The following is a 48,898-nucleotide window of genomic DNA, read 5'->3' on the forward strand; positions in this document are numbered from 1 at the left end:
ATGTAGATATGCCTGAAGCTTTGGTGAATTTTGAAACGAGCTCGCATCCTTTAGCCAACAAGTTTAGAACGCTTTTAGAGTTAATTGCAGATCGTAATTTATCTTTAGATGTGAATATGGCTGGTAAATTTAAAGGAGTTGGGGTTTATCCTGTTCAAAGTATATTAAGAAGAGCCAACGAACTTCAAATTCCTGTTTGTGTTGGTACCGATACGCATCATGTTCATTATTACGGTTTGAATTTCAAAGAAAGTTTAGAATATATACATGAGGCTGGATATGAAAGTTATGTAAGCTATTCAAAATTAATTCCAGAAAATCGCACCATTTTTGACGACCACGAATTAAAGGTTAAGTACACGGTTTTAAATAAGGGTATAGAATTGTTGAACCAAAGATTAGATGACGCGCATAGAAGAATTATCCCTGATTTTTCTTTTGGAGGTTCATTTTTAGAATTTGTAGACATTTACAGAAATGCCACTGGAATGGGAGACTACAATGCCATTAGAATTCGAAAATGGGGAAAATCAATCACTGTTACTAATGAAATTCCTAAATTATCAAATGATAAAGTAAATGGGTTGTTTTCAGAACATTTGGACAAACCTGGTGTTATTTCTTCACTTTTTAACACATTAGCTTCTGAAGGAATAAATGTTGAAACAGCACGATTAAAGTCTAATAATGATGGTACTGCTAGAGCATTTTTGTCTATTGAAGGTAATAATGGAAACGTTAAAAGCGCCATTGACTTTATTCACGGTACAGATGCTGGTCTTTTTACTAATTTGACTTATAAAGAAAACGCTGAGTTGCCAAATTACAATCGAGAAGGTGTTTATTTATTGGAAATGGATGGCGTTAGTTTGAATTTAGCCTTGAGTGAAAAAGTAATTCTTACCAAACATCATAATGCTCCCGGAGTTCTGTTGATATTATTGTCTGCTCTAGCTTCAAAGCATATTAATATCATCGACTTAAGATTAGGAAAACTAAATAATGTTGGGTATTCTGCTATTGCTATTGATGGAGATAGTAATGTGATTAAAAATTTACTAACTAAATTAGGAGACCAATATTACGAAGCCAATTTAATCGAGTTTCATAGTATGTAGTCTTAAATAATTAAGAATTTAAATATATTAGGCTTAAAATTGCTTCTTTTAACAGTAATTTTAAGCTTTTTTTTGCTGCTTCATTTTATGTAAGTTTCGCATTTTGATTAAAAGTTTGTTATATTCACATATGAAATTCTTACAAGTTATTTTCTTTTTATCCATTGTCACATTTGGGTTTTCCCAACAAACAAACTATGTTGATTTTAAAACAGCTAAAGCAAACATTAGCTTTGGAGATTTAGATAAAAAGGAAGTTTTTGGAACAATTTCTTATGGATTTGAGATTTTAAAAAACACCGATTCTATTTTTATCGATGCCAATGGTTTTCAAACAATCCAGTATGTTTTAGATGGTATTTATTCGGACAGCTTATATAATGGAAAACAATTAATTATAAAACACCCATTTAAGGCCAATACTTCACATAGCATAGATATTGAATGGAAAACTATTCCCAAAAAAACCATGTATTTTATTGATTGGGAAAACGATAATAAAGTCACTTCGAGTGATTCGTTGCAAACGAATAGTATCGAGAAGAAGCAAATATGGACACAAGGCCAAGGTAAATATACCAGTAATTGGTTGCCTTGTTTTGATGACATGAACGAAAAAGTAGAATTTGATTTAAATATATCTTTTGATGAAAATTATGAAGTAATTGCTAATGGAAAACTTGCAAATAAACAAATAAACGATTCAATAACAACTTGGCATTACGATATGCAAGAGCCCATGTCAAGTTATTTATTAGCTCTTGCTATTGGAAAATATAACAAGATAACAGAGACATCAAATTCAGGCATTCCTTTAGTAATGTACTATTATACTCAAGATTCCAATAAAGTTGAACCAACATATCGTTTTACCAAACAAATATTTGATTTTTTAGAATCAGAAATAGGTGTTCCGTACCCATGGCAAAATTATAAGCAAGTACCTGTAAAAGACTTTCTGTATGCTGGTATGGAAAACACAAGCACTACCATTTTTTCTGACGCTTTTGTAGTTGATTCTATTGGCTACAATGATAAAAACTATGTGAATGTGAATGCGCATGAATTGGCTCATCAATGGTTTGGTGATTTGGTAACCGAAACATCAGGAACACACCATTGGTTACAAGAAGGTTTTGCAACATACTATGCTTTGTTGGCAGAAAAGAACATTTTTGGTGAGGATTATTACTATTGGAGATTGTATGAGTATGCTCAAGAATTGTTAGAACAAGATAAAGCAGAGCAAAGTACTTCTTTATTGGATTCTAAAGCAAGTAGCACAACCTTTTATAAACGAGGTGCTTGGGTTTTACATGCTTTAAAAGAAAAAGTTGGTGATTCGGTATTTAAAAAAGCAGTAATAAATTATTTAGAAAAATATCAGTTTAAAAATGTTGAAACAAACGATTTTATAGCTGAAGTTGAAAAAGTTAGCAAACTAAATTTAAAGCCTTTTGTTGAAAAATGGCTTGAAAATAAAGTCTTTCCGTTTGAAGATGCCTTAAATAGCTTAAAAAAATCTAATTTTATTCAAGAGTATGTATCGGTAAATTGTGGAGATAATTCATCAAAATGTGAAGCCTATTTAACATCTGGAATTTCAGATGAAGCCAAAATTAAAATCATTGAACAAAACCCTAGTAAAGTAACAGTAAAGGTTTTTAATAATAGTCTTAAAGTTCGTCAAGCTATTGCAAAATTTGTTGTCAATATTCCATTAGAGATTAAAGAGCTATATGAGTCTCTTTTAAATGATAAGTCGTATATTACTATTGAAATGGCTTTGTTGAATTTATGGAGAAATTTTCCAGATAGCAGATTCAATTATTTAGATAAAACAAAAGGAATTATAGGGTTTAATGATAGAAATGTAAGAATGATTTGGTTGGCATTAGCCTTAAATACTCCTGAATATGAACAGGAAAACAAGTTGTCATATTTTGAAGAATTACGTAATTATACGAGCCCAAAATATGATTTTGAAACCCGCCAAAATGCTTTTCAGTATTTAGATTTAATGAAGGCTTGTGATTCGGTTTGTAAAGATAATTTAACGCAAGCCACCAAACACCATAACTGGCGATTTTCAAAATTTTCAAAGGACATGCTTAAAGGCTTGAATTAAATTTAAAAGAAAATGAAAGCATTAGTAATTTCTGGTGGTGGTAGTAAAGGCGCTTTTGCAGGCGGGGTTGCTCAATATTTAATTCAGGAGCTAAAACGTGATTACGAATTGTATTTAGGCACTTCAACTGGTAGTTTATTGGTGTCTCATCTTGCTTTAAATGAAATAGAAAAAATCAAAACGGTTTACACTAATGTTAATAATGAAAGTATTTTTAATGTTTGCCCTTTTATTATAAAAGAAAAACATGGTACGCAAAATATAGCAATCAATCACTTTAATGTAGTTTTAAATTTTTTTAAAGGCAGTAAGACTTTTGGTGAAAGTTATAATTTAAAAAAGCTCATTAAGAACACGTTAACCAAAGAGGAGTTTTTAGATTTAAAAAGATCACAAAAAGATATTGTTGTAACGGTTTCAAATCTTTCGTTAAATCAGATAGAATATAAATGTTTAAAAGATTTTGATTATGAAGAATTTGTAGATTGGATATGGATTTCCTGCAATTACACGCCTTTTATGACCTTAGTTAAAAAAAATGGTTGTGAATATGCTGATGGAGGTTTAGGCAGTATGGTGCCAATTGAAGAGGCTATAAGTAGAGGTGCCACTGAAGTTGACGCTATTATTTTGCAAACCGAAGTTACTCAGTTTAACAGAATGCCTTCAAAAAATGCTTTCTCACTATTAACAAACATGTTTGCTTTTATGTTAGATAGAATAGAATCTCAAAACATTAAAATAGGAAAGTATGTTGCTTCGCATAATGGAGCTATCATCAATTTTTATTATGCTCCAACAGTTTTAACAACCAATTCCTTGATTTTTAATAAACAAAAAATGACGAAATGGTGGCAAAGTGGGTATAATTTCGCAAAATCAAAAAATCAAGAAATAAGCACCCTTGAAAATTAATTAACAAATGTCTATGAACAAAATTTTCAAACCAATTAAAATATCGAAGACGAGTATTCTTTCTTCAAATTTAGAAAAAGACATATATATCAGATGAAAGCATTAGTCGTATCTGGTGGAGGAAGCAAAGGTGCATTTGCAGGCGGTGTAGCACAATATTTAATGGAACAAAAAGGGAAAACTTACGATATGTTTTTAGGAACATCAACTGGCAGTTTGTTAATTCCGCATTTGGCCGTAAATGATATTCCTAAAGTGTATGATATTTTTACTAATGTTAATCAAAACACAATCTTTAGTGTCAATCCATTTATTCAAAGAAAGAAAGACAACAGAGAGTATGTCACAATAAATTACTTTAACTCGATGCTTCAATTTATAAAAAGAAAGAGGACTTTTGGAGAAAGTAAAGCATTGCGTAGAAATATTCTAAAAAACTTCACTAGGGAAGAATATAATAAAATAAGAGCAACGAAAGATGATGTTGTTGTAACAGTTTCAAATTTGTCAAAAAACAGAGTAGAGTATAAGTCTATTAAGGATTTTGGTTATGAAGAATTTTGCGACTGGATTTGGATTTCCTGTAATTATATACCTTTTATGTCTTTGGTAACTCGAAATGGTTTTGAATATGCCGATGGTGGTTTAGGATGCGTTATTCCAATTAGGGAAGCCATACAAAGAGGAGCGACAGAAGTTGATGCAATAGTTTTGGAAAGTGAAAATTTAGAATACAATAAGGTTTTAGGTAAAAATCCTTTTTCATTATTGATAAACTTATTCAGTCATTTGTTAGACCAAGTTGAAAAAAGTGATATTGCACTGGGGAAATTAGCGGCAAAGAATAAAAATGTCAAGCTAAATCTTTACTATACGCCAACCAAACTAACAGAAAATTCTTTGATTTTCAGTAAGAGATTGATGGTTGACTGGTGGCAACAAGGGTTTGATTATGCAAAAGACAAAAACGAAAATGGTTTTGCAATGAACGATTTAAAAACAGGCAGTTAGATTACCATATGGCGCTTACTTCATCTTTTATAAAAGCCAAAGCAACATCACTAGGAGCCCTTCTTTCCATCATTTCTGTCAAAATAACTTCACGTAATTTGTCTGCTGAATTTGTTTTTTCAAGTAAGCTGGCTTTTCTAATTAACTGAATTGTGGCATTTTTTGCAGTAGCAATAATGCTCCAGCACTTGTCAGACACATAGATTTGCTGTGATAAATTATGCTCAAATTCTTGTTCAATAGTCTGTATAAGTAATAACTCATAAGATTCTTTATTAGAAGACTTTGGACTTATCCTTAAAAGAATTTTTGAAGGAGAAATACGTTCCAGAAAAATAGTCATTCGTTCATAGGCCTGAAGGCGTAATGGTAATGCTTTAACCTGCATATCTTTTTTCAAAAGAAAACGTCTTCTTCCGTCTTCATTTTTAGTATGCTCTCTAAAAAAGTAATAAGCAATTAAGCCAGTAATTAATGATGGGATTGTATAAGAAAAAAGGTCAATGATGCGTTCAATTTCCATGACAGAATGGTTTAATATTTTATTGTAGTTACTACCCAAATATACACAATCTTTTAAATGACACATGAAATAAAACCTGTTTTAGTCTCATTTCTCTTTGCTTATTATTATTGATTATAAATTTTAAATAAATATTTTAATTGTTTATAATTATTAATAAATCTGCTTAATTAAAAGCATAACAATGGTTATTTTCACATCGAAAATAAATTGTAGTTTGGAAAAGTATTTAAGTCAATTAAATGAAGCACAGTTAGAGCCCACTATTCAAAAAGATGGGCCAATGATTATCATAGCTGGAGCAGGTTCTGGAAAGACTCGTGTTTTAACTTATCGGATTGCTTATTTAATGAGTCAAGGTATAGATCCCTTCAATATTTTAGCTTTAACCTTTACCAATAAAGCAGCACGAGAAATGAAAGATCGCATTGCGACTATTGTTGGTGCTAGTGAAGCAAAAAATTTGTGGATGGGAACATTTCACTCAGTTTTTGCAAAAATTTTGCGTAGTGAAGCTGATAAATTAGGGTATCCAAGTAATTTTACTATTTATGATACACAGGATTCAGACAGGTTGATTGCATCTATAATCAAAGAAATGGGTCTTGACAAGGATATCTATAAATACAAACAGGTTCGATCAAGAATTTCATCATATAAGAATAGTTTAATAACTGTTAGGGCTTACTTTAAAAACCCAGAACTTATAGAAGCAGATACCATGGCCAGAAGGCCAAAATTGGGTGATATTTACAATGAATATGTAGAGCGTTGTTTTAAAGCAAGCGCTATGGATTTTGATGATTTATTGTTGAAAACCAATGAATTGTTAACGCGGTTTCCAGAAGTTTTGATGAAATACCAAAATCGATTTAAATACATTTTGGTTGATGAGTATCAGGATACAAACCATTCGCAATATTTGATAGTTAGAGCCTTGTCTGATAAGTTTCAAAATATTTGTGTAGTTGGTGATGACGCACAAAGTATTTATGCCTTTCGAGGTGCTAACATTAATAATATTTTAAATTTCCAAAAGGATTATGATGATGTAAAGGTGTTTCGTTTAGAACAAAATTATCGTTCTACTAAAAACATTGTGAATGCAGCTAATTCAATTATTGATAAAAATCAAACGAAATTAGATAAAGTTGTTTGGACAGCCAATGATGAGGGAAATAAAATTATAGTAAATAGGTCTTTAACAGATGGAGATGAAGGCCGTTATATAGCAAGTACTATTTGGGATAACAAAATGCAACATCAATTGAAAAATAGTGATTTTGCAGTTTTGTACAGAACAAATGCCCAATCGAGAGCCATTGAGGATGCCTTAAGAAAGCGTGATATTCCCTATAGAATTTATGGAGGTTTATCTTTTTATCAGCGAAAAGAAATTAAAGATGTTCTTTCATATTTGCGCTTAATTATTAATCCAGCAGATGAAGAAGCTTTAAAACGTATTATTAATTTTCCTCCTCGAGGTATCGGTGATACAACTATTGATAAATTGATTGTTGCTGCAAACGGATACAAACGTTCCATTTTTGATGTGATGAAACATATTGATAAAGCTAATGTCAATGTGAATTCTGGCACTAAAACTAAGCTTCAAGATTTTGTAACCATGATTGAAAGCTTTCAGGTTTTAAATCAAACAGCTGATGTTTTTGAATTGGCAGAACATGTTACCAAAACAAGTGGATTGATTAGGGAATTTAATAAAGATGGTACTCCAGAAGGGATTACCCGAATGGAAAATATTGAAGAGCTTCTTAATGGTATGAAAGATTTTGTTGAAGGCCAGAAGGAATTAGCAGATACAACAGGATCTTTAGCAGAATTTCTTGAAGATGTTGCTTTGGCTACCGATTTAGATGCCGATAAAGGTGATTCGGACCATGTGGCTTTAATGACTATTCATTTGGCAAAAGGTTTAGAGTTTCCTTATGTTTATATTGTTGGATTGGAAGAAGATTTGTTTCCTAGTGCCATGAGTATGAATACCAGAAGTGAGTTGGAAGAGGAGAGAAGGCTTTTTTATGTAGCATTAACACGTGCTGAAAAACAAGCGTATTTAACGTATGCTTTATCAAGGTATCGTTGGGGAAAATTAGTCGATTCTGAACCAAGTCGTTTTATAGAAGAGATTGATGAGCAATATTTAGAAAACACAACACTTATAGAAGAACGTCGTTTTAATCCGATGCTTGATGCAGACATTTTTGGTGATGTTGAACCAAATAAAATAAGGTTTAAGCAAGCAAAACAGCCAATTTTTAAAAAAGATACTGTTTCAAAAAATGAACCTGAGAAATTTCAAATTTCAACACCAAGAAGTTTAAAACCTTTATCAAAAACTGATGGAAACACTAATTTATTTGACAGTAAACTGGTTGTTGGAAATTTAGTGAAACACATGAGGTTTGGAACCGGAAAAGTTACTAAAATTGAAGGTGCTGGAGCCGATATTAAAGCTGAAATTAATTTTGAAAATGGAGGTGTAAAAAAACTTTTATTGCGTTTTGCCAAGTTAGAAGTGATAGGATAAAAAACTATTTAACCATGCAAACAGAATTTATATTTCCATTATCGTCATATTCTTTTACTGTGTTATTTGGATCGACAATCCATTCGCCATCAACAATAAACTTATAATGATGTTTTCCACCAGAAAGGGGAACGACAAATTTCCATCCATAATCGGTTTTACTCATTTTATATTCATGTTCATTCCAATCATTAAAAGTTCCTGCTAAAATAACTTCTTTAGCGTTTAAATAGCCTCTTAACTTAAATGTAGTATACTCTTTAATATCTAAATGTGAATTGTATTCGCCAAATTCATTAACTACTTTATCTATATTGTCTGGATCTTCCATCCAGTTACCATCAACAATAAATCTGTATTCATATTCATCTGGTTTTAGCTGTAATTTAAGTTCCCAGCCATCGTCAGTTTTTTTCATTTCAAACAGATTTTCACTCCATCTATTAAAAGTCCCTGAAAGAATTACTTTTTTGGCATTTTCATAGCCTTTAAGTTTAAACACAGCATTACCGGTTTCACTTGGGTGAGCTGTGAACATTTTTAAATTATAAACAGCACCAATGCGATGACCATCTTTTGTTGCCTTGACAGTATTCGGGTCATTTTTTGATGGTTCTGCCCAAAAGCTGTTGTTTATAACAAATTTAAACTCCCATGAAAATTCATCAGTAAAATCTGTGAGTTTTTTTCTTAATTCATAAACACCATCATTTAATTTGGTCATCGTCCATTTGTCTTTTGACCAATTATTGAATTCACCAGATACAACTACATTTTCTATATCTAAGTCATCAAAATCACGTTTAAAACCAACAGCATCATCTGTCGCTTTTTTATAGTCTCGTTTATCAAAAGAAAAAACCACCTCATCACCTTCAATCCTGTAACCTTTTATGGCATCATTTTGAGCCAATAAGTTTAAGCTTGCGAATGCAAACATTAAATAAGCAATATGTATAATTGATTTTTTCAATTTGCTGTTCTTGGAAAATCTATAAAATATATTTTTTCTTTTTGGTAATTGATTATTGTCCTTTTCCGTTTAAAAAATTCATAGCCTAAAATACCATCTAAATTGGTTCCAAAGGCTTCATTCATATTGCTTAGGTTTGTTAAAACGGTATACATAGGTCCTAAATAAACTGTTTCACTTAGTTTTACACGATACAATTTCCCTGCCAAAACCTCAATTTTTTTATTTCCTGCTCCAGATAATAGTAATCTTCTTTTCGGAATAAAGTGCTTTAATATTTTTTTATTGACGTTTTTATTGATTTGATTGAATTCTGCACCACTATCTAACCCAAATTTAACATTTTGTTTGTTAATTGTTGCATTTAATATGATGGTATGATTTTTTAATTTAAAGTTTACACTATCAACAATTTTTTCTAAATATACTTTAGTATCAATCTTATTACCCGAAGCATCAATTTTGCTAAGAGTAATTTGATTTAAATAAAAATCTATAAAAACCTCATAGTCTTTTAAGATACTAAAACCAATAATTCCTAAAAGGTTGATGTTTTTACTTCTCTCGATATGTGATAAATCTATTATGTCTGAATTTGTATTGAATAGTTTAAAATCCTGCAATGCAAATTCTTTTAAATTTTTTTCAAATGGTGTATCAATTACAGAAAGTATTCCATAAGTTTCGTTTTCCTTTTTATTATGTTGATATAAGTTTTGAAAATGGGATTTATTAAGAATGAGAGTTTCAGAACCAGTATCGATGATAAAGTTTCCTTTTTTATTTAAAAGCTCGGCTTCAACAACAATTAAATGATCAATTAATTTAAAAGGTATTCTTGTTGTGTTACTATTAATAATTTCAGCTTTATAGAATTTAATGGAATTAAAAGTGTCATCTACTGCAAAAACAGAATGTACACAAATTAATAATATTATAAAACATCTTAACATATAAAGAAGACTATTTTATTATATAAATGTTACACGTATTGCGCTTTAAGTTGATAAAATTTAGAAGACTTAAAAAAATGTGCTTACTTTGTAAGATAACACATAGTTATTATGGCTGAATTTTTAAGAATATATGAAGAAAACCCAAATTCAAAGGAAATTGAAAAGGTTGTTAAAGTTCTTAAAAAAGGAGGCTTGATTATTTATCCTACTGATACAGTTTATGGCTTAGGATGCGATATTACTAATATTAAAGCCTTAGAACGTGTTGCAAGAATTAAAGGTGTTAAGCTTGAAAAATCTAATTTCTCGTTTGTTTGTCATGATTTGAGTAATTTAAGTGATTATGTAAAACAGATTGATACATCAGTATTTAAAATTTTAAAACGAGCACTTCCTGGACCATATACATTTATTCTACCTGGTGCAAGAACTTTACCAATGTCTTTTAAACAAAAGAAAACGGTAGGTATTAGAATTCCTGCAAACAACATTGCATTAGAAATTGTTAAACTTTTAGGAAATCCAATTATTTCAACATCAATTCATGATGAAGATGAAATTATTGAGTACACAACAGACCCTGAACTTATTTTAGAAAAATGGGATCATCTTGTAGATTTGGTAATTGATGGTGGTTATGGTGGCAATGAACCTTCTACTATTATAGATTTATCTGAAAATGATTTTGTAGTTGTTAGAGAAGGAAAAGGTAGTTTAGATATTTTTTAACTTCTATTTTATTCAAATAAAAAAGCTCAATCTTTAGATTGAGCTTTTAATTTATATTTCATGAAATATTTAGTTTGTACCTGTAGAAAGATTTTTCATTTCTTTCTCAACCATATCATAGAATTGGTCAATTTTAGGTAGAACTACTATACGAGTACGTCTGTTTTTTGCTCTATTTTCAGCAGTAGTGTTATCTACTAAAGGCACATAATCTGCACGACCAGCAGCAATTAATTGAGCAGGATTTACACCAAGTGTTTGCAATACTCTAATAATAGAAGTAGAACGTTTTACACTTAAATCCCAGTTATCCAATAATACACCACTAGCATAAGGAACATTATCTGTATGGCCTTCAACCATACATTCAAAATCTGGTTTGCTATTTACAACTTTAGCAACTTTAGCAAGAACCTCTTTAGCTCTAGTTGTTACGTTATAACTGCCACTTTGAAATAATAATTTATCAGCAATTGATATAAAAACAACTCCTTTTTCTACATTGATTTCAATATCTGGATCATTAATACCTACTTCACGTTTTAAACTTGTTACTACAGCTAAAGTGATACTGTCTTTTTTAGTTAAAGCATCTTGAAGGCGTGTAATTTTCATTTCTTTTTCTTTGATGCTTTCAAGAGTTTTTTCAACGTTTGAAGCACCTTTTGCTGATAATACAGTTAAGTTATCATTGCTTTTACGTAAATCTGCTACTTGCTCTTCTAAAGCAATTGCTCTTGCTGATGCAGCTGCTTTATCAGATAAACAACTATTTAATTTTACAGTTGCGGTATTTAATAAATCTTGTGTTTCTTTTTGTTTGGTTTCAAGGGCTGCATATTCTTTTTTTGAAACGCACGAACTTAGAAGCATTAAGGTTGAAAAGCTAAGGATTAAAAGTTTTTTCATGATTATTTAAGGATTAATTTTTTCTGTTATTTGACGTAGCAAAAGTATATAAAAATAAGGTAGTTTTAACATTTTAACAAAACTTTTACTAACTAGTTATAAACTTTTGTAAAGTCTATTTTTATATACGTAATAATTTAAAACTATAGATGTTAGGTTGTAATATTTTTTTCTTTTTTCTAGTGATTTTCTTTGCTTTAAAAGCACACTTAAATGTGAATAAAAACTATAATGAGCACGAATAATTGCCGTTATGTGTTTTAATTTAAATTCAAGTAGAAACTTCACGCCAGCGACACCATCCAGAATTAGCCTTGTTAAGATTAAAAGGAATAAATTGCCTTTGGCGTTTTTTGTTAAAGCGTATAAGCTATTTCTAAAATTAAGGTACGTTTTTTTAGGATTTGAATTGTTAAGCGTTGCTCCACCAACATGATAAACTTCAGATTCTCCAACATACATCACATTATATCCCAAGTTTTTGGCACGCCAACATAGATCTATTTCTTCCATATGCGCAAAGAAATTTTCATCGAAAGCATTGAGTTTTTTAAAAACGTGGTTCCTAATAAACAGACACGCACCAGATGCCCAAAAAATATCTTCAATATCATTGTATTGTCCTAAGTCCTTTTCAATAGTATTAAAAATTCGACCACGACAATATGGATACCCAAATTTGTCAATAAAACCACCTCCAGCACCGGCATATTCAAAATAATCTTTTTGTTTATAGTCCAATATTTTTGGCTGAATAATGGCTGTATTAGGTTCTTTTTCAAAAGTGCCCAATATTGGTAAAAGCCAATCTTTAGTAACTTCAATATCATTATTAAGCAGACATAGTATTTCTTCATTTAAATCTTTCAATGCGTCGTTATATCCTTTTGCATAACCACCATTTTCCGTGTTTTTTATGATTTTAACCGATGGGAAATTCTCCAATACAAATTCTATAGAATCATCCGAAGATGCATTATCTGCAACATAAATCGTTGCTTGCTCTGAATATTCAATAACTGATGGCAAAAACTGTTCTAAAAGTTTTTTTCCATTCCAATTTAAAATAACGATGGCTACTTTCATTTAATGTATTCTGGAATATCTTTTAAAAATTGATATTTTTCTTCTTTAAAATCCATCTGGCAATAATAATGATTTAATCCGTTAGTAATCATTAAATACGATGCATTTAAACTTAAGTTATATTGAGCAATTTGGTCGAAAGTGCTTTGGTTTATAGTAATCTTTGGAGATTTACATTCAACAATTAAATAAATACTTCCATCTGAGTTAAAAACTACAATATCATAACGTTTACGCAACTTGTTTACGGTTAACTCTTTTTCAACATTAATTAAAGATTTGGGATAACCTTTGTTTTCAATTAGATAATGCACACAATGCTGTCTAACCCATTCTTCGGGTTGAAGAATTACAAATCTTTTGCGAATAACATCGAAAATAGAAATTTTATTTTCGCTATTTTTGAATCGAAACGAAAACTTTGGAAAGTTTAGTTCTTGCAACACATTATATATTTTGATAATTCAAAGTTAAACCACAATATTCAAATACCAAATTACTGTACATGTTTTTGGGATTTGATTTTTTTAATTTGAAATTTTACATTTTGGACGAAGTCACACAATTAGTTACAGATATTAAAAACGGACAAATCAAACCTATTTATTTTTTAATGGGTGAAGAACCTTATTATATTGATAAGATTTCAGAATTTATTGAAAAAAATGTGCTTTCAGAAGAAGAAAAAGGATTCAATCAGGTGGTTCTATATGGAAGAGATGTTAGTATAGATGATATTGTTGAAAACGCCAAACGTTACCCTATGATGTCTGAAAAACAAGTTGTGATAGTTAAAGAAGCTCAAGATTTATCTAGAACTATTGATAAATTAGAAGCTTATGCAAGCAATCCTCAACCTTCAACAGTTTTAGTAGTTAATTACAAGTATAAAAAGCTAGATAAACGAAAATCAATATATAAAGCCATTAATAAAGTAGGGATAGTTTTTGAAAGCAAAAAACTTTACGAAAATCAAGTTTCCGATTGGATTAGAAGAGTTTTAGCTTCAAAAAAATATACTATTTCTCCTAAAGCTGCTCAGATGCTGGTTGAATTTTTAGGAACTGATTTGAGTAAAATAAGCAATGAGCTTGAAAAACTTCAAATCATTATTCCAAAGGAAACACAAATTACTCCAGAACTTATTGAAGAAAATATAGGAATTAGTAAGGACTTTAATAATTTCGAATTACGTAAAGCAATAGGAGAAAGAAATAATATTAAAGTTTATCAAATAATTAACTATTTTTCTGAGAACCCAAAAGATAACCCTATGGTTGTTACGGTGTCTTTATTGTTTAGTTTTTTTACACAATTACTTCAATTTCATGGACTGAATGATAAATCACCTCGAAATGTTGCTTCGGCTTTAGGCATTAATCCATATTTTGTTAATGACTATGTGTTGGCAGCTCGTAATTTTCCTATGAAAAAAGTAAGTACAGTGATTTCAGCATTACGGGAATTTGACCTTAAGGGAAAAGGAGTCAATTCAAATTCGGTACCTCAAGGAGATTTACTAAAAGAATTAATGGTTAGAATTTTATCCTAAAGATATACTGAGACTGTTAACGCTATCATTGTAAAAATTAATAAGATAAAAACTAAAGGCATTACAAATTTCAACCATTTGTTATATCCAACTTTTACAATTGCTAAGGATGCTAAAATTAAACCTGTTGGATTTATAAAAGCAAATAAACCCTGACCATACTGATAGGCATTTACAACGGCTTCTCTGCCAATTCCAACACCATCTGCTAAAGGTGACATAATGGGCATTGTAAGTACAGCCATTCCAGATGATGACGGAATAAAAAATGATAAGCCACCATATATATATAACATGGCATTTATAAACAAACCTTTGTTCATGCCATTTGTTATATTACTGGCATAATAAAGCATTGTATCACTTATCAATCCATCATTCATAAGTACAGTAATTCCTCTGGCTATTCCAATTATAAGAGCAACACCTAATAAATCACTTGCTCCCTTAACAAAACTGTCTACAAATATAGATTCTTTAATTTTACCAATAAACCCAATCAGAATAGCACCAACTAAAAATACAGAAGACATTTCAATAAACCACCAACCTTGTGTTGATACACCAAAAACCATTACCACAAAAGACATTGAAAAAATGAAAATGATTAAACGTAAACGCAGTGTTAACTTAACCGTTGAATTTGTAGTATTACCAAAAAGATTTTCTATTTCTTCTTTTTGGCTATAAATAATTGATTTTGATGGGTCTTTTTTAACACGTTGTGCATAACGAATTATATATAGAATGCAAATAAGTGTTCCCAAAGCAAATAATATAAATCTACCATTAATACCAGTTGTCCAATTAATTCCTGCAGCATCTGAAGCTATAATAACACTAAAAGGATTGATTGTTGAATACATGGTTCCAATAGAAGAACCAATATAAATAGAAGCTAATGCTACCATAGCATCATATTTTGCGGCCAAAAAAATAGGAATAAGAATAGGGTAAAAAGCAATAGTTTCTTCAGCCAAACCAAATGTAGTGCCACCTAATGAAATTAAAAATGTGACTAATATAATCAGGATGTATTCCCTTCCATATAAAACTTTTGCCATCCAAGATATACCAGCATCAAAGGCACCTGTAAGATTCATGATTCCAATCAACCCACCAATGACCAAAACCAGAAAAATGATGTCGGCTCCTTCAATGATTCCTTTTATGGGAGATTTAATAAAATCTAAAACACCTTGAGGTTTAGCTTCTAACTTTTTATAGGTATTTGGGATATTGATAGGTTTCCAAATATCTCCACTTGTGAATTTTTCAAGGGGTATTTTTACTCCTAAATTGGTTAAGGTTTCCTGTGAAGCCTCTAATTGCTTTTGTTTTTCTAAACTATTTACCGTAAAAGTTTTTTCAGAAGCATTATAAGATAAAGTATCATATTTTCCGGCAGGAATAAACCAAGTAAGTAAAGCAACTAGTGCGGCAATTAAAAGCAATATGGTTTGAGCGGTTGGAAATTGAAGTTTTTTCAATGGTTAAAATTTTATAAGAATAAAGATAGTATTATTTTTAGAACAATTTTAAAGGTAAGTATGAATGTAAATATACATGATAGTTGGAAATCTCATTTACAACCTGAATTTGAGAAATCATATTTTAAAGATTTAGTAAGTTTTGTTAAAGAAGAATATTCAAAATGTCAATGTTTTCCACCAGGAAATCAAATATTTAATGCTTTTGAACATTGCCATTTTAATGATGTTAAAGTGGTTATTATAGGGCAAGATCCATATCATGATAATAGTCAGGCTCATGGATTATGCTTCTCGGTAAATGATGGAATAAAGCATCCGCCATCACTTATTAATATTTTTAAGGAAATTGAGAAAGATTTGGGAATTCCATATCCTAAAAGTGGTAATTTATTGCGTTGGGCAGACCAAGGAGTTTTATTATTAAATGCAACTTTAACAGTTAGAGCCCATGAAGCAGGAAGCCACCAAAATAAAGGTTGGGAGACATTTACAGATGCTGTTATAAAAATAATTAGTGAAGAAAAAAATAATGTTATCTTTTTACTTTGGGGAGGTTATGCAAAACAAAAAGCAAAATTAATAGATATAAAAAAACATAAAATTTTACAAAGCGGTCATCCTTCGCCATTAAGTGCAAACAGAGGACTGTGGTTTGGTAACAAACACTTTAGTAAAACTAACTTCCTGTTGGAGCAAGCTTTTCTGAAACCGGTAAGCTGGTAACTTTTGTTGAAAGTATAATAGGTCTATTATTAGCTTTTGTTCTTTTATTAGTTTTATTACAGCTAAACCTTAACAATAAAAAATTTATAGCTATTAAAACTAATAAAGAAATAGTAATTGTATATATCATAGACTAGGGGTTTAGGCTTTGTAAATATAATTAATTTATCGATTAAATACTTTTTTATTCGTTAACAAAACATCATCTGTACGTAAAAATTTCATTATTATAAATATTTCATCCGAAATTTCTAATATGTGTAAATATAAGTATTAAAAAATTCATAAAAAATACTCACTTATGCGTATTTTTATATGGATAATTCATTGATTTTGTTGTTTTTGTGTTTATTTTATAAATTTTATTAGTAAAGATATGATTTGTATACAAAATCAACAAATAATTTGTAGGATATTTCTAAACTTTTTTGCTTTAAAAAATTTGACGGATATCAAATTAGAATCAATTAAAAATTAATTTTAAAAATTAAAAGACAAGTCTTATTAAAATAAAATATATTTTTGAATAAAATATTAAATATGGAAGTAGTAAATTGGGTTACAGCCAAGGAATACGAAGATATTACGTATAAAAAATGTAATGGTGTAGCCCGAATAGCATTTAATAGACCAAATGTAAGAAACGCATTTAGACCCAAAACAACAAGCGAATTATATGATGCATTTTATGATGCTAATGAAGACGTGAATACTGGAGTAGTTTTATTATCTGCAGAGGGACCTTCATCAAAAGATGGGGTTTATTCATTTTGTAGTGGTGGTGATCAAAAGGCAAGAGGCCATCAAGGTTATGTTGGAGAAGATGGCTACCATCGATTAAATATTTTAGAAGTTCAGCGCATGATTAGGTTTATGCCTAAAGCTGTGATTGCTGTTGTTCCTGGTTGGGCTGTTGGAGGTGGACATAGTTTGCATGTTGTTTGCGATTTAACATTAGCTAGTAAAGAACACGCAATATTTAAACAAACCGATGCAGATGTTACTAGCTTCGATGGTGGTTATGGGTCTGCATACTTAGCAAAAATGGTTGGTCAAAAAAGAGCGAGAGAAATCTTTTTTTTAGGAAGAAATTACACTGCTCAAGAGGCCTTTGAAATGGGAATGGTAAATGCTGTAATTCCACATAACGAATTAGAATCTACTGCTTACCAATGGGCCCAGGAAATATTAGCTAAGTCTCCAACATCAATAAAAATGTTGAAATTCGCCATGAATTTAACTGATGATGGAATGGTTGGACAACAAGTATTTGCTGGTGAAGCAACACGTTTAGCTTATATGACAGATGAAGCAAAAGAAGGCAGAAATGCTTTTTTAGAAAAGCGCAAACCTAATTTTGAAAAAAAATGGATCCCTTAGTATGAAAAATTTCTCTCTTTGGATTTCTGCTATGCGATTAAGGACCTTACCTTTATCAGTTTCAGGAATTATTTTAGCTTCATGTTTTGCAGAGTATAATGGGTTTTTTAATTGGAAAATATTCACTCTTGCTATTCTTACAACTTTAAGTTTTCAAATTCTATCTAATTTAGCTAATGATTATGGAGACGGGGTAAAGGGAACCGATAATAATGATAGAATAGGTCCTGAAAGGATTATTCAGAGTGGTAAAATTTCACCTGAAAGCATGTTCAATGCTATTAAAATATGCATTTTAATAGCAATTATTTTAGCTACAATGCTAATTTTTATCTCATTTAGGGCTAAACACTTTTTTTTAGCATTAACTTTTTTTATTTTAGGAACAGGTAGCATAATAGCAGCAATGAGGTATACTGTAGGTAATAATGCCTATGGATATAAGGGCTTAGGTGATATTTTTGTTTTTATATTTTTTGGTTTGGTAAGTGTTATTGGTTGTTACGTTTTATATGCAAAACAAATAGATCATGTCATATTTTTGCCAGCAATAATTATTGGATTATTAAGTGTTGCTGTGCTTAATCTTAATAACATGCGTGATTTTGAATCTGATAAAAAATCTCAAAAAATCACTTTAGCAATTAAGCTTGGCCAAAAGAATATGAAGATTTATCATTACACTTTAATTTTATTGGCTATTGTTTTATCGACTTTATTTGGAATATTTTATTTTACATCACCAACTAACTTCATTTTTGTCGTAATGTACATTCCTCTAGTTTTGCATTTGATTAGGGTTAAAAAAAATGTGGATTTAAAACTACTTGACCCAGAATTAAAAAAAGTTGCTATTACAACATTTCTTTTAGCAATCCTTATGGGAATTGGGCAATTGTTGTAGATTTTATGTATTTTACTTATTTAAAATTAATTAATTCTTTACACATGAAAATTACATTTTTTGGGCATGCTTCTTTAGGCATTCAAGTTGGAGATATTCATATTTTAGTTGACCCTTTTATTTCTGCCAACCCAAAAGCTTCAATGATTAATATTGAAACATTAAAAGCAGATTATATTTTGTTAACACATGCGCACCAAGATCACATTTTAGATGTTGAAGCCATAGCCAAAAGAACGAATGCTGTTATAGTTTCAAATTTTGAAATTGTTTCATACTTTGAAAAATTAGGAATTGAAGGTCATCCTATGAACCTTGGTGGTCAATGGGATTTTGAATTTGGCAACGTAAAATATGTCAATGCCATACACACATCATCTTTCCCTGATGGTAGTTATGGTGGCCAACCAGGAGGTTTTGTTATTGAAGGAGAACATAAAAATATTTATATAGCTGGAGATACTGCGCTAACAATGGATATGCAGCTTATTCCTCTTTACATAAAATTAGATTTAGCGATTCTTCCTATAGGAGACAACTTTACAATGGGTGTTGATGATGCTATTTTGGCAAGTAATTTTGTAAAATGCGACAAAGTTCTTGGATATCATTTTGATACTTTTGGTTACATTGAAATTAACCACGAAGATGCCAAACGCAAGTTTTTTGATAATGGAAAAGATTTAATGCTTCTAGAAATAGGTGAAAGTATTGAACTTTAATTTGATTTTATTTCTTCCTTATAAAATGAAAATTATTTAAGTAATTTTGGCAAGTGAAAATAGCAACTTACCAAAAACACGTTTTAAACTTTAAACAACCTAGCAGAACATCACGTGGTGTTTTAAAAAGCAAGGAGACTTGGTTTATTATCGTTACTCTTAACGGTAAACAAGGAATTGGTGAATGTGGTATGTTTAAAGGATTATCAATTGATGACCGACCTGATTTTGAAGAAAAACTTCGATGGACTTGTGCGCATATTAATTTTGAATTAAAAGATTTATTACATGAATTGACCGAATTTCCAAGCATTCAATTTGGTTTGGAAATGGCTTTTAAATCATTAGAATCAAAAAATCAGTTTGAATTATTTCCTTCGGAATTTACAAAAGGCGCAAAATCAATACTAATAAATGGATTGATTTGGATGGGTAGTGAAGATTTTATGCGTCAACAAATTAAAGACAAAATAGAATCTGGTTTCAAATGCATTAAAATGAAAATTGGAACTATTAATTTTGAATCTGAATTAGAAATATTAAAATCCATAAGAAAAGAGTTTTCGTCTAATGATATTGAATTAAGAGTTGATGCAAATGGAGCATTTTCATCTACTGATGCTTTAGAAAAATTAAAAAGATTATCAGATTTAGATATTCATTCTATTGAGCAACCTATAAAACAAGGTCAAATTAATGAAATGGCTAAGCTTTGTGAAAGTACGCCTTTACCAATTGCTTTAGATGAAGAATTAATTGGTGTTTTTTCAAAAGAGCAAAAAGAAGAGTTACTTAAAACGATAAAACCACAATTTATCATTTTAAAACCCACTTTAGTTGGCGGTTTTCAAGGAAGTGATGATTGGATAGAAATAGCAGAAAACAACGAGATTGGTTGGTGGATAACTAGCGCTTTAGAAAGTAATATTGGGCTTAACTCCATTGCACAATATACTTTTACAAAACATAGTTTAATGCCTCAAGGATTAGGAACTGGTAGTTTATTTACAAATAATTTTGAGTCGCCTTTACTAGTTAAAAATGGTGCACTTCATTATAATATTAATAATAGTTGGAATTTTAACTTATAGCATATGTATATATCTCAAGCGTTTAATGTTTTACACGAGTGGTGGCGGTATTTAATTGGATTAATTATAATAATTATTGCAGTAATAATTGGACAAATTCCTTTTACAGCTGCAGTTTTTTTGAAAGCATATGAAAATGGAGATAGTATATTAGGACTTGATGAGCAAAAAATGATGAGCTTATTAGAACCCAATTTAAATTTGTTTCTAATGCTTTTATCATTTGCTGTTGGTTTAGTAGGTATAATCTTAGTTGCTAAATATTTACATAAGGAAACTTTTGCACAATTAACCACGTCAAGAAAAAAAATTGACTGGAAACGCTTTTGGTTTATTTTTATCCTTTGGGGTATTGTTTCAACTGGTTTTGTACTTATTGATTATTATTTTTCGCCAGAAGATTATGTGGTAAATTTTAAACCAATTCCTTTTATTATTTTATGTGTGATAGCAATTTTATTAGTGCCATTTCAAACAAGTTTTGAGGAATATTTGTTTAGAGGTTATTTAATGCAAGGGATAGGAGTTATTTTAAAAAACAAATGGGCACCATTATTAATAACTTCTTTTGCTTTTGGATTGTTGCACATTTCAAATCCAGAAGTAGATAAACTGGGAAACGTTATATTGATATATTACATAGGAACAGGGTTGTTTCTTGGAATCATGACGTTGATGGATGAAGGCATGGAGCTTTCGCTTGGTTTTCATGCTGCAAATAATTTGTTTACGGCTTTGTTAGTTACTGCCGATTGGACAGCGTTTCAAACACACTCTATTTTAAAAGATATGTCAGATCCAACAGAAGCTGGATTTGTAGATATATTTATGCCAGTATTTATAGTATTTCCAATTATTCTATTAATTTTATCCAAAAAATACAGATGGACTAATTGGAAAGATAAGCTATTTGGAAAAGTAGAACAAACTCAATTAGAAGATTAAAAGTTAAAGACCAAAACCGATTTATACGTGATACCTAATTACAATAAAGTACATTTAAAATTTAAGCTTAACGGCGTAAATTATAACCAAGAAGACATTAAAGAAATAGCATATAGTTTTATTAAAGAAGGGCTTCCTTATGAAGAAGCCATTGGAGACTTTTTAATAGATTGGTTAGATTCTAAAACCTATATAAAAGTAAAATCGACTGGTACTACAGGAAAACCAAAACTTATTAAGCTTGACAAACAAGCTATGGTCAATTCTTCAATTTTTACTGGTGATTTTTTTAATCTTACTCCTGGAAATAAAGCTTTGCATTGTTTGCCAGCTAAATATATTGCTGGTAAAATGATGCTTGTAAGAGCTATGATATTAGGATTGGAATTGGACCTTGTTGAACCATCATCAAAACTTGTTTTTAACTCTAAAAAGGAGTATGATTTTTGTGCCATGTTACCAATTCAATTACAAAACTCTATTGACAAAGTTGGTAATATTAAAAACATTATTTTAGGTAGTGTAAAAGTATCTAATGACCTTATTGAAGCAATAAAAGATTTCCCTTCAAATATTTATGAATCATTTGGTATGACTGAAACAGCAACTCATATTGCGTTAAGAGCTCTCAATAATTTCAAATCGGATGAAAGTGTAAAATCAACTTTTAAAACTTTACCTGATATTTCTGTTTCTCAAGATGAAAGAGGTTGTTTAGTCATAAATTCTCCACATCTTGTAAAATTACCAATAGTTACAAATGATATAGTTAAATTGTATTCTGATACAGAATTTGAATGGTTAGGAAGGTTTGACAATGTCATAAACTCTGGTGGTGTTAAAATTTTTCCTGAAGTTGTTGAAGAAAAACTATTTGGCAAAATAGACAGTAAGTTTTTTATAGCTTCTGAAAAAGATGAAAAATTAGGCGAAAAAGTTATACTTATTTTAGAAAATGATTCTAATAATGTTGACCCGTCTGTATTTAATGTTTTGGGCAAATACGAAAAACCTAAGAAAATTTACAATGTAAAAAAGTTTGAAATCATTTCTGATAAAATTCAAAGGAAAAAAATATTAAAAAAATTAGGGATTAGCTAAACTTGTAAAACGCCTAAATTAAATTTTTTCTCAATAGGAGCATGGTTTGCAGCTTCTATACCCATACTTATCCATTTTCGAGTATCCAATGGGTCAATAATAGCATCTGTCCAAATTCTTGCAGCCGCATAATAGGGAGATACTTGAGCATCATACCTGTCTTTTATTTTATTAAAAAGAGCTCCTTCCTTTTCTTTGGTTATGATTTCTCCTTTCTTTTTTAGTGAAGCTGTCTCAATTTGTAATAATACTTTAGCTGCAGAATTTCCACTCATAACTGCAAGCTCAGCACTTGGCCATGCAACAATCAATCTTGGGTCATAAGCTTTGCCACACATAGCATAATTACCTGCACCATAACTATTTCCAATTATGATGGTGAATTTTGGAACAACAGAATTGCTTACAGCATTCACCATTTTAGCGCCATCTTTAATGATGCCTCCATGTTCACTTTTGCTACCTACCATAAAACCGGTAACATCTTGTAAAAAAACTAAAGGAATTTTTTTCTGATTGCAATTTGCTATAAAACGAGTGGCTTTATCAGCACTATCATTATAAATAACGCCACCAAACTGCATTTCTCCTTGTTTTGTTTTAACAAGTTTACGCTGATTGGCAACAATCCCAACTGCCCAACCATCAATTCTTGCATAGCAAGTAATAATAGTTTTACCATAACCAGCTTTATATTCATCAAATTCAGAATTATCTACTAATCTTTTTATAATACTGTACATATCATATTGGTCAGCTCTCGATTTTGGTATAATTCCATATATTTCTTCAGGATTTTCTTTTGGCTTACCAGATTCTATTCTATTAAATCCTGCTTTGTCAAAATCACCAATTTTGTCAATAATGTTTTTAATAGTATTTAAAGCATCTTTATCATCTTTTGCTTTATAATCAGTCACACCACTAATTTCACAATGGGTTGTAGCTCCACCTAAGGTTTCATTATCAATACTTTCTCCAATAGCAGCTTTGACCAAATAGCTTCCTGCTAAAAAAATACTCCCTGTTTTATCAACAATCAAAGCCTCGTCACTCATAATAGGTAAGTAAGCACCACCAGCGACACAACTTCCCATTACAGCAGCAATTTGTGTTATTCCCATACTGCTCATTATGGCATTATTTCTAAAAATGCGCCCAAAATGTTCCTTGTCTGGAAATATTTCGTCTTGCAATGGCAAAAAAACACCTGCACTATCTACCAAATAGATAATTGGCAATTTGTTTTCAATAGCGATTTCCTGTGCTCTTAGATTTTTTTTTGCAGTTATAGGAAACCAAGCACCAGCTTTAACAGTGGCATCGTTGGCCACAACAATGCATTGTTTTCCTTTTACATAACCTATTTTAACAACAACGCCAGCAGATGGACAACCACCATGTTGCTCGTACATGCCTTCGCCAGCAAAAGCAGCAATTTCTATGGATTTTGAATGAGAATCCAATAAATAATTAATACGCTCATGAGCTGTCATTTTGCCTTTTGCGTGATGCTTTTCAACACTACTTTTTCCTCCACCCAAATGTACTTTAGCAAGTCTGTTGTTAAGCTCAGAAATTAGGAGTTTATTATGATCTTCGTTTTTATTGAAGTTAATATCCATCAGTTGTTATTGTATTATAAGGGTACTAAAATACAAATTTGCTTTGGTTATTTTGAAAACTTTTGGTTAAGTTCAGAAACCACTTTCTCAATGACTTCGTTGGTTACTTGCTTTTCAATATTTATTGGTTCAGCAACTCTTTCAGCGCAATTTTTAATGCTGCAAGATTCGCATGTAACAGCAACATTGTTTGTAAGGATATTAGGATCATCTAAAAAATTAATTTTCCTTTTAGATTGTTTGTCAATTAAAATACCAATACTTATGCTTCTAAAATAATCATCTCTAAACGGGTCTTTTGTTGCAGATGACAGTACTGCGTAAGAAAAATTATCTAATGGATAATGTGATATTTGAAGGTCAAATACTGGAATATTTTTTTCAGTAATTTCATTCAATACTTTTAAAGAAACCCATCGTCTGCAATAATGTTCATTGGTTTCGTTAGCATGTGGAGAATGTTGGTGAGCTAAATGCAATTCTTTGTTTAAATGATATTTAAAACTGCCTTTTTTATGTGTAAACCGTAAAAAAAATAAGTTTGTAATATTAAATTCGCTTGGTAATACATTGGTTAAACGTTGAAAAAAGGTTTCGGGAGATGCATTGTATTTATTAAGAATTTTTGAAAACAAATCTTTATCAAATGATTTTTTATTAAATAAATCATTTATGTCTTTATTAATACTTTGTTGATTTACCAATAAAGCGCCAGCAAAATAAGATGCATAGAAATTGTTAAGTACCTGTTCAAAATTTTCAAACTTAATCCACGAAAACGTATATAACCTCTCTTTAAAATCCAAGTAATTATAGGCTATTTCTTTACCAAAAATAAAAGCCTTTTGAGCATCATCCATATGCTTTGCAAGTAAAAGAGTTTTAGTTTGAGGAATAAAAACAGATCTTAGATTATGTAATTCGTTATGCTTATCTAACTCTTTTTCGTCAATAATATATCCGTATTCCTCAATTAAAATCTCCTCTAGTTCTTTTGCTTCTATAGGTTTTGTGACATCTATGTGATAGGATTTAGTGAAATCCTGCACTTGTTTTTCAATGTTCTCGAAGTAGTTGTTATTGGCTTCTTGATATGATCTTAATGAAGCCAAATAGAAACTTTCCTTGCTAAAGTTATAATTTTGAGCAATTTTTATAATGGTACTTATAAAGGCATTTACTTTAGCAGGAGCTTCTGAAATGATATCGATAAGGTCGCTTTCCTGGATTCCAAAAAGGTTTAGCGGTATTTCTTTTAATATTTTCGATTTTAAAATTTCCCCAATAGGAGCTAAGTTTTTATCTAGCTTTAATGAAACTAATTGATCGTAAGGTGTATCCAAAGCTTCAGATAACAATACTATTTTATCTGTTTTAGGATATTTTTTTCCCTTTTCAATCTCGTTCAAATATGATTTTGATAAACCTGTCAGTTTAGATAAACCAAAGAGTGACAGATTTTTATCTGTTCTTATTTGCTTAAGTTTTAAGCCTAAAATAAGTTTAATATATTCTTCTTCCATAATTATAAAACAAATATACAATTATTTGCGGATATTATAAAAAAAACGAAATAATAAAAAATAGCGAACGTTCGCTTGTTTTTTTAAAAAGTTTGTTTTATTATTGCTTAGAAAATTTAATAGTCATGGAAGAAAAATTATTAACTCAAACAAATGTTAAGTTTGCCAAGGAAGCAAAACATCATTATCCTGAAATTCTAACTAAGGATGCGCTTGAATTTTTGTCTGCTCTTCATATTCGTTTTAACAGTAAAAGATTGCGGTTATTACAAAGAAGAAAAATGCAACAAAAAGAATTTGATAGAGGTAAGTTGCCTGAATTCCCAAGAGAAACAAGAAATATCAGGGAAAGTGAATGGAAAGCTGCTGCCATACCAAATGATTTATTAGACAGAAGAGTTGAAATAACTGGACCTGTCGATCGTAAAATGGTGATAAATGCACTTAATTCTGGAGCCAAGACATTTATGGCTGATTTTGAAGATAGTAATTCTCCAACATGGAGCAATACTATTGAAGGTCAATTTAACTTAATTGATGCTAATAAACGTACTATCTCTTATTTCGATTTAAAAAAGGAGAAGTCTTATAAATTGAATAAGGATTTGGCAGTGTTAATTGTGCGTCCAAGAGGATTGCATCTAAACGAACGCCATTTACTTATTAATGATGAAGAAATTTCTGGAAGTTTATTAGATTTTGGACTTTATGTATTTCATAACACAAAAATCTTATTATCAAATAATACAGCACCATATTTCTACTTACCAAAATTAGAACATTATCTGGAAGCCGAATGGTGGAATGATGTCTTTAATTTCGCCGAAGAATATTTGGGTGTTTCAAAAGGCACATTTAAAGCAACAGTATTGATTGAGACTATTACAGCAAGCTTTCAGTTAGATGAAATTATTTATAAGCTTAAAGAGCATATTGTAGGTCTAAATTGTGGGCGATGGGATTATATTTTTTCATACATCAAAAAATTCAGAAATCGTAAAGAATATATGGTTCCAAACAGGGATCAGGTGACCATGGAAACACCTTTTATGGCTGCGTATTCAAAATTGGTTATACAAAGATGCCATAAGCGAGGTATTCATGCCATGGGTGGAATGGCTGCTCAAATTCTAATTAGCAACGATACAGAAGCCAATGAGATAGCTTTGCAAAAAGTGAGAATTGACAAAGAACGAGAAGTTAAAAATGGCCATGATGGCACTTGGGTTGCACATCCAGGTTTAGTAAAAGTAGCAATGGATATTTTTGATAAACATATGCCGACTCCAAATCAAATATTTGTTGATAGAAGTGATGTTGTGGTAACTGAATCCGATTTGATTGAAATTCCTACCGGTACAATTACAGAATCAGGAATTCGTAAAAATATAAATGTTGGAATACTTTATTTAGAAGCTTGGTTAAGAGGGAATGGAGCTGTTGCATTGTATAATTTAATGGAAGATGCAGCTACAGCAGAAATATCGAGAACACAGGTTTGTCAATGGTTGAAAAATGAAGTCATTTTAGAAGATGGTAGAAAATTTACTTTAAAATTCTTCAATAAAATATTTAATGAAGAGACACAAAAAATTATAGATTTTGTTGGGAATGAAAAAATGAATGAAACAAGATTTGAGTTGGCTTTTAAATTATTTGAAAGTTTAATTCTAGCAGATCCTTTCATTGAATTTTTAACAATACCAGCATACAAATACGTATAAAAAAAATCCCGTATCAATGCGCTAACATTATAAAATACGGGACAATAAATAAATTTATTAATACTCAAAATTATGGAAAAAAAAGATCAAATTCAAGCTTTAGTAACTGATTGGCTAACAAACAATCGCTGGAAAAACATTGTAAGACCTTACACTGCTGAAGAAGTAGTTAAACTTAGAGGCTCATATACTATAGAGCATTCTATTGCTAGATTAGGAGCAGAAAAACTTTGGAAAAAATTAAATTCTCAAGATTTTGTTGCTGGACTTGGGGCTCTTACTGGCAATCAAGCTGTCCAAGAAGTTGAAGCAGGTTTAGAGTCAATTTATCTTAGCGGTTGGCAAGTTGCTGCAGATGCAAATTTATCAGGTCATATGTATCCAGATCAATCTTTGTATCCTGTCAATAGTGTTCCGCAAGTTGTAAAGCGTATTAATAATGCTTTGTTACGTGCAGATCAAATTCAAACAGTTAATGGGACTAATGACAAAAAAGATTATTTAGTACCTATAATAGCTGATGCAGAAGCAGGATTTGGTGGTAACCTAAATGTGTTTGAATTGATGAAATCGATGATTGAAAGTGGAGCTTCAGCAGTACATTTTGAGGATCAATTGAGTTCCGCAAAAAAATGCGGGCATTTAGGAGGCAAAGTGTTAGTGCCTACTCAAGAAGCTATAAATAAATTAATTGCAGCACGTTTAGCGGCAGATGTTTTGAATGTACCGACACTGATTATTGCCAGAACCGATGCGGATGCTGCAAATTTATTAACTAGTGATATAGATGAAAGAGATAAAAAATTTATTAAAAGTGAAACAAGAACATCGGAAGGTTTTTTTCATGTTAGAAATGGTATAGAACAAGGTATTGACAGAGGATTGAGTTATGCGCCTTATTCAGATTTATTATGGCTGGAAACTTCAAACCCTGATTTAGCTCAAGCTAAACAGTTTTCTGATGCAATTCATGCTAAATTCCCAGGAAAATTATTAGCTTATAATTGTTCTCCTTCATTTAATTGGGCTGCTAAATTAAGTGTAAAGGAAATGGAAACTTTTAGAGAGGATTTAGCAAAAATGGGATATAAATATCAATTTATCACTTTAGCTGGTTTTCATGCCTTAAATACAAGTATGTTTGAACTTTCTAAAGCATACAGAGAAAGGGGAATGGCTGGTTATTCTGAATTGCAAGAAAGAGAATTTAAACTTCAAGAACATGGTTTTAAAGCTGTTAAGCACCAAAGTTTTGTTGGCACTTCTTATTTCGATGAAATTCAAAATATTGTCACAGCCGGAACAACCAGTACTGCTGCCATGAAAAATAGTACGGAAATTGCACAGTTTTAATTTTTAATGAAACATAAAACCCAAGAGATTGGGTTTTATTATTAATTTAAATATTACATGGAAATATATTCCTTGGAAAATAAAAAATATTGTTGTACATTTGTACTCTAATAATTAAAGAATGAAAAAAATTATAGCCTTTGCAGGTTCAAATAGTAAACAGTCAATCAATAAAGAATTAGTAAAATATGCTTCAAGTTTATTGAAAAATATAAATGTTGAAATATTAGATTTAAATGATTTTGAATTACCAATATATGGGTTAGATTATGAAAAGGACTATGGTATTCCAGAAAATGCACATAAATTTTTAGAACGTATAAAATTATCTGATGGTATTATTCTTTCATTAGCTGAACATAATGGAGCATATACAACGGCATTCAAAAATTTATTTGATTGGATGACTAGAATAGAAGGTAAAACTTTTTTTAATAAACCAATGTTGTTAATGGGAACATCTCCAGGAGGTAGAGGTGGAGCATCAGTATTAGAAATTGCACAGAAAAGGTTTCCTTATCATGATGCAAATATCGTTGAAGTATTTTCATTACCTTTTTTCGGGAATAATTTTGCTGACGGAAAAATTGTCGATGAAGACTTTAATGTTCAATTAAAAAATTCTATTCAACAATTTCAAAATAACTTATGAAAATGGAAATTAAACAAGAAGAAAACGGACATAAAGGCAAATTTTTTGTTATGCTTAATGACAATCAAGAAGCAGTAATGACCTATGTTTATGCTGGAAAAAACATAATTATTGAGCATACAGAAGTTCATGAAGTTTTTAAAGGGCAAGGTGTTGGATACAAACTTGTTGAAGCTGCCGTTGACTTTGTTAGAGAAAAAGATATAAAAATAAAACCTCTTTGTCCATTTGCATTCGCCGTTTTTAAAAAGAAAGGTGAACAATATGCCGATGTATTATTTAAATAATTAATAAAATGGGAGATCTATCAAAAGACATTAATTCAACATTTGCTAATAATAGAATTAAAGCATTGTTAAACATATTATACACAGCCAGTTGGATTTCTAGTAGTCAAAATGAATTTTTTAAGCCCTATGGTATTTCACCACAGCAATACAATATTTTAAGGATATTAAATGGAGCTAATGAACCACTAAATGTTCAAATTATAAAGGACAGAATGATTGAGCGTTCACCTAATGCCACTAGGTTAATGGATAAATTATGTGCAAAAAAATATATTGATCGTTTACCATGTGATCATGACAGGCGTGTGGTAAAAATATCCATAACCACACAAGGGAAAGGCCTTTTAAAATCGATACCAAATAATTTAAATAAAGAATTATTAAAAAATTTAAACGAACAAGAAGCAGAACAGTTAAGTAATTTGCTTGATAAAATGAGATAATTAAATTAAAGAAAGGAATAAAAAATGAAAACAATAACCCATAAAGCCGATAGTAGAGGATTTGCTAATCATGGATGGTTGCAAGCTAACCATTCATTTAGTTTTGCAGGTTTTTACAATCCAGATAAAGTACATTTCGGAGCATTACGTGTATTAAATGATGATATAGTTGCACCAAAAATGGGATTTGGAACGCATCCACACGATAATATGGAAATTATTACAATACTTCTTAAAGGTGTTTTAAAACATAAAGACAACATGGGTGATGAATGGATTCCTGTATTACCTGGTGAAGTACAAGTAATGAGTGCTGGAACTGGTGTGCAACATTCAGAAATTAATGGTTCAAATGAAGAGCACTTAAGTCTGTTTCAAATTTGGGTATTTCCAGATGAACAAAATGTTAAACCGCGTTACGATCAAAAAAAGTTTGATGTAAATGAAAGAAAAAACAAACTTCAAACCTTAGTAACATCTTTTAAAGATGCTCATGAAGAAAGTTTGAAAATTCATCAAAATGCTGTAATTTCAAGAATTGACTTAGATAGAACTAGTGAGTTTGAATATAAACTTAAAAGTAAAAATCATGGTGTATATATAATGAACATTAATGGTAAAGTATTGATTGATAATCAGGTATTGGAAAGCCGTGATGCCATTGGTGTTTCAGAAACCGATACTTTTAAAATTAGTGTAGAGGAAGATTCTAGTTTATTGTTCATTGAAGTGCCAATGATTTTTTGACAATATTTTAAATACCTTATAAAAAGCATCCTAAACAAGGATGCTTTTTTATTTAAAAATACGATATTTGTCTTTCAATTTGCGCAAAGGATTGTAGCGTTATCTTTTTAATTTACTTAAAAATTAAAAGATTTAGTGAAAAGCCTGACCATGCTCTAAGCATGGATGCGCCCTAAAGAAATGATTAATTATGGCAATGAATAAAAATACAGTATTGGCTTGGGCCACAACAATTATGATTATAGTAGGATTAATTTTAATCGCACTGGGAGCTTTTAGATATGATGATGTTGCAGGATGGGGTTTTGCTGCCGTAGGTATAGGTTTTTTTGCAATAGCTTGGGTTTTTAATGCTTTAAAAGGTAGAGTATAATGAGTGACGATAAGAAAGTTATCTTTTCAATGTCTGGGTTAACCAAGACATTTCAAGGTGCTAATACACCAGTTTTAAAAAATATTTACTTAAGTTTTTTTTATGGTGCTAAAATTGGAATTTTAGGATTAAATGGCTCTGGTAAATCTACTTTACTTAAAATAATAGCAGGAGTAGAAAAGAATTTTCAAGGAGATGTAACGTTTCTTCAAGATTATTCGGTTGGCTATTTAGAACAAGAGCCAAAGCTAGATGAAAGTAAAACAGTTATTGAAATTGTTAGAGAAGGAGCCGCAGAAACAGTTGCCATTCTTGATGAATACAACAAAATAAACGATATGTTTGGTTTAGAGGAAGTATATTCTGATCCTGATAAAATGGATAAGCTAATGAACCGACAAGCTGAACTTCAAGATAAAATTGATGCATCAAATGCTTGGGAACTTGACACCAAACTCGAAATCGCGATGGATGCTCTTAGAACGCCAGATGGCGATAAAAAAATAAGCATATTATCTGGAGGAGAACGAAGACGAGTAGCTTTATGTAGATTGCTTTTACAAGAACCTGATGTACTATTATTAGACGAGCCAACAAACCACCTAGATGCAGAATCTGTACATTGGTTAGAAAATCATTTGGCACAATATAAAGGTACAGTAATTGCTGTAACCCACGATAGATACTTTTTAGATAATGTTGCAGGTTGGATTTTAGAGTTAGATAGAGGAGAAGGTATCCCTTGGAAAGGAAACTATTCATCTTGGTTAGATCAAAAATCTAAACGTTTAGCTCAAGAAAGCAAAACAGCATCTAAGCGTCAAAAAACATTGGAGCGTGAGTTAGAATGGGTTAGACAAGGAGCAAAAGGTAGGCAGACCAAGCAAAAAGCACGTTTAAATAATTATGATAAGTTATTGAGTCAAGACCAAAAACAACTTGATGAAAAACTTGAAATTTATATCCCTAATGGACCTCGATTAGGAACTAATGTTATAGAAGCTATTGGCGTAAGTAAAGGTTTTGAAGATAAGCTATTATATGAAAATTTAAACTTTAAATTACCACAAGCAGGTATTGTTGGAGTTATTGGTCCAAATGGTGCTGGTAAAACGACTATTTTCAGAATGATTATGGGAGAGGAAACCCCAGATAAAGGAGAATTTATAGTTGGAGAAACAGCAAAAATCGCATATGTAGATCAGGCTCACTCAAATATTGATCCAGAAAAGACTATTTGGCAAAACTTTAGTGATGAGCAAGAACTTGTTTTAATGGGTGGAAGGGAAGTTAATTCCAGAGCTTATTTAAGTAGATTTAATTTTTCTGGTGGTGAGCAGAATAAGAAAGTTAAATTGTTATCAGGTGGAGAACGTAATAGGTTACATTTGGCTATGACACTTAAAGAAGAAGGTAACGTACTACTTTTAGATGAGCCTACTAACGACCTTGATGTAAATACTTTACGTGCATTAGAAGAAGGTTTAGAAAACTTTGCTGGATGTGCAGTTGTAATTAGTCACGATAGATGGTTTTTGGATAGAATTTGTACTCACATTTTGGCTTTTGAAGGAGATTCGCAAGTGTATTTCTTTGAAGGAAGTTTTAGTGAATATGAAGAAAATAAAAAGAAACGTCTTGGGGGTGATTTAATGCCGAAAAGAATTAAGTATAAAAAGTTAGTACGGTAATAACGAACTTATTAAAACATAAAAGCCTGCAAATGCAGGCCTTTATGTTTTAATGTCTTTATTATTCATAAATACTTCCAGAACCTAATTTGTAATTATCCAGTTCCAGATTCATTATAAAATCTTTATTGATGTTAAATCTTTGAATTTCTTTTTCATATTGTCTCGCTAAAACAATTCTACGGTACAATAATTCAATAAAAAATGTCGCAATAAAAGTTAACACTAATGTTGTCATATTTATCAATTTTTAATTACCTCCGTACATATGACCTTCGGTAAAATCTTTATAATCTTCCTCTTTTTTGGCTAATTCTTCACTTATCCTATCAAGACGTTCATTTTCTTTTTTAAGTTTATATGATTTCCTTATTCCTAAAAGCAATAGTATTAAAAAAAAACCCACAACAATTATTAAAACTGTTACAATGTCACTTTGTTCAATAACTGTAAATGTTGATAAAATATGTGGAGTATTATTAGTTATCATTTTAATGATGATTGGTTTTAATAGTATTTCAAATATAATATTTTTTATTTACTAAATGATTAAATAATATATTTATAGATATTATCTTACTTTGCAAAAATTTAAAATGCTTGCTTAAATTTTCATTGAAATGGCTTAATAACTTTGCAGAAAAACCTAAATGATTATGAACGGAATTAAAGTTAAAAATCTTAAAACACAACTGCTTTCTAAACAGTATTACACATTAAACATGTTAACTTTTGATTATATGATGAGTAATGGAGAATGGGTAACACAAATTAGGGAATGTTATGATAGAGGAGATGGTGCAGGAATACTTTTATATAATACGAAAAAGCAAACAGTAATTTTAACTAGGCAGTTTAGAATGCCAACATACATGAATGATAATGCTAGTGGCATGCTGATTGAAATTTGCGCAGGTATGCTTGGTAAAGATAATCCTGAGACTTGCATAATAAGAGAAACTGAAGAAGAAGTAGGGTATAGGTTAAAAAGTGTGAAAAAAATTTATGAAGCTTATTCTTCGCCAGGAGTTATGACAGAAAAAATGCATTTTTTTATTGGTGAATATACAGATAACATGAAAGTAAATGCAGGTGGAGGTTTAGAAAGCGAGCATGAAGATATTGAAGTTTTGGAAATACCATTTAAAGAAGCTATTGAAATGTTAAATACAGGAGAAATTGAAGATACCAGAACAATTGTCTTGTTGCAATATGCACAAATACATAAGCTGTTAGAGTATTAATTTCATTTTAATATCACAACGTTTATATGGACAATTCTCTTCAACAGCTACTTCTGTAAACCCAAATTTTCTATAAATATAAATGGCATTTGCAAGCTTTCTATTTGAGTAAAGTATAAGAGAATTTAATTTATTATTTTTAGAAAAATCAATACAATGTTGCATGAGTTTCTGTCCGATTTTTAAACCCCTGTTTTTTGGTGAAACAGCCATTTTTGTAAGCTCAAAAACGGATGCGTTTTGAGTTGGCATTAAAGCAACTGTACCAATGATTTCATCATCTACTTCAGCAAAGAAAATATACCCGCCTTTGTCTATAATATATTTTAAGGGATTGCTAAGAACCTCTTTGTCATAAGGTTCTACATAAAAGAAGGTTTTAAGCCATTCGACATTAAGATTATAAAAATGTTCTGAATATTCTGGTTTGAAATTTAAAATATTAATTAGCATTTGCTTTTATAAAATCTGTAATTAAATAAGTGACTAGTTTACCAATTTGTTTTTCGTTTTCTGGTGTTGCAATAGCTTCACATATATGTAAATAACAAGCATTCCCATGTTTTCCAAAAAAGTCAACAAATGCTCTTGTCTTATTAACATTAAATCCACTTGGAGTCATGGCGCTACTAGAGATATTTTCAATAGCATCACAATCTATCTCTATTCCAAAAGGTTTTGTAGAAACATGATCTAAAGCTCTGTTCAATTCGTCTTTAAATTTTAACTCCTTTCTTATTTCAACGGCTTCAAATGTATTGTACTCAACAGATTTTATTTTTTTAAATGATTTAAATATACTGTCTGAAGTATAATTTTCATGCACACCAAAAACAAAGTAATTTTTAAGAAAACCTTCAGCATACGCATAAGAAAATCCATTGCCACTATGGCGCCCTTCTTCAGGTCTAAAATCAGTATGAGCATCAAAATTTACTGCATTTATTCTAGTTCCAAAAGCTAACGAACTTCCTTTAATATTTCCATAGGCATTATTATGTCCGCCCCCTATTATTATTGGCTTTTTTCCAGCTGAAACTATTTGCTCGATGATATGAGTTACATAAGTGTCTATTTTTTTTACGATTTTCCTCGCTTTTAAAATATCTTTTTTGTTGGATTGATCAAGTGTTGAAACCTTCAACATTTCAGGGGTAAAATCAAGATGTCCTAATATTAAAACCTTATCGGCTTTAGTAAATTCATTATTTTGAATATTTATTAAAAATTTTATTACAGCATTCCAAGTATTATAAGTACCTGATAATCCGTAATTTGCAAATACACCTACATCTTCAGGCAAACCAATAATAACATATGTGACATCCAAATTTTCAAGTTGTTCGTATATGTTAGAAATGGAAGCTACCATGGCAACATGTTCTCCAAATTTGGATTCTCCAGTGCGCTTGTTTAGTAATTTATTTAGTTCAGAATTATTAAATAAAACTAGTTTATCCATCGAGTGATTAAATTTTTTGAATAATTAAAAGTACATTTTTATTTATTCACAACATTAAAAAAAACAAGTATAATATTAAGAATTAAACTCTAAAAACAAATTAAAAACAAGTAATTATGGAAAAAAGTAATAATGGAATGGGATTAAAGATTGCATTAGGAATTGCATTAGTCCTTTTTTTAGGAACAGCATTTTATTCACTAAACCTTTACAAAAAAAGTAATGAGGATAAAAAAGAATTGACAGAGCAAAAACAATTAGTAATGAACGATTTAAACGCTATGGCAAAACAATATGATGATGCCATAAGTGAAAATACTGTTGCTAATAAAAATTTGATTGAAGCGAGAGAGCGTATTCAAGGTTTAATTGATTCTTTAAAAATTTCTGAAACAAATGTTAAAAGTTTATGGAGATACAAACAAAAATATGCTGCGCTTCAACAAGAAATGGATTTATTGTTAGCTGAAAATGACTCATTAAAAGTTCAAAATTCTTACTTAGCAACTTCTTTAGATAGTACAAGAGTGCGTTTAGAGGAAAGAACCATGTTTACAGATTCTTTATTAATACAAAACAATGCTTTGGCTGAAGTTATGGAAAACGCTGCTGTATTATCTGCAGTTGGTTTAAAAGGATTTGGTGTTATTGAAAGAACTTCAGGTAAATTAATTCCAACTGAAAGAGCAAGTCGTACTGATAAAATTAGAGTTTGTTTTACTGTTGCAAAAAACAAATTAGTGCAAAATGGTGATCAAGAATTATACGTTCAAGTAATTGACCCTAAAAACAATACATTAGGGGCTAATGAGCAAGTTACCTTTGGTGATAAAACTTTAAACTATAGTATGATTAGTAAGTTTAATTATGAAAGTACAAGTCTTAATATATGTGAATTTGTCGCTTCAAAAGGTTCTAGTGATTTTGAAAGTGGACGTTATATAATCAACGTTTTTAATGAAAAAGATTTAGTAGCTACTTCTGAGTTTACTCTTAAGTAATAGAAACAAATAAAATAAAAAAGCCCGAAAAATTTCTTTCGGGCTTTTTTATATTTAGAAATTAATAATTTATTAGTTTACCATTAATTATCACTTTATCTATATGATTATCTCCAAACGCATAAGGTAAATAATAGTAGCTTGGAATTTCTTTAGTTATAATTAAATTAGCTTTTTTCCCAATAGTAATACTACCATAATCATCAGATATTCCCATGGCATATGCGCCATTTATGGTAGCAGCATTTATAGCTTCTTCAGGAGTTACTTTCATTTTTATACATGCTGTGCTTAACACAAAATTCATATTTCCACTTGGTGTTGAACCTGGATTATAGTCTGTAGCCAAAGCAAAAGGTAAACCAGCATCAATAAGTTTTCTAGCCGGAGTATAAGGAATACTTAAAAAATATGAACACGATGGCAAAGCAACTGGCATGCTAGAACTATTTTTTAAAGCAGTTATATCTTCATCATTAAGTACTTCCAAATGATCAACTGAAAGAGCATTATATTTTACTCCTAATGCTATACCACCAAAGGCATTAAATTGATTGACGTGTATTTTTGGTGTTAATCCATATTTATTACCGGCTTCAAGAATTTGTTCTGTATCTTCAATAGAAAAATATCCTTTTTCACAAAATACATCAATAAAATCAGCTAATTTTTCAGATGAAATTTTTGGTAACATGTCATTGATAATTAAATCAATATAACCTTGTTTGTTGTTTTTAAATTCTAGAGGAACAGCGTGAGCGCCAAGAAACGTAGATTTAATGGCAATAGGGAAGTCTTTTTTAATCCTTTTTATAACACGAAGCATTTTTAATTCAGATGCTACACTCAATCCATAACCAGATTTTATTTCTAATGCACCGGTTCCAAGTTTAATAACTTCTTTTATTCTTTTAGCAGATTGTTCGTAAAGATCATCTTCACTTGTGTTTTGTAATGTTTTTGCCGAATTTATAATACCACCACCACGATTTGCTATTTCTTCATAAGTTAAACCATTTATCCTATCTACAAATTCTAATTCTCTATTTCCGGCATAAACTATATGAGTATGTGAGTCGCACCAAGTTGGTAAAATTATTTTTCCAGTTGCATCAATGGTTTCATCAACGTTCATGTTTTTTAACTCACTCATACTTCCAAAGTCTGCAATTATATCATCTTTTATTAAAAGAAATGCATTTTTAATTGAAGGAAGTATACTCATTTCTTTTCCAGAAACTTTTAATATTTTAGAATTTCTAACTTGGAGTAATTCTTTTATGTTTATAATAAGTAAAGTCATAAAGTAAAAATAAGAGTAAATTATTAGAAAAGGCCTATTTTTTAATTGAAAAAAAATCATAAAACATGATATAAATCATTTTAAAATTAAAGAATTCAATTTCAAAAATAAGTATCAAAAAAACCTTTAAAACCCTTGCTTTTATTGGGTTTAAAATTTATTTACATTAATTTTTTGAAGTACATTTGCATAAAATTTAAATACATGAATAAGGCAATTTATATAGCAACTAGTGAGCCTAATAGTGGGAAGTCTATAGTTGCTTTAGGGTTAATGAGAATGCTGTTAGGAAAAACTGCTAAAGTTGGATATTTCAGACCAATTATTGATGGAGATTCTGGACATAAAAAAGATAATCATTTAAATACTATTCTTAAACATTTTGACTTAGACATTGATTATAAAGAAGGATTTGCTTTTACTAGAACTGATTTCATAAATAAAAGAAATGCAGGGAAAGAAGGTGAAATATTTGATACCATTATTGAAAAATATAAAGCTCTTGAAGATAAAAATGATTTTATGCTGGTTGAAGGAACTGATTTTTCAGGAGAAGGAACAGCAATAGAATTGGATGCTAATATATTAATTGCTAAAAACTTAGGAATCCCTGCAATTATAGTGTCAAGTGGTGTTGGTAAAACTTTAGATGAATTTATAAACGGTTTGCATATTACATATGACTCTTTTACTGAAAAGGAAGTTAAAGTTTTGGCAGTAATTGCAAATAAGGTTCAAGAGGAAAATTTACAAATTGTAATTGATGGTATTGAACAAAATCTTCCAAAAGATGTTATTGTAAATGCTATTCCATTAATTCCAGCTTTAAAAAATCCTACTATTAAAGAAATTGCTAAGGCCATTGATGCCAAAATCCTTTTTGGAGGAGACTTTATAAATAATCAAACAAGTAGTTTTAAAGTAGGAGCAATGCAGTTGCGTAATTACTTAACTCAATTAGAGCAAGACTGCTTAATTATTACTCCTGGTGATAGGGCAGATATCATTTTGGGTGCATTACAGGCAAATATTTCAAGTAATTACCCATCTATTTCAGGAATTGTATTAACAGGTGGTTTAATACCAGAAGAACCCATTGTGAAACTGATTGATGGTCTACAACAAATTGTACCCATTCTTTCTGTAAAATTTGGAACTTTTGAAGTTGCAAATAAAATTGGAGCTGTACGTTCGCATATGTATGCAGATAATAAAGATAAGATTATAATTTCATTAAACACTTTTGATAAATATTGCAATGTTGATAAGCTTACTGATAAACTTATCACGTTTAAAAATAATGGTATTACTCCAAGAATGTTTCAATATAATCTATTAAAACGAGCTAAAACATCAAGAAAACATATTGTGTTACCAGAAGGCAGTGATGATAGAGTTATTGCTGCGGCAGCAAGGTTAGTTTTAATGGATATAGTTGATTTAACTATACTAGGAAGCAAAGAAAAGATAACAGAAGATCTAGTTAGATTAGGTTTAAAGTTAGATTTAAATAAAGTAAATATTATCAATCCATTAGATTCTGAATATTCCAAGGATTTTGCTAATACCCTTTATGAATTAAGAAAAGATAAAGGTGTTACTATAGATATTGCAGAAGATTTAATGAATGATGTATCATATTTTGGCACTATGATGGTTTATAAAGGATTGGCTGACGGTATGGTATCTGGTGCTGCACATACAACTCAACACACAATAAAACCAGCATTGCAATTTGTAAAAATGAAACCGTCTGTATCAGTAGTTTCATCGGTATTTTTTATGTGTTTAGAAGATCGAGTATCAGTTTTTGGAGATTGTGCTATTAATCCAAATCCTAATGCAGAACAGTTAGCCGAAATAGCAATTTCTTCTGCAGAATCAAGTTTGGCGTTTGGTATAGAACCGAGAATAGCTATGTTATCTTATTCATCCGGTTCTTCAGGAAAAGGAGAAGAAGTTGATAAAGTGAGAAAAGCTACAGAAATAGTAAAACAAAAAAGACCGGATTTAAAAATTGAAGGACCAATTCAATATGATGCGGCGGTAGATATTGGTGTTGGAAAAAGCAAAATGCCAAATTCAGAAGTTGCTGGTCAAGCTACTGTTTTAATTTTCCCCGATTTAAATACAGGAAATAATACTTATAAAGCAGTGCAAAGAGAAACAGGAGCGTTAGCCATTGGACCAATGCTGCAAGGATTAAACAAACCAGTTAACGATTTAAGTAGAGGTTGCACAGTGGATGATATTTTTAATACTGTAATTATTACAGCCATTCAAGCACAAGGAATTTAATTATGAATATATTAGTTATAAACTCAGGAAGCTCTTCAATTAAGTATCAATTAATTCAAATGCCAGAGGAAACTGTTGCTGCTAGCGGTTTGGTAGAACGTATAGGGTTAGATGGAGCATTAATTAGTTATAAATCAGGAGATTTTAAAATGACTAAAGAATCAGATATTCCCGATCATGAAACAGGATTATTGAAAATAACGTCATTTTTATTGGATAAAGAATTTGGAGTTATAAGTAATAAAGATAGTATTCATGTTGTAGGACATAGAGTTGTTCATGGAGGAAAATCATTTTCTGAAACCGTAGAAGTAACTTCAGAAGTCAAAGATAAAATAAGAAGTTTAATGCCATTGGCACCTTTACATAACCCACACAACTTAAAAGGGATTGAAGTGGCAGAAAAAGTATTCCCAAAAGCAAAACAAGTTGCAGTATTTGACACAGCTTTTTTCCAAACAATGCCACAAAAAGCCTATCAATACGCAATTCCAAAGGAATTTTTAGAAGAGCATGATATAAGAGCCTATGGATTTCATGGGACAAGTCATAAATATGTTTCTGAAAAATCCATTGAATTTTTAAAAGAGAGAAATTTTCCATATTCAAAAATTATAACAATCCATCTTGGAAATGGTTGTAGTATTACTGCAGTAAAAGATGGAAAAGCCATTGATCACTCTCTAGGTTTAGGGCCAGCTAATGGGCTTATTATGGGTACACGTGCTGGAGATATTGATCAATCTGTAATTTTTTATTTAATAGATAAGTTAGGGTATTCAGTTCAAGAAGTCAATGATATTTTACTTAAAAAGAGCGGTATGCTTGGACTTACTGGTTATAGCGATATGCGTGATATTGAAGCAAAATCTGCTGAAGGAGATGAATATTGCAGATTAGCTTTGTATATGAACGCGTATAGAATTAAAAAGTATATAGGTTCATATATTGCGGCAATGAACGGTATTGATGCAATTGTTTTTACAGCTGGAATAGGAGAGAATAGTAGTGTTATTCGTAAAATAGTATGTGAAGACATGGAATTTTTAGGATTGCACTTGGATCACAGAAAAAATGATGTTAGAGGAAATATTATAAGAGCTATTAATGTCCCTGAGTCAACTGTTAAAATATTGGTTACACCAACAAATGAAGAACTTGAAATTGCAAATCAATCTTATCTATTGATAAGTTAAAATTTAAGTCATTAATTTTTAATTGTTATAAATTTGATGTAAATTTAGACATCCTTCGTAATTGCTAAAATTTATATAAGAATAGTTGAATCCAAATTTTGCATATATAAATTCGTTTATAAATGTATCACATGAATCTTTTGAAAAACTTCAAAAGATTTCCTCATTTAAAATAATTGAAGCAAATAAACCAATTGCTAAAGCAGGCGATAAAACATCAAAAATTTATATGCTTGTTTCTGGTTTAATGCGTGTATTTTTAAGTAGTGAATGTGGAAAAGAATTTAACAAGAATTTTTTTATGCCACAGAGCTTTGTAGGCTCTTTTACTTCTTTAATTAAAAATGAGCCATCAAAATTGACCTATGAAACATTAACTGAGTGTAAAGTTTATGAAATTGATTTTAATAAATTAGTTAATCTTTGTAAGCAAGATATTGCTATAAGTAATTTGTATAATAAGATTGTTGAACATATTTTTATTAAATATGAAGAGCGTCAGCTAGAATTGATATCAATGGATTCTAAACAACGTTATTTAGAACTTAGAAAGCGAATTCCAGATATTGATGCATTAATTCCTCAATACCATATTGCCTCATATTTAAGTGTTACGCCAGTGCAATTAAGCCGTATAAGAAAAAAATTAAACTTAAACCATTAACATATGTTAATGAAAACTTATTTTTTTTATGATACATTTATAATCTATTCTTTATAAATTTACGAGAATCGTTAACTAACCAACCAGCCTAAAAAAAAACAGGTAATTAAATTACCTGTTTTTTCATATAAATTATTAAGCTTAACTTTTCTATTCCATTTTTATAATAATAAACTCTGTACGTCTATTTAATTGATGGTCTTTTTCATCACAGTTAATACTTCCATCACAACCATTAATTAATCTACTTTCTCCAAATCCTTCATATTTAGTAATTCTAGAGACATCTATTCCCTTTGAAATTATATAGTCGTAAGTAGATTTTGCTCTAGATTGAGATAGCCAGTCATTAAATGCTGCAGTTCCTCTAGAATCTGTATGAGATTCTAATCTAACCATCATATTAGGATAGTCATTTTGCATCATATTAACTATTTTATCTAATTCAATTGAAGCATCTTGTCTAATATTATATTTTTCAAAATCAAAATAAATAGTATTCAATTCAGCTAAAACTTTAACATCTTGAACAGGTTTTAATGATAAATTTACTTCTATACTAGTTGTAGTTTTATCAATTTTTCTTGATGTAAATACTTTTGAATCATCAACATATTTAACCTGACTACTAACTATTTTATATTCTGCATCTCTATCAATATTTATCTCATAATAACCGTTTTTGTCTGTTTGCATGTAAGCTATTTGGTTATTGTTACTATCAAATAAAGTAATAATTGCATTTTCGATAGGTTTGTTGTTTATGGCATCAGTAACAATTCCTTCAACTTTAAGCGGTAAAATTCTATTATAGGCATAAATATCATCACTACCTACACCACCTTCTCTGTTTGAGGCAAAGTAACCTTTAGTACCATCAGAACTCATAAAAAATGAAAAATCATCTTTACTAGAGTTAACTGGGACTCCAAGATTTATAATATCAATAATATCATTATTTTTATTAGTAGAAGTTGCAAAAATATCTAATAATCCTAATCCTTGATGTCCATTTGAAGAAAAGAAAAGTATGTCTTCATTGTTTACAAAAGGGAAAACTTCATTCTTACTTGTATTTACAATATTTCCTAAATTTTGTGGTATACCAAATGAGCCATCACTTTTAATCTCTACATAATAAATGTCTGATCCACCAAATCCTCCTGGCATATCGGAAGCAAAAAATAATTTAGTGTTATCACTATTTAATGATGGATGGCCTGTTGAATATTCATTACTATTAAAAGAAAGTTCTTCTACATTAGTCCATTTATCTTCTTTTAAGGTAGCCTTATAAATTTTTAAATTACTTATTCCAGCTTTGTCTTTAGCCAATCCATTTCTATCATAATTATTTCTAGAAAAATACATGGTTTTTCCATCATTACTTATAGTTAATGGTCCATCATGATATACAGAGTTTACTTCACCTTTAAGTTTAGATTTGTTATCAACTACATCATTGGTATTACCTTTTTCCTTTACATAGATATCTAAAAAAGGTTCTTTATTCCAACCATAAATATGTTTTGAAGAAACACCTTCATCTCTTGATGATGTGAAATAAGTATTTCCATCGTGGTCATAGGCACCAAAGTCACTATATTTTGAATTGAATTTTACTTCTTCTAAAAAATATTGTTTTTTTGCATTAAAGATTGATGTTATAAAATCTGCATCTTTTGAAATTTTACTGTCGTCAATATTTCCTCCAGCATCTTTATATTTTTTTAACCAAATTCTAGAACCTTCGTAATCTTTTATACCTCTTAATGCTTGTGCATATTTATAATAATATTCAATTGGCACATTATCTTGTTCAGTTGCTTTTTTATAATAAACTACAGCACTATCTGGATTTCTCATATAGGCGTAACAATCGGCAAGCTGTCTTACAGCATAATCTGCATTAAAATTTTTATCAATTAAGTTTTTATAAACTTCAGATGCATTTACAAAAGAAAACTTATTAAATAGATTGTCTGCTTTTTTTTGCTGCCCGTATTGTGCAAACACAGTAACGTTTATTAGCAAAACGAAATAAATTAATATGTGTTTTATTGAATTCATATTCATTAGTTTAAATTAAATCTACTAAAGCCTATTAAAAAGTTCACTTAACTTAATGGTTATTCCATTTTAACAACAATAAATTGTGTACGTCTGTTTAATTGATGGGCTTGCTCTTCACATTTCTCGCCATCTTCACAACCATTAGTTAATCTACGCTCTCCAAATCCTTCATGCTCTGTAATTCTAGAAGGATCTATTCCTTTAGAAATTAAATATTCATAAGTAGAATTGGCTCTATCAATAGACAGTTTATCATTATAAGACAATGTTCCTCTGGAATCTGTATGCGACTCAATTCTTATCACCATATCAGGGTAAACATTTTGCATTAAATCTACAATTTTATCAAGTTCTAAAGCGGCATCTTTTCTTATATAATGCTCATCAAAATCAAAATAAATTGTGTTCAATTCTGCAAGTTTAATAACATCTTGAACAGGATTTAACAGTAAATTCGCTGTTATAGTAGTAAGCTCTGTTTTTATGTTTTTTGATGTAAATGTTCTGTAATCATCAATATATTTTTCTTGACTTCCAACAATTTTGTAATCCTGGTTTCTATCAATATTTATTTGATAATAACCATTTTCATCAGTTACTAAATAAGCAATTTGATTGTCTTTATCATCAAACAATGTAATGATTGAGTTTGCTATAGGTTTGGTATTTATAGCATCACTTACAACACCTTCAACCTTTAATGGTGGTATTCTGTGATAGGCATATATATCGTCATCACCTTTACCGCCAGCTCTATTAGATGCAAAATAACCTGTTAATCCGTTTTGATTCATCGTAAATGAAAAATCATCTTTATTTGAATTAATAGGAACTCCTAAATTTATTACATCTATAAATTCACCATTTTGACCTTGAATAGTGCCAAAAATATCTTGCAAACCTAATCCGGCATGGCCATCGGATGAGAAGAATAAAGTGCCTTCATTATTTATAAAAGGAAACCCTTCAGAGTCTTTTGTATTTACAACATTTCCAACATTTGTTGGTACACCTAAAGTACCATCAGGATTGATATCCACTACATAAATATCTGAACGACCAAATCCATCAGGCATGTCAGATGAAAAGTATAATTTGGAATCGTCTTTGTTTAAAGCAGGATGTTGTACAGAATATTCTTTATTATTAATTGGTAAATCTTCAATATCTGTCCACAAACTGTCTCTTAAGGTAGCTCTATAAATTTTCATATTGCTAATTCCTCTTTTATCTTTAGATAGACCATTTTCATCAATATTATTTCTACTGAAATACATGGTGTGGCCATCTTTTGTAATTGTAACAGGTCCGTCATGATAAATAGAATTAACATCTCCTTTAAGTTTATCTGTATGGTCAGCTATTTTTTTTGCCCCGACTTCAGCTACATAAACATCTAAAAAAGGTTGTTCATTCCAACCATAAAGTCGTTTTATAGAAACACCTTCATCTCTTGAAGAAGCAAAATAAATTTTACCATTCTGTTCAAATGCACCAAAATCACTAAATTTTGTATTTATATTGATTTTATCTAAAAAATACTGCTGTTTTGCATTAAATACATTTGATATAAAGTTAGCATCCTTATCAAAATCATTCGCATTTACAACACCACCAGAATCTTTAAACCTTTCAAGCCAAATTCTAGACTCTTTGTAGTCTTTAATTCCTCTTAAAGATTGAGCATAGCTATAATAATATTCAATAGGAACGTTTTTTTGTTCAACTACTTGTTTGTAATATTTTGAGGCATTTTTAGGATCTCTTAAATAGGCATAACAATCAGCTAAACGTCTAGTAGCGTAATCTTTATTATAATTATTATCTATAAGTTCTCTATAAACATCTGCCGCTTTGACAAAAGAAAATTTATTAAATAAAGTATCAGCTTTTTTTTGCTTACCATATTGTGGAAATACAGATAAACTCACCATTAACAGCAAACAAACTAATATGTAATTTTTTAATTTCATAATAATTTAAATTAGAAGTATCTAGGTGATTTTAGTTTAGAGCTTAAGAATTTGAATTCATAAATTAATAGAATTTCATGGGTTCCTGTGGTATAACTAGCAATGTCTGAAATAGGTTTTTCATAAGCATAACCTATGCGTAATTGTCTTGAGATCTGAAAATCAACAATACCACCAATAGCAGCTGTTTGCTGGTTAATTCTATAAGAACCGCCTAACCATAATTTTTCATTAAACAGGAAGTTGGCAGTTAAATCGTATGAAAGAGGAGCACCATTGGTTGCTTTAACCAAAAAGGCTGGTTTTAACTTTATGGCATTACTAAGATCAAATACATAGCCTCCTGTAAAATAATAACTTATACGCTCTAATGCTTTAAATTCTTTATCCTTATCACGATTAGTATTCAATATCCTTGGTGCTGATAAACCTAAATACCATGCATTTGAGTGCCAAAAGACACCAGCACCAATATTTGGTGTCCAACGGTCTTCAACACCATAAATTAGAGGGTCATTTATATTACTATCATCCAAACGGAAATCTGTATCAAAGCTAAATCCTGTTAAACCAGCTTTTAAACCAAATGCTAGTCTAGAATCTGTACCTGTTGGAATAGTATATGAAAAGTCTCCATATAGATATGAAAAATTTTGAGGGCCTAAATCGTCTTGTATAAATGACAACCCTAAACCTATTCTATCATTCCTGAGAGGTGTGTGAATAGAAAGGGTTTGTGTAATTGGGCCTCCTTTAAAGCCAACCCACTGGCTTCTGTGCAAACCAACAATGCTTAAAGCTTCTCTACTACCTGCGTATGCAGGGTTTATAGAGATTGTGTTGTACATGTATTGTGTGAATTGTGGTAACTGTTGTGCAATTCCCACACTACAACTAAACAACGCAAAAGCAACTATATAATGTTTAATAAGTTTCATAGGTTAAAGTTTTATTTGGTTCCGATATATACAGGGCCAGTAAGAGGTTCTAAACCTTGACTCACTGTTCCATCACTGTTTTTAATAATTACTATGTAATAATAAGTTCCGTTAGGTACTTTACTGGCACTGCCTATAGCTCCATTGCCAGTATTTCCATTCCAGTTGCTCTGATAATCATTAGATTCATATACTAATGCTCCCCAACGGTTAAATATTTTGACATCATATTTGAATCCACATAACACATCTAGACCAATTTCAAAATACTCATTCCACTGATCACCATTTGGTGTTATTGCTTTTGAAATTTTAACATCTTCACTGCCACAAGGTAATACAGTACAATCTGCATTTATGTTCATGGTTAAATTTGTAACACTAATACATCCATTTTCAGTAGCTGTGTACTTAAACAGATAATCAATTCCTCCATCTTTAGGAAGAAAATCTGGACTTATCTCTAAACCTGTTGGATTAAATATACTTCCTTCTAGAGTTGCAGTAGTGTCACCTTCAACCATTTCCCAGGTGCCATTAGAGTTTGTAGATTGTAAATAGTTATTTAAATCTACAACACCATCATCAAAACATCTGTCTTCTGCAGATATTGTTGTAACTATTTCATCTAAACTTACATTTAGGGTTTGAATAAATTTACTTTCATTATTACAAGAATCTGTTATAGTCCATGTTCTTAAAATTTGATAATCTGTAAGTGAATTTTCATCAAAAGTATTTACTTCATCAAAAACCACATTTACTTCTGAAGAGCAATTATCACTAAATGTAGGATTTGGAACGTCTGGAATATCAGAACAACTTACGTTTAATTCTGTATCCAAATTACTTGATAGTTCAGGAGCTGTTGTATCTGCTACAGTAATGGTTTGGGATACAGAGCTTTTATTGTCACAATTATCGGTAAATTTCCAAGTACGAATTATAATAACATTACATGGGTTTGAATCATCAATTTCATCAACACCAGCTACTGTGATATCACCAGCACAGTTGTCAACTGCTGTTAGGTTTCCTGCTATTGGTACATCATCTATACATTGATAAGCCATATCCTCAGGAGCACTTGGTGCTACTGGAGCTTTAGTATCTTGAACGGTTATAACTTGAGTATGTGATATCATTGAACCACAACTATCAGTAGCTGTCCATGTTCTTTTTAATTCATAAGAAGAAGGACAATTTCCGTCTGTTCTATTTTCATTATAAATAACAGTTACATTTCCACAACTTGTTGATGCTGTAAGTATTTCTGCCTCGGGCACATTATCACATTCTACAGATGTATCAGCAGGTAGATTTTGTTGGTCAAAAGCAACAGGAGTAGGAGCATTTACAGTAAAGGTAGCTGTATCCTGGCCATTCTCACAAAGGTCAGTGACATTATAAACGATATTCACAGAACCACCACACAATAAAGGTGCACTGTATTGTTCGGCAAATTGCCCATCAGGGGCACAACCACCAGATACGGTAAAGTTGTTCAACCAAGCA

Annotated in this window: 45 protein-coding genes (1 of these 45 running past the window's edge); 27 read left to right on the top strand and 18 right to left on the bottom strand. The window is 30.4% G+C overall.

Annotated elements, in window-relative coordinates; translation table 11 throughout:
* The 4 genes from V8G69_RS15140 to V8G69_RS15155 form a co-directional block, all read left to right on the top strand.
* Window positions 1-1,118 carry the 3' portion of a histidinol-phosphatase HisJ family protein gene (locus V8G69_RS15140; RefSeq protein WP_394882947.1) on the top strand. Its footprint begins 571 nt before the window's first position, so only the last 1,118 of its 1,689 coding nucleotides appear in the window; the start codon falls outside the window, past its left edge; its stop codon occupies window positions 1,116-1,118.
* 130 nt (window positions 1,119-1,248) lie between these two features.
* Window positions 1,249-3,246: a M1 family metallopeptidase gene (locus tag V8G69_RS15145; RefSeq protein WP_394882948.1), complete on the top strand. Its 1,998-nt coding sequence runs from the start codon at window positions 1,249-1,251 to the stop codon at window positions 3,244-3,246.
* Between the two features lie 12 nt (window positions 3,247-3,258).
* A complete protein-coding gene (locus V8G69_RS15150; protein WP_394882949.1) occupies window positions 3,259-4,161 on the top strand; it encodes a patatin family protein in 903 nt (300 codons plus the stop codon).
* Between the two features lie 93 nt (window positions 4,162-4,254).
* On the top strand, window positions 4,255-5,172 hold the full coding sequence (locus V8G69_RS15155; RefSeq protein ID WP_394882950.1) for a patatin family protein: 918 nt from the start codon (window positions 4,255-4,257) through the stop codon (window positions 5,170-5,172).
* 1 nt (window position 5,173) lies between these two features.
* Here the strand turns inward: V8G69_RS15155 and V8G69_RS15160 are convergent, their stop codons facing one another.
* Window positions 5,174-5,695, bottom strand: coding sequence for a hypothetical protein (locus V8G69_RS15160; protein WP_394882951.1), 522 nt, complete (start codon window positions 5,693-5,695; stop codon window positions 5,174-5,176).
* Window positions 5,696-5,912: 217 nt separating this feature from the next.
* Between V8G69_RS15160 and V8G69_RS15165 the strand changes: the two genes are divergently transcribed.
* The gene (locus V8G69_RS15165) at window positions 5,913-8,246 is read left to right on the top strand and encodes an ATP-dependent helicase (protein ID WP_394882996.1); all 2,334 of its coding nucleotides are present in this window, start codon (window positions 5,913-5,915) and stop codon (window positions 8,244-8,246) included.
* Window positions 8,247-8,250: 4 nt separating this feature from the next.
* Here V8G69_RS15165 and V8G69_RS15170 read toward each other — a convergent pair whose 3' ends face one another.
* Complete coding sequence (locus V8G69_RS15170) at window positions 8,251-9,219, bottom strand: hypothetical protein (RefSeq protein WP_394882952.1); 969 nt, start codon at window positions 9,217-9,219, stop codon at window positions 8,251-8,253.
* Window positions 9,216-10,172, bottom strand: a complete 957-nt coding sequence (locus V8G69_RS15175) for an aspartyl protease family protein (protein ID WP_394882953.1) — start codon at window positions 10,170-10,172, stop codon at window positions 9,216-9,218. Before V8G69_RS15175 ends, V8G69_RS15170 begins: the two co-directional genes overlap by 4 nt.
* Window positions 10,173-10,283: 111 nt before the next feature.
* On the opposite strand from V8G69_RS15175, the gene V8G69_RS15180 reads away from it, so the two are divergent.
* On the top strand, window positions 10,284-10,904 hold the full coding sequence (locus V8G69_RS15180) for an L-threonylcarbamoyladenylate synthase (protein WP_394882954.1): 621 nt from the start codon (window positions 10,284-10,286) through the stop codon (window positions 10,902-10,904).
* Between the two features lie 69 nt (window positions 10,905-10,973).
* Here V8G69_RS15180 and V8G69_RS15185 read toward each other — a convergent pair whose 3' ends face one another.
* The 3 genes from V8G69_RS15185 to V8G69_RS15195 form a co-directional block, all read right to left on the bottom strand.
* Window positions 10,974-11,813 carry a flagellar motor protein MotB gene (locus tag V8G69_RS15185; RefSeq protein WP_394882955.1) on the bottom strand — a complete coding sequence of 280 codons (840 nt, stop codon included), beginning with the start codon at window positions 11,811-11,813 and terminating at the stop codon, window positions 10,974-10,976.
* 96 nt (window positions 11,814-11,909) lie between these two features.
* Window positions 11,910-12,899 (bottom strand): glycosyltransferase family 2 protein, encoded by a 990-nt coding sequence (locus tag V8G69_RS15190; RefSeq protein ID WP_394882956.1) that lies wholly within the window; start codon window positions 12,897-12,899, stop codon window positions 11,910-11,912.
* On the bottom strand, window positions 12,896-13,342 hold the full coding sequence (locus tag V8G69_RS15195; RefSeq protein WP_394882997.1) for a type I restriction enzyme HsdR N-terminal domain-containing protein: 447 nt from the start codon (window positions 13,340-13,342) through the stop codon (window positions 12,896-12,898). Before V8G69_RS15195 ends, V8G69_RS15190 begins: the two co-directional genes overlap by 4 nt.
* Before the next feature lie 104 nt (window positions 13,343-13,446).
* On the opposite strand from V8G69_RS15195, the gene holA reads away from it, so the two are divergent.
* Complete coding sequence (gene holA / locus V8G69_RS15200; RefSeq protein WP_394882998.1) at window positions 13,447-14,451, top strand: DNA polymerase III subunit delta; 1,005 nt, start codon at window positions 13,447-13,449, stop codon at window positions 14,449-14,451.
* Here holA and V8G69_RS15205 read toward each other — a convergent pair.
* Complete coding sequence (locus tag V8G69_RS15205; RefSeq protein WP_394882957.1) at window positions 14,448-15,941, bottom strand: YfcC family protein; 1,494 nt, start codon at window positions 15,939-15,941, stop codon at window positions 14,448-14,450. The genes holA and V8G69_RS15205 overlap by 4 nt on opposite strands.
* A gap of 60 nt (window positions 15,942-16,001) precedes the next feature.
* On the opposite strand from V8G69_RS15205, the gene V8G69_RS15210 reads away from it, so the two are divergent.
* From V8G69_RS15210 to V8G69_RS15240, 7 genes are all read left to right on the top strand, one after another.
* Window positions 16,002-16,667 (top strand): uracil-DNA glycosylase, encoded by a 666-nt coding sequence (locus V8G69_RS15210; protein WP_394882958.1) that lies wholly within the window; start codon window positions 16,002-16,004, stop codon window positions 16,665-16,667.
* A gap of 540 nt (window positions 16,668-17,207) precedes the next feature.
* The gene (locus V8G69_RS15215) at window positions 17,208-18,047 is read left to right on the top strand and encodes a 1,4-dihydroxy-2-naphthoyl-CoA synthase (RefSeq protein ID WP_394882959.1); all 840 of its coding nucleotides are present in this window, start codon (window positions 17,208-17,210) and stop codon (window positions 18,045-18,047) included.
* A 1-nt stretch (window position 18,048) separates the two neighbouring features.
* Window positions 18,049-18,951, top strand: coding sequence for a 1,4-dihydroxy-2-naphthoate octaprenyltransferase (gene menA, locus V8G69_RS15220; protein ID WP_394882960.1), 903 nt, complete (start codon window positions 18,049-18,051; stop codon window positions 18,949-18,951).
* Window positions 18,952-18,995: 44 nt separating this feature from the next.
* Window positions 18,996-19,673, top strand: a complete 678-nt coding sequence (locus V8G69_RS15225; protein ID WP_394882961.1) for a metal-dependent hydrolase — start codon at window positions 18,996-18,998, stop codon at window positions 19,671-19,673.
* Window positions 19,674-19,726: 53 nt separating this feature from the next.
* On the top strand, window positions 19,727-20,764 hold the full coding sequence (locus tag V8G69_RS15230; protein WP_394882962.1) for an o-succinylbenzoate synthase: 1,038 nt from the start codon (window positions 19,727-19,729) through the stop codon (window positions 20,762-20,764).
* Between the two features lie 3 nt (window positions 20,765-20,767).
* Complete coding sequence (locus tag V8G69_RS15235) at window positions 20,768-21,709, top strand: CPBP family intramembrane glutamic endopeptidase (protein ID WP_394882964.1); 942 nt, start codon at window positions 20,768-20,770, stop codon at window positions 21,707-21,709.
* Between the two features lie 27 nt (window positions 21,710-21,736).
* Entirely contained in the window at window positions 21,737-22,810 is a 1,074-nt protein-coding gene (locus tag V8G69_RS15240) for an AMP-binding protein (RefSeq protein WP_394882965.1), read from the top strand.
* On the opposite strand, the gene V8G69_RS15245 is transcribed toward V8G69_RS15240, so the two are convergent.
* Window positions 22,807-24,435, bottom strand: coding sequence for an acyl-CoA carboxylase subunit beta (locus V8G69_RS15245; RefSeq protein WP_394882966.1), 1,629 nt, complete (start codon window positions 24,433-24,435; stop codon window positions 22,807-22,809). The two genes, V8G69_RS15240 and V8G69_RS15245, sit on opposite strands and share 4 nt — an antisense overlap.
* Before the next feature lie 47 nt (window positions 24,436-24,482).
* Entirely contained in the window at window positions 24,483-25,958 is a 1,476-nt protein-coding gene (locus tag V8G69_RS15250; RefSeq protein ID WP_394882967.1) for a helix-turn-helix domain-containing protein, read from the bottom strand.
* Between the two features lie 125 nt (window positions 25,959-26,083).
* Between V8G69_RS15250 and aceB the strand changes: the two genes are divergently transcribed.
* From aceB to ettA, 8 genes are all read left to right on the top strand, one after another.
* A complete protein-coding gene (gene aceB / locus V8G69_RS15255; protein WP_394882968.1) occupies window positions 26,084-27,682 on the top strand; it encodes a malate synthase A in 1,599 nt (532 codons plus the stop codon).
* A gap of 72 nt (window positions 27,683-27,754) precedes the next feature.
* Window positions 27,755-29,035 carry an isocitrate lyase gene (aceA, locus tag V8G69_RS15260; RefSeq protein ID WP_394882969.1) on the top strand — a complete coding sequence of 427 codons (1,281 nt, stop codon included), beginning with the start codon at window positions 27,755-27,757 and terminating at the stop codon, window positions 29,033-29,035.
* 121 nt (window positions 29,036-29,156) lie between these two features.
* Window positions 29,157-29,687, top strand: coding sequence for an NADPH-dependent FMN reductase (locus V8G69_RS15265; RefSeq protein WP_394882970.1), 531 nt, complete (start codon window positions 29,157-29,159; stop codon window positions 29,685-29,687).
* 2 nt (window positions 29,688-29,689) lie between these two features.
* The gene (locus V8G69_RS15270) at window positions 29,690-29,974 is read left to right on the top strand and encodes a GNAT family N-acetyltransferase (RefSeq protein WP_394882972.1); all 285 of its coding nucleotides are present in this window, start codon (window positions 29,690-29,692) and stop codon (window positions 29,972-29,974) included.
* A gap of 8 nt (window positions 29,975-29,982) precedes the next feature.
* On the top strand, window positions 29,983-30,420 hold the full coding sequence (locus tag V8G69_RS15275; protein WP_394882973.1) for a MarR family winged helix-turn-helix transcriptional regulator: 438 nt from the start codon (window positions 29,983-29,985) through the stop codon (window positions 30,418-30,420).
* Between the two features lie 24 nt (window positions 30,421-30,444).
* Window positions 30,445-31,167: a pirin family protein gene (locus V8G69_RS15280; RefSeq protein WP_394882974.1), complete on the top strand. Its 723-nt coding sequence runs from the start codon at window positions 30,445-30,447 to the stop codon at window positions 31,165-31,167.
* Window positions 31,168-31,357: 190 nt separating this feature from the next.
* Window positions 31,358-31,540 (top strand): CAL67264 family membrane protein, encoded by a 183-nt coding sequence (locus tag V8G69_RS15285; protein ID WP_394882975.1) that lies wholly within the window; start codon window positions 31,358-31,360, stop codon window positions 31,538-31,540.
* Entirely contained in the window at window positions 31,540-33,231 is a 1,692-nt protein-coding gene (gene ettA, locus V8G69_RS15290) for an energy-dependent translational throttle protein EttA (protein WP_394882976.1), read from the top strand. The genes V8G69_RS15285 and ettA overlap by 1 nt, the downstream gene beginning before the upstream one ends.
* A 61-nt stretch (window positions 33,232-33,292) precedes the next feature.
* Here the strand turns inward: ettA and V8G69_RS15295 are convergent, their stop codons facing one another.
* Both V8G69_RS15295 and V8G69_RS15300 read right to left on the bottom strand, forming a co-directional pair.
* Window positions 33,293-33,469: a hypothetical protein gene (locus V8G69_RS15295; protein ID WP_394882978.1), complete on the bottom strand. Its 177-nt coding sequence runs from the start codon at window positions 33,467-33,469 to the stop codon at window positions 33,293-33,295.
* Between the two features lie 12 nt (window positions 33,470-33,481).
* Window positions 33,482-33,721: a hypothetical protein gene (locus tag V8G69_RS15300; RefSeq protein WP_394882980.1), complete on the bottom strand. Its 240-nt coding sequence runs from the start codon at window positions 33,719-33,721 to the stop codon at window positions 33,482-33,484.
* Window positions 33,722-33,887: 166 nt separating this feature from the next.
* On the opposite strand from V8G69_RS15300, the gene V8G69_RS15305 reads away from it, so the two are divergent.
* Entirely contained in the window at window positions 33,888-34,475 is a 588-nt protein-coding gene (locus tag V8G69_RS15305; protein ID WP_394882982.1) for an NUDIX domain-containing protein, read from the top strand.
* On the opposite strand, the gene V8G69_RS15310 is transcribed toward V8G69_RS15305, so the two are convergent.
* Window positions 34,464-34,928 carry a GNAT family N-acetyltransferase gene (locus tag V8G69_RS15310; protein WP_394882983.1) on the bottom strand — a complete coding sequence of 155 codons (465 nt, stop codon included), beginning with the start codon at window positions 34,926-34,928 and terminating at the stop codon, window positions 34,464-34,466. The two genes, V8G69_RS15305 and V8G69_RS15310, sit on opposite strands and share 12 nt — an antisense overlap.
* On the bottom strand, window positions 34,918-35,937 hold the full coding sequence (locus V8G69_RS15315) for a formimidoylglutamase (RefSeq protein ID WP_394882984.1): 1,020 nt from the start codon (window positions 35,935-35,937) through the stop codon (window positions 34,918-34,920). The genes V8G69_RS15310 and V8G69_RS15315 overlap by 11 nt, the downstream gene beginning before the upstream one ends.
* A 116-nt stretch (window positions 35,938-36,053) precedes the next feature.
* Between V8G69_RS15315 and V8G69_RS15320 the strand changes: the two genes are divergently transcribed.
* Window positions 36,054-36,938, top strand: coding sequence for a chromosome partitioning protein ParA (locus V8G69_RS15320; protein WP_394882985.1), 885 nt, complete (start codon window positions 36,054-36,056; stop codon window positions 36,936-36,938).
* A gap of 61 nt (window positions 36,939-36,999) precedes the next feature.
* Here the strand turns inward: V8G69_RS15320 and hutI are convergent, their stop codons facing one another.
* Entirely contained in the window at window positions 37,000-38,241 is a 1,242-nt protein-coding gene (gene hutI, locus V8G69_RS15325) for an imidazolonepropionase (protein WP_394882986.1), read from the bottom strand.
* Between the two features lie 204 nt (window positions 38,242-38,445).
* Here hutI and pta point away from each other — a divergent pair, with 204 nt between their 5' ends.
* The 3 genes from pta (at window position 38,446) to V8G69_RS15340 (ending at window position 42,399) form a co-directional block, all read left to right on the top strand.
* On the top strand, window positions 38,446-40,539 hold the full coding sequence (pta, locus tag V8G69_RS15330; protein WP_394882987.1) for a phosphate acetyltransferase: 2,094 nt from the start codon (window positions 38,446-38,448) through the stop codon (window positions 40,537-40,539).
* Window positions 40,540-40,541: 2 nt separating this feature from the next.
* Window positions 40,542-41,735, top strand: coding sequence for an acetate/propionate family kinase (locus V8G69_RS15335; RefSeq protein WP_394882988.1), 1,194 nt, complete (start codon window positions 40,542-40,544; stop codon window positions 41,733-41,735).
* Window positions 41,736-41,820: 85 nt separating this feature from the next.
* The gene (locus V8G69_RS15340) at window positions 41,821-42,399 is read left to right on the top strand and encodes a Crp/Fnr family transcriptional regulator (protein ID WP_394882989.1); all 579 of its coding nucleotides are present in this window, start codon (window positions 41,821-41,823) and stop codon (window positions 42,397-42,399) included.
* Between the two features lie 150 nt (window positions 42,400-42,549).
* Here V8G69_RS15340 and V8G69_RS15345 read toward each other — a convergent pair whose 3' ends face one another.
* The 4 genes from V8G69_RS15345 to V8G69_RS15360 all read right to left on the bottom strand — a co-directional run.
* Entirely contained in the window at window positions 42,550-44,469 is a 1,920-nt protein-coding gene (locus V8G69_RS15345) for an OmpA family protein (RefSeq protein ID WP_394882990.1), read from the bottom strand.
* Window positions 44,470-44,528: 59 nt separating this feature from the next.
* Entirely contained in the window at window positions 44,529-46,445 is a 1,917-nt protein-coding gene (locus V8G69_RS15350) for an OmpA family protein (protein ID WP_394882991.1), read from the bottom strand.
* Window positions 46,446-46,456: 11 nt separating this feature from the next.
* The gene (locus V8G69_RS15355) at window positions 46,457-47,383 is read right to left on the bottom strand and encodes a type IX secretion system membrane protein PorP/SprF (protein WP_394882992.1); all 927 of its coding nucleotides are present in this window, start codon (window positions 47,381-47,383) and stop codon (window positions 46,457-46,459) included.
* Window positions 47,384-47,394: 11 nt separating this feature from the next.
* The coding region (locus V8G69_RS15360; RefSeq protein WP_394882993.1) for a gliding motility-associated C-terminal domain-containing protein at window positions 47,395-48,898 on the bottom strand (1,504 nt) is incomplete at its 5' end.

The sequence above is a fragment of the Gaetbulibacter sp. M235 genome (genome assembly GCF_043876835.1).
Taxonomy (GTDB): Bacteria; Bacteroidota; Bacteroidia; order Flavobacteriales; family Flavobacteriaceae; genus Yeosuana.

Bases quoted from the DNA above. Each gene is read 5' to 3' on its own strand.
- V8G69_RS15305 (WP_394882982.1), top strand. From the start codon at position 33,888: ATGAACGGAATTAAAGTTAAAAATCTTAAAACACAACTGCTTTCTAAA.
- menA (WP_394882960.1), top strand. From the start codon at position 18,049: ATGAAAAATTTCTCTCTTTGGATTTCTGCTATGCGATTAAGGACCTTA.
- V8G69_RS15265 (WP_394882970.1), top strand. From the start codon at position 29,157: ATGAAAAAAATTATAGCCTTTGCAGGTTCAAATAGTAAACAGTCAATC.
- V8G69_RS15155 (WP_394882950.1), top strand. From the start codon at position 4,255: ATGAAAGCATTAGTCGTATCTGGTGGAGGAAGCAAAGGTGCATTTGCA.
- V8G69_RS15350 (WP_394882991.1), bottom strand. From the start codon at position 46,445: ATGAAATTAAAAAATTACATATTAGTTTGTTTGCTGTTAATGGTGAGT.
- aceB (WP_394882968.1), top strand. From the start codon at position 26,084: ATGGAAGAAAAATTATTAACTCAAACAAATGTTAAGTTTGCCAAGGAA.
- V8G69_RS15235 (WP_394882964.1), top strand. From the start codon at position 20,768: ATGTATATATCTCAAGCGTTTAATGTTTTACACGAGTGGTGGCGGTAT.
- V8G69_RS15145 (WP_394882948.1), top strand. From the start codon at position 1,249: ATGAAATTCTTACAAGTTATTTTCTTTTTATCCATTGTCACATTTGGG.
- V8G69_RS15190 (WP_394882956.1), bottom strand. From the start codon at position 12,899: ATGAAAGTAGCCATCGTTATTTTAAATTGGAATGGAAAAAAACTTTTA.
- V8G69_RS15180 (WP_394882954.1), top strand. From the start codon at position 10,284: ATGGCTGAATTTTTAAGAATATATGAAGAAAACCCAAATTCAAAGGAA.
- V8G69_RS15215 (WP_394882959.1), top strand. From the start codon at position 17,208: ATGGAAGTAGTAAATTGGGTTACAGCCAAGGAATACGAAGATATTACG.
- pta (WP_394882987.1), top strand. From the start codon at position 38,446: ATGAATAAGGCAATTTATATAGCAACTAGTGAGCCTAATAGTGGGAAG.
- V8G69_RS15210 (WP_394882958.1), top strand. From the start codon at position 16,002: ATGAATGTAAATATACATGATAGTTGGAAATCTCATTTACAACCTGAA.
- V8G69_RS15335 (WP_394882988.1), top strand. From the start codon at position 40,542: ATGAATATATTAGTTATAAACTCAGGAAGCTCTTCAATTAAGTATCAA.
- V8G69_RS15225 (WP_394882961.1), top strand. From the start codon at position 18,996: ATGAAAATTACATTTTTTGGGCATGCTTCTTTAGGCATTCAAGTTGGA.
- V8G69_RS15285 (WP_394882975.1), top strand. From the start codon at position 31,358: ATGGCAATGAATAAAAATACAGTATTGGCTTGGGCCACAACAATTATG.
- V8G69_RS15295 (WP_394882978.1), bottom strand. From the start codon at position 33,469: ATGACAACATTAGTGTTAACTTTTATTGCGACATTTTTTATTGAATTA.
- V8G69_RS15310 (WP_394882983.1), bottom strand. From the start codon at position 34,928: ATGCTAATTAATATTTTAAATTTCAAACCAGAATATTCAGAACATTTT.
- ettA (WP_394882976.1), top strand. From the start codon at position 31,540: ATGAGTGACGATAAGAAAGTTATCTTTTCAATGTCTGGGTTAACCAAG.
- V8G69_RS15185 (WP_394882955.1), bottom strand. From the start codon at position 11,813: ATGAAAAAACTTTTAATCCTTAGCTTTTCAACCTTAATGCTTCTAAGT.
- V8G69_RS15300 (WP_394882980.1), bottom strand. From the start codon at position 33,721: ATGATAACTAATAATACTCCACATATTTTATCAACATTTACAGTTATT.
- V8G69_RS15345 (WP_394882990.1), bottom strand. From the start codon at position 44,469: ATGAATTCAATAAAACACATATTAATTTATTTCGTTTTGCTAATAAAC.
- V8G69_RS15320 (WP_394882985.1), top strand. From the start codon at position 36,054: ATGGAAAAAAGTAATAATGGAATGGGATTAAAGATTGCATTAGGAATT.
- V8G69_RS15270 (WP_394882972.1), top strand. From the start codon at position 29,690: ATGGAAATTAAACAAGAAGAAAACGGACATAAAGGCAAATTTTTTGTT.
- V8G69_RS15175 (WP_394882953.1), bottom strand. From the start codon at position 10,172: ATGTTAAGATGTTTTATAATATTATTAATTTGTGTACATTCTGTTTTT.
- V8G69_RS15315 (WP_394882984.1), bottom strand. From the start codon at position 35,937: ATGGATAAACTAGTTTTATTTAATAATTCTGAACTAAATAAATTACTA.
- V8G69_RS15275 (WP_394882973.1), top strand. From the start codon at position 29,983: ATGGGAGATCTATCAAAAGACATTAATTCAACATTTGCTAATAATAGA.
- V8G69_RS15160 (WP_394882951.1), bottom strand. From the start codon at position 5,695: ATGGAAATTGAACGCATCATTGACCTTTTTTCTTATACAATCCCATCA.
- V8G69_RS15280 (WP_394882974.1), top strand. From the start codon at position 30,445: ATGAAAACAATAACCCATAAAGCCGATAGTAGAGGATTTGCTAATCAT.
- V8G69_RS15355 (WP_394882992.1), bottom strand. From the start codon at position 47,383: ATGAAACTTATTAAACATTATATAGTTGCTTTTGCGTTGTTTAGTTGT.
- V8G69_RS15250 (WP_394882967.1), bottom strand. From the start codon at position 25,958: ATGGAAGAAGAATATATTAAACTTATTTTAGGCTTAAAACTTAAGCAA.
- V8G69_RS15245 (WP_394882966.1), bottom strand. From the start codon at position 24,435: ATGGATATTAACTTCAATAAAAACGAAGATCATAATAAACTCCTAATT.
- V8G69_RS15150 (WP_394882949.1), top strand. From the start codon at position 3,259: ATGAAAGCATTAGTAATTTCTGGTGGTGGTAGTAAAGGCGCTTTTGCA.
- aceA (WP_394882969.1), top strand. From the start codon at position 27,755: ATGGAAAAAAAAGATCAAATTCAAGCTTTAGTAACTGATTGGCTAACA.
- hutI (WP_394882986.1), bottom strand. From the start codon at position 38,241: ATGACTTTACTTATTATAAACATAAAAGAATTACTCCAAGTTAGAAAT.